Origin of the sequence: Flagellimonas hymeniacidonis (assembly GCF_008040165.1) — a bacterium.
Taxonomy (GTDB): domain Bacteria; phylum Bacteroidota; class Bacteroidia; order Flavobacteriales; family Flavobacteriaceae; genus Flagellimonas; species Flagellimonas hymeniacidonis.
Window position 1 is genome coordinate 1,508,565 of record NZ_VRUR01000001.1, and the last position, 57,159, is coordinate 1,565,723.

The window sequence follows — 57,159 nt, forward strand, 5'->3', positions numbered from 1 at the left end:
CTTGTAAAGAACGTTGATTTTTAGCATCGACTTCGGTTATTATGGTGTCAAAACCCTTTGGAAGTTTTTCTTTCATGGCTTTATATAACCCCCTAAACACACCTTTACCCCTGTATTCTTTTGAAACACAAATTTGACCCATAACCATATAGTTACAGTTGTTTTGCACCACCTTGTTGATTTCATGAAACATGGGTTTTAAAACTTCAATGGAGTTGGCAAACTTGGGATGCATGCTTAGCGCATAACCAATAACCTTTCCTTGATCTATGGCAATAGTATGAGGACATTCATGATGCATTTCTTTTAGAAATGCTAAAGAATGTTCTACAGTTAAAAAACCTTCTTGCTCTTTTTCTTCGGTAGTAAGGTTTTTTGGTAGATTCAGTTGTTGGAGTAAAAGAATTTCCTCAAGTTGCGCAAGCGTTGAAGTCTGTTCATAGACAAGCATCTATTCCGTTTTAAGCCATTCTTTTCGTTTTTGTATTATTTCTGTGGTAGGTGCCTGGTCGACATCCTCCATTAAAAGGATTGAATAGCTGGGACTTGGTGCTGGAATCAAAGTAGTGGTCTTTGCATTTCCAAAGCGAGAAAAGTTAACTACTAAAGAATCACCTATATTGAATTGTTTAAGATAATCAGCAAACTTTTGACCTTCTAAAAAAGGGATATTGTTGATGTTTAAAATGATGTCCCCCATACTTAGTTTTGAATTATAAGCAGGGCTTCCAATCTTGGGATTTCTTCTGATACGAGCTCCCTTGCCGTCCTCATTCATGGAAACCGAAAAACCAAAATATGGCCTGTCTTTACTTTGTTGCAGTATTACACCAACAGATTCGAAAAGTGTGGTATAATCCGGCATTCCACTTTGGTAGATGTACTTATTGAAAAAATTATCTCCAAAGGTTTTCCCTGCATACTCATTCAATAGTGTGTGTAAATTATCTATGGTATAAGGAATTTCCTTTTTTCCATGGCGTTGCCAAACCAATTTCATAAAATCATCTAGATTCAAATCTTTTTGCCGGAGGGATAAATCCAAAGCCAACCCCAAAACACTGCCGTATGAATAATAGGATATGAATGTGTTTTCCCGATTCACAGGATCGACTGAAGTAGCAGCATCCACAAAAGGAGCTTGATAGCTCATTTCAATAGGGTTGAAAAACTGTCGTGCCGGGGAAGTCCAAACATAGTTGAAGTTACCTGCAAGCCCTTCTACATATTCTTTTGGAGAGATAAGTCCGGCCCTACACAGAATCAAGTTGGTATAGTAGCTTGTAAAACCTTCAGCGAACCAAAGCGCTCCGCTCATATCGGCGGCTTCAAAATCAAAGGGTTCCAAAGTTTTAGGCCGTATGCGTTCAACATTCCAAGCGTGGAAAAACTCATGGGATACGGTTCCGATGTTACGTTCCATTCCGCCATTTGCCAAACTACGGGTGCTGGTTAAAATCGTAGAATTTCTGTGTTCCATTCCATCGCCTGAAGCATTGGGAACATAGCAAGCCAGAAAAGTATAAGTTCCATAATCAAAGTTTGGAAGTTCACCATACACTTCTTTTTCAGCCAAAACTACTTTCGTTACTTTATCAAAATAAGTATCAGCTTCAGTTTCTGTTCCATTATGGTGCAAAGCCAGTTGAATATTTTTTGAATCTACCTCAAAAGATTTAAGGGTAAAATTACTTAGCTCGGTGGGACTATCCATAAAATAATACAGATTTGGTGCCATATAAGTAGTACCGGATACAAAGGGCAACTGAGTGGCAATTTTCCAATTAAGGTCTTCCCTAACATTAAAAGTCACTTCAATCTTACGTTTGTTAAGTTCTGGAACATACATAAACGTTGCAGGAATGTTCAGATGCGCATGGGTCTCATCAATTTGAGAATAGGTACCGTCCCCACGGTTGGCGAATAAAATGTATTCTATATTTATGGTGCCATCATGTCCCGTAACCTTCCATTCGTAAGGGTCAGGCCTGTATACTTTTAATAAATTGCCCTTACTGTCCGTAGCCTTAAATCCGTATACATTTTTTGCAAATTCGTGCAGAGCGTATCTTCCAGGAGAAGTCCTGCTCATCCGTAAAGAAACGGTATCCATCTCCAAATCTGAAAATGTCGCATTGATAGATGCTTCATGGTGAACGACATTCTCAAATGAAATTTCGTAAGTATTGGTTTGAGCCACTACGACTAAAACTGAAAGTAGCGCAAAAAAAGAAAAAATGGTCTTCATTCTCTTATAAGTTTGTAAGTGACTAAAAGTAATATTTAAAAATAGTAAATGCTAAATTTGCGCTATGGAGAAACTGCCAAAAAAGCTACAGTCAAAACTATCTGAAAGATTGAAGGATGGCTCAATGCGTAGCTTAAAGACAAGTGGCGGGTTAATTGATTTTTCTTCAAATGATTATTTAGGCTTTTCAAGGAAAAAGGCTATTCTTGATGCTACTACCGCCAAGCTTAAAGAAAGCAATCTTCAAGAGAACGGCGCTACGGGGTCTCGATTGCTTACCGGGAATCATAGCTTGTACAAGCAGCTTGAAGACTTTTTGGCAGGGTATCATAACTCAGAATCAGCTTTGGTATTTAACTCTGGATATGATGCCAATATTGGATTCTTTTCCTCGGTTCCGCAACGCGGAGATACCATTCTATATGATGAATTGGTGCATGCCAGTATCAGGGATGGAATTAAAATGAGCAATGCGAAAAGTTATAAATTCAAACATAATAATATTGATGACCTTCGTGTTCATATTGAACGTAGTCGAAATAGGAACGATTCAGAAATTTACGTTGTCACCGAATCTGTTTTTTCCATGGACGGGAATTCCCCTGATTTAGAAGCACTGGTAGATTTTTGCGCCAAAAAAGATTGCTATTTGATAGTGGATGAAGCCCATGCAACAGGAATCTATGGAAATGGAAAAGATTTGGTCAGCCAATTGGGATTGGAAGAAAACGTTTTTGCCAGAATCATCACGTTTGGGAAGGCTCTGGGAAACCACGGAGCGGCTGTTTTGGGTAGCAATGATTTAAAGGCCTATTTGGTCAATTTTGCACGAAGCTTAATTTATACCACAGCACTTGCGCCACATACAGTGGCTTCTGTTTTGTCCGCATATCGGTATTTAGAGTCTCATGGTAAGGAAGAAGGTTCAAGATTAAAGGAAAATATCATGTACTTTAAAGAACAGGTTCAACTTTTAAATATGGAGGGGAGGTTTATTGAGAGTGACTCGGCAATCCATTGCTTGGTATTACCAGGAAACGAAAAAGTAAAGCAAGTATCAAAATATTTTCAAACTGAAGGCTTTGATGTAAAACCAATTCTCTCCCCTACAGTAAAAATGGGACAAGAACGATTGCGATTTTGTTTGCATTCATACAACACAAAAGAAGAAATATCGCGAGTTTTGTCAATAACAAGAAATCTTATAAAATAATGGCGCAAGAATTTCATACACTTGGCTCTTTTGAATTCCCTGCGGATGTTCAAATCATTAAGGGAAGACTTGAAGCGGAGGGCATTCCTGTTTTTTTAAAAGACGAGAATACTATTAACTCAGACCCTTTAATTAGTGGCGCTATAGGTGGAGTGAAATTACAGGTTTATTCAACCGATAAAGAACGAGCAAAGGCAATTTATGATGAGGTACGTAACTACGCTACAGATAATGAAGGGAATCCTGTTGTCTGTCCTAATTGTAAAGCAACTAAATCTGAGACGTATTATTCCAGAAACAGTATTTTTTACAAACTCTTTCCCTTTTTTGAGCCTAAAAAGTACAAGTGCGCTCAATGTAATTTTATTACCAAACCACAATAATGAAAGTTTTTATAACGGGGATATCTACGGATGTTGGAAAAACCATTGCATCCGCCATAGTTGTTGAAGCGCTTCAGGCAGATTACTGGAAACCAGTACAGGCAGGAGATTTAGAGTATTCGGATAGTCATAAGGTTGAAGAACTGATTTCAAACAACAAGACAAAAATCCACAAGAACAGCTATGCATTGAATACCCCAATGAGCCCACATGCTGCCGCTGAGATAGATGGAATTGCCATTGAGATTGATAAAATCAAAGAACCCAATACGGAAAACCATTTGGTTATTGAAGGAGCAGGTGGGTTGTTGGTGCCATTGAATGGTTCTGATACCGTTTTTGATTTGATTAAGCACGACCATAAGGTCATTGTAGTGTCCAGACATTATTTAGGGAGCATCAACCATTCACTTTTGACGATTGAAAAACTTCGAGAAAGAAGCTTGAAAATCGGAATTGTTTTCAGTGGTGATGAACACCCAACAACAGAAAGCATCATTTTAAAGAAAACTGGGGTAACTTTTCTTGGACGGATTAATGAAGAGGAAGTTTTTGACAAGGAAGTTGTTAAAAAGTATGCTTTACAATTTAAATCAGCCTTGGAGTTATTATAGCCTTTGGTAGATTAAACCCCTATCTATGGTTTTAATTAATTTGTAGTGTTTTTCCAGATAATTATCGATATAGGAATTAAAATCCTCTAATTTTTTATCAAAAATCTTTTTCCCCTTTCTGGCTATTATTGTTTTAGGGCGTATTTCCTCTAAAATGTAATGTAGCTCCTCAATTCCTGTCTTCCTGGGGTTTTTCATAAATGGGAAGAGCTCTTCTCTGGTTATACTACTGGGGTGTGTAGCCGCTTTTGTGGGGGGTGTTTCGTCTAAAACCCAATAACCGATATGATACTCCGTAAAAAAGATGTTCTTCGTTTCTATTTCATTTTCAATAATGTATTTTGGAACATCAATTCCTTCACCATTAAAAAAAGTGCCCTTTTCTATTTTGTTGGAAATAATGTTCACATACTCTACATAAGCTTCCGCGGGAAGAAGTACGAAAAGAAAAACAATAATAGCAGTATATTTTTTCTTGATTAATGGAAGCTTGCTTATGGCTATGCCAGCCGCAATAAGAATAAAAGGATACAACTGTATAAGATAATGTCCATTTACCTTTCCAGCTTGCATGAACGAGAGCAAAATGCCAATAGTAATTACCGTTAAAAGTTGCAGTGGTTTAGATTTAAAGTCAATTACTTTTGAGGCAAACCCAGCATACAAAAGGCCAAGAATAACAAAAACGAAAGGAAGCGTTTTAATCACAGAATGCTGTTTTGAACCAGAATAGGCTAGTGGAGCTTCAAAAATCGACTCCCACCAAGTAGTAATCTCTCCTTGCAGATAGTACGGAGTTGCGGTTAGAGCAAGTAGAACTGCGAACCCTATTCCCATAAAAACAAGTCGTTGGAAGTTATGCCAAAACTGTCTTTTTGCCAATGCTCCCCAAGTCAAATAAATGGCCAAAGAAAGCAATGGATAGGCCATGTTTAATTTGGACATCACAGACAATCCAAAAAGAATCCCAATAGCAAAATACCAACCTCTACTTTCTTTAGAAAGTAAAAGGTAGACTCCTATTACAAAAAACAAGGTACAGATATGCTCAGACATTACTCCTTGCAAACTTCCGAACAAGCTCAATAGGAAAACACAAAAAACCGAGCACCAAAAACTTACTTTTTGGGATGTAGCCCATCTTCCAATTCCATAAGTAAACAAGGCCGTAAGGGCAACCAAAATAACACCGAAGAAACGAATGGCAATAAAACTCTTGCCAAATACCTTGATGATGAGAGCAAAAAACAAAAAAGTCATCGGAGGCTTTAGGTCCCAAAGTTGGGTATAGGGCAAATGGCCATCGACCCAAGATTGTGCCATGATAATAAACGTGCTTTCATCCCGATCAACATAATCCCTAAAAAAGAATGGAAACCTAATAAAGAAGGCGATTAAAAAAAGTGCCAAAAAAACGGTTCTCCAATTTAGATTTTGATAGTTGGGATTAAGAAATGAAGTGATGTTTTTAAGCACTTTGGAGATTAAGTTTTTTGTGTTTTAATTACCATCTTTGCAAGATAGATAAATTGAAGCGTTTGACTAATCCAGTAGTATTGGAAAAATTATCAGATCGAGACAAAAAACACCTTTGGCACCCATTAACCCAGCATAAAACGGCAGAAGCGCCTATTGGGATTGTAAAAGCCAAGGACGCTTTAATTTGGGATGAAGAAGGCAAAGCATATATAGATGGCATAGCCTCTTGGTATACGGCGATGTATGGGCACTGTAATGAATTTATTACAGCTGCGATTACCGAGCAAATGAGTCAATTGGATTTTGTCATGTTCAGTGGTTTTACCCATGCCCCCGCTGTAGAATTATCCGAACAGCTGATGAAAATTTTACCAGACAATCAAGCTAAAATTTTCTTTAATGATAATGGCTCCACGGCTGTTGAAGCGGCAATAAAAATGGGGTTGCAATTTTATCACAATAAGGGCGAAAAAAGAGATACACTTATAGCTTTTGAAGGCGGGTTTCACGGAGATACCTTTGGTGCAATGAGTGCTTCCGGACTTTCTTCCTACAATGGTCCCTTTGAAGATTTTTTATTAAAAGTAGAGCGTATACCCGTACCCAATGAGGAAAATATTGAAGAGGTATTGCAATTATTGGAATCGATTTACAGGAACAATAAATGTGCTGCATTTGTTTTTGAACCTTTGGTTCAAGGTGCAGCCGGAATGAAATTCCACGCGGCAAAAGAACTGGACAAACTTATTAATAGCTGCCACGAAGCGGGTATTTTATGTATTGCCGATGAAATCATGACTGGATTTGGTAAAACAGGAAAAAACTTTGCTTCTGATTATTTAGCGCATAAACCAGATATCATTTGTTTGAGCAAAGCCCTTACCGCTGGCATGTTCCCTTTAAGTATTACCAGTTGTTCGCAGAACGTTTTCGAAGCATTTTTAAGCGATGAAGTAAGCAAAGGGTTTTTTCATGCCCATACATTTAGTGCCCATCCTCTAGGTTGTGCGGCTGCCCTTGCTGGGTTAAAATTATTGTCTTCAAAAGAGATTCTGGAAAGAAGAAAGTACATAGAAGATGAGCATAAAAACTTTGTGTCCACATTAGAAAATCATCCAAAAGTAAAAGAAGCGAGGAGCATTGGTGTCATTCTAGCAATTGATTTAAATCTGAAAACAGACCGGTATGGTAAATTACGCGATGAGCTATACCGTTTTTTTATGGACAATGGAGTAAATCTTCGCCCACTTGGAAATACAATATATGTATTACCTCCATACGTAATTACCAATGAGCAATTGGAAAAAATATACGATTCGATTCATTTAGCTTTAGCTACATTTTAGGAACAATATGCTCAAAGAACCAATTTCCATAACAGCGTTATCCTCTATTTCTTCACTTGGGAATTCTTCAGAAGAAATGTGGAGTTCCTATTTAAATGAGAATCATTATTTATCTAAAATACCTGTTGGTAAACAAAACGTCTGGGGATCAACTTTGCCAAAGAAAGTAAGATTGGAGATTGAAAATCTTCGGCAGTCAGATGCCAAATACAAAGAGTTGGATGACTCTGTTCTTTTTGCCATCTATGCAGCACGAAATGTTGTTGATAAGGCTGGTTGGAATATTGGCACCAATTTCGGAATCAATATAGGGTCATCAAGAGGAGCTACCTCACTTTTTGAAAAGTACCATGAAGAATTTTTGAAAGATGGGAAATCATCCACCCTATCTTCGCCTACAACCACATTGGGTAACATATCATCTTGGGTGGCCCATGACCTAAAATCGAAGGGCCCTACTATTTCACATTCCATTACGTGTTCCACAGCACTTCATGCCATGTTAAATGGGATAGCCTGGATTCAAAGTGGAATGACAGATAAATTTCTAGTCGGTGGAAGTGAAGCCCCATTAACACCTTTTACCATTGCCCAAATGCAAGCGTTAAAAATTTATTCAAATAACGGAGACCAGTATCCATGTAAAGCTTTGGATTTGAACAAGAAACAAAACACCATGGTTTTAGGGGAAAGTGCTGCCATGGCATGTTTGGAAAAAGGAAAAAAACAGCATGCGATTGGCTTGATCGAAGGAATTGGTTATGCAACAGAGCCTTTAGAGCATAATGTTTCCATTTCTACAAATGCACAATGTTTTCAAGAGTCTATGAAGATGGCCTTGGGAGATTTGAACTCGGATGAGGTAGATGCCATAGTAATGCATTCGCCCGGAACGATTAAGGGAGATTTATCAGAATATAGAGCTATTGAAAAAACATTTCCTAAAAGGACACCTTTTTTAACCACTAATAAATGGAAAGTGGGTCACACCTTTGGTGCTTCAGGATTATTGAGTGTGGAAATGGCACTACTTATGCTACAGCACCAAACGTATATAGAAACTCCTTTTCTAAAACAAGATTCAAGGAATAAGCCTATCCAAAAAGTCTTGGTCAATGCAGTCGGTTTTGGAGGGAATGCGGTTAGTGTTCTTTTAAAAAGCACAAATTTGTCATAATCCCGTCATTTGCTTTATTCAAGTTTCCTTGTTCTTTATTCCTAGAATATGCTGTATTTTTGAATCAGAAATTCATGCAGCATGACGACAGTAAGACACAACTGGACCAAAGAAGAAATTCTAGCTATTTATAACAAACCCTTGATGGAGTTGTTGTACGAAGCAGCTACCATTCACCGAGAGCATCATGATCCGAATACGGTTCAGGTCTCAACCTTACTTTCCATTAAAACTGGAGGATGCCCAGAGGATTGTGGGTATTGTCCACAAGCAGCTCGGTATCACACAGATATTGAAGGAAATGATTTAATGACTGTTTCTCATGTAAAGGCACAGGCACTTCGCGCAAAAGAGTCAGGTAGCTCAAGGGTTTGCATGGGCGCGGCATGGAGAAATGTAAAGGACGGTCCCGAGTTTGATCAGGTTTTAGAAATGGTTCGTACCATCAATAAATTGGATATGGAGGTTTGTTGCACATTGGGGATGCTTACTGAAAATCAAGCAAAAAGATTGGCAGAAGCTGGGTTGTATGCCTACAATCATAACTTAGATACTTCTGAGGATTATTATAAAGATGTAATTTCTACACGCGCTTTTGAGGATAGATTAGAGACTATAGATAACGTTAGAAAGAGCAATGTTACCGTTTGTAGTGGAGGTATTATAGGAATGGGGGAACAATTAGAAGATCGGGCTGGAATGTTGGTAGCCTTAGCTTCTTTAAACCCACAACCAGAATCCGTACCAATAAATGCACTTGTTGCCGTAGAAGGCACCCCTATGGAAGATATAGAACCCGTATCCATCTGGGAAATGATTCGTATGGTTGCGACCACAAGGATAGTAATGCCAGAAACGCAGGTGAGATTATCCGCAGGACGTACAGAAATGAGTAGGGAAGGACAAGCGATGTGCTTTTTCGCTGGAGCCAATTCTATTTTTGCAGGTGATAAATTGCTTACTACCCCCAACCCTGATGTGAATGAGGATATGGAAATGTTCAAACTTTTGGGTTTGAACCCACAAAAACCTTTTACTAAGATTTCACAACCGAAAACTGTAGAAGCTTCAGATTCTCAATTGGAACCTTTGGGCGAAAAACCAAAATGGTCACGTCCAGACCATACTATTGAACGTAATGAAGAGGCCAAACAAAAGTCAAAATTAGTCTCCAAAGAGTAGCTGCAAAATTCATTTAAAAACCTTTTATTAATTTAGTTGTTTCAAATTCATTGAAATTTTGGAGCTTAACCTTGAACAAATTCCTCGAGAACAAACCCTTTCCGAGAAAGAGTTTATCCAAAAGTATTTTAAACCTCAAAAGCCCGTTGTTATTGAGCGCTTTGTTGAGGATTGGCCAGCATATACCAAATGGAATCTTGATTATATAAAGGAAGTTGCCGGAGAGAAAATTGTTCCGCTCTATGATGATAGACCCGTAAAACATGATGAAGGATTTAATGAACCGCATGCAACAATGAAAATGCGGGACTACATTGATCTTCTAAAAAGTGAACCTACAAAATATCGTATTTTTCTTTGGAATCTTTTAAAGGAGGTGCCACAACTTCAGTATGATTTTTCATTCCCTAAATTTGGTCTTCGTTTGATGAAAGGCTTGCCCATGATGTTTTTTGGGGGAAGCAACTCCCATACTTTTATGCATTATGATATTGATCTGGCGAATATCTTTCATTTTCATTTTGAGGGTAAAAAAAAGTGTATTCTTTTTCCGCAATCAGAAACTAAATTTTTATATAAAATCCCCCATTCTCTTATTACAAGGGAAGATATAGACTTTGCAAATCCGGACTTGGAAAAGTGGCCTGCATTGGAGTTCGCTAAGGGTTTTACAACTCATTTAGAACACGGAAATGTGCTCTATATCCCCGAAGGATATTGGCATCATATGAAATACATTACTCCAGGATTCTCCATGAGTCTTAGGGCAATTGCCAGAAAGCCCAGAAATTTTGGCAAGGCAGTGTATAATATTCTTTTTATGCGGCATTTTGATAATGCAATGCGCAAAATAAAGGGGCAAGAGTGGATCGATTGGAAAAATGAGAAGGCAGTGACCAGAACCCATAGTTTGTTATACGGGAAATAGCCTTGTTTAGCTAAATCAACTCTTTTAATTTTTCGTACACAAGATTACTTTCCCATCCGCGGTAAAGTAGATAATCGGCCAGTTTCTTTTTCCTTTTTTGAACGTTGGGTTCTTGAATTTGGGATAACCTTTTTTCCGCCAAATCATGAAGCGTGCTATGATACGCTTCCTCATCAATTTCTTGTAATCCACTTTTAATATTGAATTGAGAAATATGACGTTGCTTCAATTCGTTTATGATGCGTTTTTTACCCCATTTTTTAATGGAAAACTTTCCTCTGGCAAAACTTTTGGCGAATCGCTCTTCGTTGAGGTAGTTTTCTTGGATCAAATGCCCCATAATTTCGTCAATAGCTTCTGGGATCATGCGCATTCCCTTTAGCTTTTCTACAACTTCTTTATGACAACGCTCTTGATAAGCACAATAGCTTTCCATTTTTCTGGTTGCTTCGGTCAAACTATATGCTTTATGTTGTATCAACTTAAAAAGAAAAATTGCAATTATTTTTTTTGTCTGAAATCCAATTCAGCCTTCATTCGCTTTGCCTGCCTTAAATTGATTGCAACAATAGCCATGGAACCAATCAGCACAAACAAAAGTGGAAGCATAGAACTGTCTTTTTTAACGAAGAAAAGATAAAGAACTGTTCCCAGAAGCAATACAGAAGTGCCAATTAACATTCCTACAATTGCTTTGATCGTCTTAATGCTTTGTTTTAATTCTTCGGATGATTGTGCCTTTATTTTTTGGTTCTTCACTTTAGGGTCAATTACATTTTGCAATTCCGATTCAATATACTAAAAACAAAAAAAGCGACTCCATAATTGAAGTCGCTTTGTATTATCTAATTGTTTTACCGTCTTTGTTTTTAAAACGATATTCAAGGTAGGTATAAGCATCTCTGGGTTGAATTTTGACCCATTTCTTATGTTCTAAGAACCACTTGTATCGTGGAGATGGAAATCCCTTAGTCAGGTATGCCGCAATAAAAGGATGTATGTTCAAAATTATCCCCTCATCTTTTTGCTTGCCTTTCATTATTCGTTCTAAATCAACATTAATTTTGTCGATTAAAACAATGGGCGCTTCAACTTCGGCACCTGTGCCATTTGGATTTTCCTCACTTGTTTTGATATTCATCTCTGGACGAACCCGTTGTCTGGTTATTTGTACCAAACCAAATTTACTAGGGGGCAGGATTTTGTGCTTTGCACGGTCATCCTTCATTTCGTCTCTTAGATGATCAAACAATTTTCTTCGGTGATCACCTTTGGTCATATCAATGAAATCAACTACAATGATTCCGCCCATATCGCGCAGCCTCAACTGTCTTGCAATTTCGGAAGCTGCCAACAGGTTTACTTCCAAGGCGGTATCTTCTTGATTCTTCGCCTTATTGGAACGGTTGCCACTGTTTACATCAATTACATGAAGTGCTTCTGTGTGCTCTATAACCAGGTACGCACCTCTACTCATGGAGGCGGTGCGGCCAAAAGAGGTCTTTATTTGACGCTCAATCCCAAATTTCTCATAAATGGGAGTGGTACCAGAGTAGTGTTTCACTATGGATTCCTTTTGGGGCGCGATTTCATGCAAATAATCTTTGATTTGATTGTAAAGTGTCTCATCATCAACATGGATTCCTGTAAAGGAATCGTTGAATACATCTCTAAGAATGGATGAAGCTCTGTTCAGCTCGATCAATACTTTGGAGGGGTGAGACGCTCTTTGCAATTTCTTGCACATTGTAATCCACTTGGAAAACAAGTTTTGAAGATCTTTGTCTAGTTCTGCAACTTTTTTGCCTTCTGCTACGGTACGTATAATTACACCAAATCCTTTGGGCTTAATACTTTTTACAAGTCGTATAAGCCTATCTTTTTCTTCTTTGCTTCCTATTTTTTGTGATACGGAAACACGATCGGAAAAAGGCACCATGACCAAATAGCGTCCGGCTATCGAAAGCTCTGAGCTAATTCTGGGTCCTTTGGTGGAAATGGGTTCTTTTACAATTTGTACCAATAATGACTGATTGGCCTTAATAACTTCGTTAATACTGCCATTCTTGTCTATATCTTTTTCAAATGGAAAATTCTTTAGGGAATAGTCTTTTAGCTTTCCCGTTCTAGCTTTTTTAATGAATTGCAACATGGAGGACAATTGTGGGCCTAGATCATGATAGTGCAGGAACGCATCTTTCTCATAACCTACATTAACGAATGCCGCATTTAGACCGGTAACGGGTTTTCTTATCTTGGCTAAGAAGATATCCCCTACGGAAAAGTTGTTGTCATCCTCGTCTTTGTGTAATTCTATTAGTTTTCCATCCTTTAGTAAAGCAAAATCGACTGCTTCAGGACTAGATCTAACGATTAATTCTCTATTCACCTGAATCGATTTTAATTTATCCCACTTTTATAGTATAGGGATAAATGATTAAACAATATATAGAATCGGTTTTAATAAACCGACTGAAATTCTTTTTTTGAATCTCTATGTCAAAGAACGTATGTGTTTAAAATGAAAAAGTAGTTGTAACAACTACTTTTTCTTGTGTCGGTTAGCTCTCCTGCGTTTTTTCCGCTTATGGGTAGCTACCTTATGTCTTTTTCTCTTTTTACCACTCGGCATATGGCTCTTTCTTTTGTGTTAGTTATATTATTTTACTTGTACGTTGCTCTTTACACCTTCAACAAACACTTTTGCTGGTTTAAAGGCTGGGATATTGTGCGCAGGAATTTTGATGGTAGTGTTCTTAGAAATGTTTCTACCCGTTTTTTCCGCCCTCGTCTTAATGATAAAGCTTCCAAAACCTCTTAAATATACATTATCACCATTCTCCAAGGACGATTTTACCTCCTCCATAAAAGATTCAACTGTCGCTTGTACGTCTCCTTTTTCAATACCTAGTTTTTCTGAGATTCTAGTTACAATATCTGCTTTCGTCATTTCGTATTATTATTATTTTCTTATTTTTTTAGGCTTGCAAATATAAAAATTAAAATTAATCTTTTGTTTAAACCCTTTAATTTTAAGTATATAAACTGCTACATTTAACCATTAGTATTTCCCGAATGTCTTTTTCTCAAAAAATTTTAACATGGTATGGCCAAAACAAGCGCGAATTACCATGGAGGGCTACCCAAGACCCTTACAAGATTTGGCTGTCTGAAATTATGTTACAACAGACGCGCGTAGCGCAAGGAATGCCATATTATCATAAATTTTTGGAGGCTTTTCCAACGGTTTATGAACTTGCTGCCGCCGAAGAGGAAAAAGTTTTAAAGCTATGGCAGGGGTTGGGATACTACTCAAGAGCAAGGAATTTGCATTCCACAGCAAAGATTGTGGTAGAACAATATGGAGGGAAATTTCCAAATACATATAAGGAGCTTAAAAAGCTAAAAGGGGTGGGCGATTATACGGCCAGTGCAATCGCATCAATCTGTTTTAATTTGCCAGAACCTGTAGTGGATGGAAATGTATACCGGGTCCTTTCTAGATATTTTGGCGTAGACCTTCCTATAAATAGCCCAAAGGGCATTCAATATTTTAAAGCATTGGCTAGGAATGTCATGCATGTAGAAAATATTAGGGACTACAACCAAGGAATTATGGAGTTTGGAGCCATACAATGCGCTCCAAAAAAGCCCTACTGTTTATTATGCCCGTTAAATGATAGTTGTGTGGCGCTTAAGGAAAATCTGGTGTCCAGTTTACCTGTAAAGCTTAAAAATACCAAAGTGAAAGAACGCTATTTTAACTATTTGGTGGTTTTAGATGAAAACAAGAACACTTTACTTGAACAACGAAAAGGAAAAGGAATATGGCAGAACCTATATCAATTTCCTTTATTGGAATCTCATAAAACATTGAATTTAAAGGAATTAAAAAGTGAAATCCTAACAATGTCAAATTTACCAAACGCAAATGAAATAGCGCTACATAACGAGCAACCTATAGTGCATAAACTATCCCATCAGCATTTGCATACAAGATTTTGGATTTTGCGGGTAAAGGATACAATCAAAGAAGGAATTTCATGGGACCAGATCACCACTTTTCCGGTTCCAGTTTTGATGGCTGATTTCATCAAGACATTTAAAATTTAGTACTTTTGACTAATTAAATAATTATGAGCGGAACATTAAACAAAGTGATGCTAATTGGGCATTTAGGAGACGAGGTTAAAATCCATTATTTTGAAGGGGGCAACTGTATAGCAAGATTTCCTTTGGCCACTAATGAAACCTATACCAATAGGCAAACTGGAGAAAAAGTGACCAACACAGATTGGCATAATATTGTTGTAAGAAACAAGGCTGCGGAGATATGTGAAAAATACCTTAGCAAGGGCGATAAAGTATATGTGGAAGGAAGATTGAAAAACCGACAATGGCAAGGTGAAGATGGTAACACCAGATATACCACAGAAGTTCATGTTCAGGATTTTACATTTTTGTCCACCAAAAAAGAAAGCATGGCAAATACGCAACAGGCATCTGCAGCATCGACACAAAATGAGCCTATAAAATCAACAGCACCTGCACCGGTTGATGAAACCGAACAGGATGATGACCTACCATTCTAAAGAAATAAGATAAAGCAATACAAATTTGGACCCTGAACCCCATTGTTTGGCGTTTTTCCTAACCACCTTTAATACCATCTTTACAATAAAGGTGATTGTGCTTTTACTTCTTTTGGCGTGTTCTGCCCTAATTTCTGGTGCCGAGGTAGCATTGTTTGGACTCTCCCAAACGGATTTGAATGAATTGGAAGAAGCGGACAGCTCCAAAGGCAAACTAATAGTCCAATTACTAAAAAGGCCAAAAAAGCTCTTGGCCACGATTTTAATTACCAACAATGCCATTAACATAGGAATTGTTCTGTTGTTCAGTTCTATTGGCGATGTTATATTTTCCCAGATAAACCAAACCTTGTTTGGTGTAATTTCTGTGCGTTTTCTTTTAGAAGTTGTGGTAGCAACGTTTTTAATCTTAATGTTTGGCGAGATATTGCCGAAAATCTATGCTAACCGGAACAAGATCCAGTTTTCGTATTTCATGTCAATTCCTTTAAAACTTTTAAATAGTCTATTTACGCCCTTAAGCTCGCCAATGAGCTCGGCCACAGTTTTTTTACAGGAAAAATTGGGAAAAGAAAAATCAAGCTTAAGCGTAGATCATTTATCCCAGGCGCTGGAACTAGCTTCGGAAGGGGATACCACAAAAGAAGAGCAAAAAATATTGGAAGGAATTGTATCCTTTGGGAATACGGATACCAAACAGGTGATGAGACCACGTATTGATATTTTTGCATTGAATGAGGAAATGAAATTTCCAGAGGTCATTGAAGAAATAAAAAAGAATGGTTATTCCCGTATCCCTGTCTTTTCAGAAAACATGGACAACGTTTTGGGCGTTCTATATGTGAAGGATCTTTTACCTTTTATTGATAGAAAAAGCTTCAATTGGATGTCATTGATTCGTGAACCTTATTTTGTTCCAGAAAACAAAAAATTGGACGATTTGCTGTTAGAATTCCAAGATAAAAAGAATCATTTGGCTGTAGTTGTGGATGAATATGGAGGAACTTCGGGAATAGTGACCTTGGAAGATATTATTGAGGAGATTGTTGGGGATATTAGTGATGAATTTGATGATGAAGACTTGGTTTTCTCTAAGTTGGATGATTATAACTATGTTTTTGATGGGAAAACCACATTGAAAGATTTTTATCGTGTGGTCAAAATTGAAGATGAAGAAGCATTTGAAGGACAAAAAGGAGAGTCAGAAACTATTGCAGGTTTTGTGTTGGAAATTTCAGGGAGTTTTCCAAAACGAGGAGAAAAAGTCCTTTTTAAAGCATATCAATTCATTGTAGAAAGCTTGGACAAGAAGCGATTAAAACGAATAAAAGTTACCTTACCACATGAATCATAAAGGAATAGTATATGTTGTAATACTGGTTTTTTTCATCAGCTGTAAGGATGAAGTTTTGCCAAAGCCTAGTGCTTTGTTACGGCTGGACTATCCTACAGCAAAGTACCAACAGTTAGAAGCTGATTGTGCATATACTTTTGAGTTAAATACGTTGTCAGCCATAAAAGAGAACAAGAACTGTGCTTTGGTATTGGATTATCCCATGATGAGAGGTTCCATATATATTACATATAAACCCGTAAAAAACAACCTAGAAACCTTGCTTACAGATGCTCAAAAACTATCCTACGAACATGCGGTAAAGGCAGATAATATTGTAGAGCAGCCTTTTGTAAATGAGCAAGATGATGTCTATGGAATGTTTTACGAAGTAAGTGGTAATGCAGCATCCCAGTCACAATTTTATGTAACAGATAGTACGAGTCACTTTGTAACGGGATCCCTTTATTTTTATGCAAAGCCTAATTATGATTCCATTCTTCCAGCGGCTGTATATTTACAAAACGACATTAGAAGGATTATGGAAACATTAAGATGGAGCAAATAGCACTACTCCTTGCCCAATAAAGCCTCCGCTTTTTCTATACTGCTATTGATTTGCTCTTTAAGCGCTTTTACTTTGGTCTCTTCCTCATCCAACCATTTTTGTTTTTCTTCTGTAAGTTCCTTTCCATCTAAAATCTCATCAGAATCAAAGCGGTTGCCGAACGCCATCATCCAATCCATCATGGCCTTGTTTGCCTCTTGTAGGTCTTTCATTGCAGCTTCATACTGAACGCCTGTTTCTGTAGTGTCCACCTTGCTTTTGAGTTTACCAACAAGTTTGCCCAATGTTCCCATTTTAGGCATTACTTCATCATGTATGGCCATCACTTGCTCCATTTGAGATGGTCCTTCAGGGGTTTTCTTTTCTTGCTTACATGCGCTCAAAAGAAATAAAACAAGAAATATTGATAGTGCGTATTTTTTCATTTTGATGTTTTTCTATTAAAAATTCGTGATGTAAAAATATACAAACTAAATCCAGATAGAATGGTAAAAAGTCCAAATATGGAAAAAGCTCTTAGCAGTATATTGTTAAAATTGTCTCTTCCTTCGTAGTCCATGGTATGCAACATCCAAAAGAAGTCAAAAACCCGCCATTCGTTACTTCTAAATGTTTGTACATTCCCATATTCCGTAGAAACATATGCCGTGGTGTTCGCTGGCGCTCCAAAAGTAATGGCGTAAGCGGGCAATGGCCTTCCTCGGTATTCATGATGCTTTCCACTTTCATTAAGATATTCAACAGCTTCCACAGGTGCAGAAACGATTAGTTTTTCTCTGGCAACTACAATGCTCTCTTCTTTATTTAAAGGTTCTTCCAGTACACCACTTTTGGCATCAAAAAGGAATACTGATTTACCCTGCCCTTTTTGAACGATTACCCTATACATTGGTTTTTGTAAAACAGAGACCATTTCTATAGCGCTGATACTATCTTGCTTATCCAAGTGTCTCATAAATACTGAAGGCGATACAAATGCATTGGAGGCAGAAAGTAATGGTTGTTTATTTTTTAGATGTGTTCCCCTTATTTCGTCAATATTTGTCCAACTAAAGTAGAGCCCTCCTAAAGTCCAGAATAAAAATTGAACGCCGAGGACAACACCCAAATAGCGATGCCATTTTCTATTAAGCTGTATGATTTTTCTTTTAGTCATAATTTTAAATAACCTGGGGCGCATAGCGCCCCAGGAGTTAATTGTTAGAAAGAGTATTGGGTTCCAAAAGTTAGCGTTTCTTTTGTTTTTAGCTGGATACCATTCAAATCTTGGTAAAGTGGATATCCAAATTCAAATCCAAACCTTAGGTTTTTAAGCGCTCCTTTTGAAATATAGGTGTTTATACCAATCCCTGAATTTACATATGTACCACCCGAGTTGTTGGTGTCGGCGGTAATTACCATCATAGGATTTAGATTGGGGTCAGCACCTTCAATTTCGCTAACAATAAGGCCTTCCAATCTAGCCGATAGGCTTATCCAATTAGCGGCTTTTACAGCGAACCAGTTGTTTAGGCTATACCGATTGCCATAACGGTAATCCCTGTCATTTTCTCCAAAACGAAAAACACCTTTCAACTGACTTCCCCATGAGATTGATTCCTTTTGACCTAAATAGGTCAGCGCCAAGTTCGGATCAAATGTGCCACTGCCCACCTGCATAGGATAGGGTAATTCCGTTTCATCTGGAGTTGAAGCTGGCGTCACATCGCTTTCGGTAACACTACCTGTTGGGATTGAGAATCCGACCTGCCCATGAAGCGTTTGTTGATTCTTATTAAAGAATTTAAACAAGGCTGCAAGCTGAATATCGCCGAATCCGCTAGATTCTGTTGTAAAGGTCCCCCCCATACGAGTTATGTGGTCCATTTCCATGGATAGATAGTTGAACATAAGCATTAGCGTAATTTTATCACTTGGCGCAAACATGCTGCCCAACATATGCATGTTCATGGGCATACTTGTTGGAGTAATCATATAGTCTTCCAAAGCATCATCAAAAGGGGCATCATTACTTCCTTGTTTTAGCTCATCCATGTTCATATACATGTATCTGTAAGAGAACATCCATTGACCTTTGCCATGCATATGATCTCCCGTTATTGAAATTGGAGCGTGTCCATCTGGTCTACCTGCCGACCATTTTGTTGTTGAATTGTCATTAATTTCTTGTGCATAAAATGCAATTGTAGCCATCATTAAAATGGCCGATATATATTTTTTCATCGGTTTATTATTGAAGTTTTAGGTGACTATTTCATAATGAATATTGTATCACCTTGGAATAAAATGTAAACGTATACTAGGAAAGAGCGCTTGGTGGATGAAAACTGGAAGTGATGTGTAAATAAGAGTAGGTGTTTTGATAACCAAAATCATTTTGATTTTGAAGAATAAATGATTCTTTGGAATCAAAAGACAGCAATTCAACAAAACCTATTGGGTACTCTTCCAGAGCTATTTTTGGAAGGTTTTGTTTCTTCTCATCATTCTGTTCAGAAAGCCTTTGCATTAAGTAACACTTACCATTACATTGCAGTTCCACTTTGTCTTTATTGATACAAAGAAATTCCGCTATATAGTCTTCATAGATGACGTACTCCATTACTGGCGCAATGGGACGAACCATTGCCAGTAGATACAGCAATATAAAACCATAAGCAGCGAGCTGTTTCACCAGGCTTTTCGTTTGAGTGGTAAAATTAATGAATATTAAAACGGGATATAAAAAAAGACGCTCGAAAAGAGCGTCTTTTTAGTTTTATGCTGTGTTATTTAGTTATTCAAAATCTGAAGCACTTACTCCCTCATTGACCTTAATTTCCTTAACCACAAATTCAAAACTTTGTGGCCCCATATTCTGGATAAGTTTAAAAGGAAATTTGATTCCAGAAACTTCTTGATAGTCATCATAAATCAGCGTATTGGTCATTTGCTGTTCCTGTACTTCTTCTAAATTTGTTTCTTGCAGTTTAAGCCCTGTTTCCACATCATAGAAAGCAGCTTTTTTATCGGTAATTTTAAGCTTATATGCTTTTTTATCGCCAACGGACTCAACTCCTTCCAAAGTAATATTCCCAGCAGCAAGGTAGTTCAGTTCTGGAAATGCTGCGGATTCTTCCTTTACCCTTTCAATTTCCTCGGGAGTGAGGTCTTTTCGTTGACCTTGGGCCACCATATATCCTTTGTTACCATCTAAAACTTGTTTCTGCATGGAATTCCCCATCACTTTCACATCTTGCATAAATTGTTCTCGTGTGGTTTTTTTCATTTCCAACTCGAGCTTCATCCCTTGCATTTCGGCTTCTGCCAGCATAGCGTAAGATTCTACACCTTCCAGCTTTGCCTTACCGCCAATAGCTTCCATATACTTTTCTAAAATAGCTTCAACGGTCGTGCCTTCTGGAATGGCAGCTTCATAATTGGGTTTTTCCGTTTTGTTTGCATGTTTATCATAAAACAATACGGGAACCTTCTTGTTATTGAAACTAACTTTTTCAAGATTTTCCAATACCTCACTTCCTTTACCTGTTACAACCACCCTTGCGTTGGTGGTGGAAAAGTACTTTTGGGCTGCCTTCTGTACATCAGCAATCGTTACAGCTTCAATACGCTCCAAATAGGTTTTGTAGAAGTCTTTGGATAAATCTTCAGTCTCTATGTTTAATGCATAATTTGCAATGGTTTCTGGTTTTTCCAAAGCCATAACAAAATTCCCTGCATATTTGGCTTTGGCATTGGTAAGTTCTTCTTCGGTAACAGGCTCATTGACGATCCTATCTATTTCACCAAGAATTTGAACCACGGAACTATCGGTAACCATATTTCTTACTTGTGCATAGGCATTAAAGCGCATTGGGCTGTATTTATTGTCCCTAATTCCTGAGTAGGATCCGTAGGTATACCCCTTATCTTCCCTTAGATTTTTAAATAATCTAGCTTGAGAACCGCCCCCTAATATTCTATTGGCTAAAAGTGCATTTAGATAATCCTCATCTTTCATTTTCAGCTCAGTAATGTTTTGCACGGCTACCTCGGATTGAACGGAGTTGGGAACATCCACAAAATTGATTTGTGTGTACTGTGCATCCGTTGGTTTTGTGTAACTAAATGATGGTGGAGCCGCTTTTGACCATGGTGTAAAATGCGTGGTAACAAGTTCCTTTGCATTTTCAAAATCTACATCTCCGATAATCACCAAATATGCATTGGCAGGAACAAAATAATCTCTGTAATGTTTCTCTACATCCGCAAGGGTAACATTGTTCACCGTTTCTTCTGAAGTAATTTCCCCGTAAGGGTGATTTTTACCATATGCCAATGCCAATTGAACTCTTGTTGCAATGGCGGAAACATCCTTTTCTTCGGATTTTATTCCGGTAATAATCTTGTCTTTTTCTTTATCGAATTCTTCTTGCGTAAAATTTGGATTTAAAGCTGCATCGGTCATAAGCTCCAAAATTCTAGGGAAGTATTTGGAAAGACAGCTTGCAGATGCACTTTGATCTCCTATACTTATGGAAGCGCCCAAAAAGTCGACTTCTTCATAAAAATCATCTTTTGGAATGGATTTGGACCCTTTACCCATAAGACTCGAAGTCAAATCTGAAACCCCAGCTTTACCTCCTTGTAAAATTGGAGGATTATCAATGGTGAGTTGCATGGAGACCCTTGGTAGTTTATGGTTTTCAACGACCATAACTTTGAGGCCATTGTTAAGCTCAAAACGCTGTGGTTCCTGCAAATTAATTTCTGGAGCAGGCCCTGGTTTTGGTTGTTTACTTCGATCTATTTGTGCTTGCGATACTGCCATGAAAAGGGACAGCAAAGAAAAAATTATATACTTCTTCATCTTAATTGGCTTCTTTTTGTTCTGGCAAATATTCTAATTCTACCCTTTGGTTAATCTTCAGATATTTTTTGGCAACTTCCATAATTTCCTCTCGGGTAATGGAGCGATAAATTTCAATCTCTGTGTTGATTAGGTTGGTATTGTCGCGTAGCATGTAATTGTCTGCCAGGGAATTGGCAATTCCAGCTATACTACTGTTAGCGTTCACAAACTTGTTTTCAAACTTGTTTTGTAGTTTCTGATAGTCTTTTTCCGAGATTAATTCAGATTGTACTTTTAAGATTTCTGCATCAATTTCATTCTTAATGTCCTGGATGGAATTTTCACCTACAGGCAAACCACCTACAACATAAGAACTATAATCTTCAGCATCAATTGGCACAGAAAATATTTGAAGTGCTATTTTTTTCTCATCAACCAACTTTTTATACAATTTGGAACTTTCACCATCACTTAAATAGGTAGAAATCATATTGATGACATAGGCGTCCCTTTCAGCTTGACCTGGAGTCCTGTAGGCCAATAAAATTGCCGGAATTTGAATATTGGGGTCATGATACTTTGCCTTTATCGTTGTTGTGATGGGCTCTTCAACAACAATATTTCTTTTTATCTCTGCTCCCCTGGGGATAGGCCCAAAATAGTCAGAAACCATCTTTTTGGTTTTTTCCGTATCAAAATCTCCTGCTATAACCAGAACAGCGTTATTTGGCACATAATAAATCTTATTAAAATTCTTGAAGTCATCCAAAGTTGCACTGGCAAGATGATCTAGAGAACCAATTACGCCCCATCTGTATGGGTGTTTGGTGTATAAGTTTTTCAGAAGTTCATCAAAGAAAGCACCGTATGGGGAGTTATCCACTCTAAGTCTTCTTTCTTCTTGAACCACTTCTTTTTGAGTGTCTACACCAACTTGACCAATTATGGGGTGCATTAATCTTTCCGATTCTAGCCAAAGCCCTGTTTCCAGACTATTGGATGGGAATGTCTCATAATAATATGTCCGGTCTAGAAAAGTGTTGGCGTTGCCACTTCCTCCATTTGAGGAGACTATTTTGTCCCATTCTCCTCGCTCAATGTTCTTTGTTCCCTCGAACAACAAGTGTTCAAAAAAATGGGCAAACCCTGTTTTACTTGGATCTTCATCTTTAGAGCCCACATGATACATAACGGCAGTGGTAACCACTGGGGCGGTGTTGTCTTGGTGTAAAATTACATGGAGTCCGTTGTCCAGATCATACTCTTCAAAGGTAACTTCCTGCGCCGCAATAAAGTTTCCTGCTACAAGTACGAAAAGTACAGATAGTAGCTGTCTTTTCATGATAGTGAATTTTGTATTTGTGTAATAAATAGGATTAGTATCGATTTTTTGATTGACGTTACACTAAATATAGAACAAAATTCGCAAGATAATTGAAATAGGAAGTAAGTCTTTAACAAGAATTTGTGGTATAATTCAACAACATTCAGTAAATTAAACATCCACCCAAAAATTTAATGAGATGAAAAATCTAACCCTCCCTATTCGTTTTGGACTTGTTACAAGTGCTTGTTTGATGGCGTATTTTTTAATCTTGTCCCTTTTAGGAAAACATACTAACGTTTTTTATAGTCTATTTAATGGAGTTATAACGGGTTTTGGAATATATGAAACCATTAAGTACACCAAGTTGAGACTGGGAAAGGATTTTTCATATGGCAAAGGCTTTATGGCAGGAATCACAACAGGGTTTGTAGCAACCTTGGTGTTCACGATTTTCTTTGCGCTGTACTCCACAGAATTGAATGCTAGTTTTTTGAATGAACTTTCTGAGGTATGGGCTAAGGACTATGCCAATTTTGAAGGAATAGTTTTCTTTACCGTGTCCATAATGGGGTTTGCAACTACTTTAGTTTTAACGTTATCTTTTATGCAGCTCTTTAAAACGTCCAATAATCTTAAAAAATAATGTTTCAAATGGTTGAATAATACTTGTGAATTAAGGATTTAGCAGTATATTTGCACCCGCTAATTTTGATAAAGCGCAAGTAAATTAATCTAATTAACGCATTATGTACGCAATTGTAGAGATGGCAGGGCAGCAATTTAAAGTTGCAAAAGACCAAAAAGTGTACGTTCACCGTTTACAAACAGAAGAAGGTAAAAAAGTAACTTTTGATAAAGTTCTTCTTTTGGATGATGGAGGTAACGTTACTGTTGGCGCCCCAGTCATAGAAGGTGCGGCTGTTGAAGCCAAAGTGGTAAAACACCTTAAAGGAGATAAAGTAATTGTCTTTAAAAAGAAAAGACGTAAAGGATACCGTGTAAAAAACGGACACAGACAGTCTTTAACAGAAATTATTGTTGAAGGTATTGTTGCTAAAGGCGCTAAGAAAGCAGCTCCTGCAAAAGCCAAAGCTGAAAAACCAGCTGCCGAACCTAAAAAAGCTGTAGCGGCTAAAACTGAGGCTCCTAAGAAGGAAGCTCCAAAGAAAGCTGCACCAAAAAAGGCGGCTGAAGATTTGAGCGCAAAAACAGTTGCCGAATTGAAAGAAATGGCAAAGGCAAAAGGTATTGCTGGTATTTCTTCCATGAAAAAAGCTGATTTAATAGAAGCTTTAAACAAATAGATAAGAACTAAAAATTATATATCATGGCACATAAGAAAGGTGTAGGTAGTTCAAAAAACGGTAGAGAATCAGAATCAAAACGATTAGGAGTTAAGATTTTTGGTGGACAAGCCGCTGTTGCTGGTAACATCATTGTTAGACAACGTGGTACAAAACACAATCCTGGTGATAATGTTTATGCTGGTAAAGATCATACATTGCATGCCAGAGTTGATGGTCTTGTAAAATTTGAAAAGAAAGCTGGTGGAAAATCATACGTTTCCATTGAGCCATTTGAAGCATAAATGCATTTCAAATAATAAAAGTTTTAAAACCCTCTCCGAAAAGTGAGGGTTTTTTCATTCGTAAAACTTAAGAAACATCAATTTAGAACCTTAACCTTCTTTTTCTTGCGGGAATTTCCCAAGTGTCCATTTTTACTCCATATTCAATTACAGATACCTCATCATGCAAATTTATTGTGGGACAAACATGGTAGGGAATACCATAAAACACATCGCCAACTTTTAAATCATTCCAATTATCTACCTTGAGAACACCATGTTCCTCGCTTTGAGAAAGTAGCTCGTAGTTATTAATATTTAGGAATTTAACTCGTTTGTCAATGGGATTTTCTGGCGCTACAGATTTATGGCCCAAGTCCAAGGTAACAATGCCCTCAGTAGGTTTTGAGATAATTCTCGTTACTAATAAGGCAGCATATCTAAAGTTTTGTTCTGTCAACTTTTCACCATATCCCCAATCCCATAAAACACAGGTTCCAGGACTAGTGATTCGGTTTTCTTGTAAGAGGTGAGTTGTAAATGATGGGGTTCCACCGCATATCATTTGCGCTGACGGATATACTTTTTTTAACTTATTGAAATAGGCGGTCACATCTTCCAGCCCAGTTTCTATTTTTTCATTTCGAACAGTAAAATTAGCGTCCCTTAAGTGTCCGTCATATACATGCAACCCTTTAAATCGTAGTCCTTTGCATTCGGGGATAAATGCCAAAAGTTCATCAAGACCAGGGTCTGTTTTAATTCCTGAACGATTCATGCCATTGTTAATATCAATGTAAATATTGGCACGAACTCCTAGATTTAGTGCTTTTTCATTCAATAGTTTGGCAATCCCTATGGTGTCTATAATGGTAGAGAAATTGGCAGACGGAAAATGCTCAGCCAATGCAAAAAACCGGTCTACCTTTGGCCCAACCAGCTGATGCGCAATTAAAACAGAATGGCCCCCAGCTTCGGCGGCAATTTCTGCTTCTGAAATAGTAGAAGCCTTAAAATTGGTAATCCCAGAATCTAACAGCAATTTTAACACTTTGGGCATTTTATTGGTTTTTACATGAGGCATCAATCTATTAGTTTCGCCATTGACCAAAGAAATCATCTCTTTAATATTATAATCCAAATGCTGTATGTACACTGCAATGGATGGTGAATCTACCGTTTCAATATTTTGTATGGCATACCAATTGTTTTTCATTTTTTGATGGCTTTTAAGAGGAATATCCTTTTACTTATTTTTTAAAATATCCTTTATAATTTTTAAATGGTGACGGGTATGTATTGTTAAGAACCGAATGCTTTGTTTTTTATCAATGATACTAAAATATGGGTGTTCAAAGTGAGCTTTGGGATGTAAATCTTGAATCTTTCTTATACTTTCCTTGGCTTCCTTAATTTGGGAATAAAGACTTTCGGTCAAGATTACATCCGGGGGAAGTACTATTCGGGGTGATTTGGCAAATCCCCGAGGAAAATCCCCGTACGCATATACAAAGGTTCTTGAAAGATTGAAGTTGGGTTTAAAGGCTTCTGGATTAGAAGTTTCCAATGTTTCATATATCTTATTGATGGTCTTTAAAATATGGTCCAAATGCCAGGCCACATCAACCTTGGATATTTTGACATTCAATTTATCTCGATACGATATGTAGCTTTCAATTTTGGAAAGCTCTTCTTTTAAAAAAAAATTATCCGATTCTGTATTCTCGGTCAAAAGAAAATATTTAGCGCTCTAAAGCTAAAAAAAGCTACTGACATAGAATGGAAGAAATAAAAAACCCCTTACACTAGTGCAAGGGGTTTGAATCTTAATTTTATTACCCGAAAATTTAGTATCTGTAATACTCAGGCTTATAGGGTCCTTCAACAGTAACGCCAATGTATTCGGCTTGATCAGGTTTAAGCTCGGTAAGTTCAGCACCTAAACGGGACAAGTGAAGTTTTGCCACTTTTTCATCCAAATGTTTTGGAAGCATGTATACATCATTTTCGTATTTGTCGCTATTCTTCCATAGCTCAATTTGCGCCAAGGTTTGATTGGTAAAAGAGTTGCTCATCACAAAACTTGGATGCCCAGTTGCACAACCTAAGTTCACTAATCGGCCTTCAGCCAAAATAATAATGTCTTTACCTTCAACGGTATATTTGTCTACCTGTGGTTTTATTTCATCTTTGGTATTACCGTATGTTCCATTCAACCAAGCCATGTCTATTTCATTGTCAAAATGTCCAATGTTACAAACAATTGCCTTGTCCTTTAATGCACGGAAATGTTCTTCACGGATAATATCTTTGTTTCCTGTTGTAGTGATAACCACATCGGCTTTTCCAATAACAGTTTCCAATCGCTTTACTTCATAACCATCCATGCATGCTTGAAGCGCACAAATGGGGTCAATTTCGGTAACAGTTACAATGGCACCAGCACCTCTAAAAGAAGCAGCAGTTCCTTTTCCGACATCACCATAACCAGCAACTACAACTTTTTTACCTGCTAACATGGTATCTGTAGCACGCCGAATGGCATCCACTGCACTTTCTTTACAACCATACTTGTTATCAAACTTAGATTTGGTAACAGAGTCGTTCACATTAATAGCTGGCATTGGAAGGGTGCCATTTTTAACTCTTTCATACAAGCGGTGAACACCTGTAGTAGTTTCCTCAGAAAGCCCTTTGATGCCTGCTGCTAGCTCTGGATATTGATCTAAGACCATATTGGTTAAATCTCCGCCATCATCTAAAATCATGTTCAATGGTTGTCTATCTTCACCAAAGAACAAAGTTTGTTCAATACACCAATCAAATTCTTCTTCATTCATTCCTTTCCATGCATAAACAGGGATTCCAGCAGCAGCAATTGCAGCGGCTGCGTGGTCTTGTGTAGAGAAAATATTACAAGAGCTCCACGTAACGTCCGCACCTAGCTCAACTAAAGTTTCAATCAAAACCGCAGTTTGGATAGTCATGTGCAAACAGCCGGCGATTCTAGTGCCTTTAAGTGGCTGTTCATCCTTGTATTCCTCTCGCAAAGCCATAAGGCCGGGCATTTCTGCCTCTGCAAGCTCAATTTCTTTTCTTCCCCAGTCTGCTAAGGAAATATCTTTCACCTTGAAGGGTACATAAGGAATTGTTTTAGTACTCATATCTTTTTCTTAATTTACTTTTGTAGCTTCGTTAGAATAGTCAGCAAAGGTACAAATTACTTAACTTTTAATCGTGCCCATTTACAAAACCATAACAGTTTCGCCAACGACCTCAGTTTATATGTGGAAGGTTACTGAACCTGAGCATGAACTGTCCAGAGGAATTGAACTTACTTCCCATTGCCAAAATCGTATGGATGGCATGAAGTCAGAAGCACATAGACGTGCTTTTTTAAGTATCCGACATCTTATGGCCAAAGCTGGATATGAGGACAGTGATTTGTATTATGATGATTGGGGAAAGCCACATTTAAAGGATGGGAATCATATTTCCATAACCCATTCCCATAATTTTACTGGAATTATTGTAAGCGAAACCGATGAGGTTGGTATCGATATTGAAATGCAACGAGACAAAATTCTTCGAATTGCTCATAAGTTTACACCAATACAGGAGTATAGAACTTTGGCCAATACAGATGCAATAATTAGAAAATTGACCATGGTTTGGGGGGCAAAGGAATCGCTTTATAAAATTTACGCACAACAAGGGCTCAGCTTTTTACGTCATATAAATGTGATGGATTTTGCCTTTGATGACCGAAGAACGGTTGCAGAGATTTTGTATAAAGGAAAGAAGTCTCAGTATGATGTGGAATTTTTGGAATTTGAAGGGTTTACATGTGCTTATGCCCTCAAGTTAATGGGGAGCTGAGAACTTGTTTTTCACTAGCTTTGCCTCTAAAATTTTGCATATCCCATGAATATATCTGTAGAACTTACATTGACTCCACTTCAAGATAATTTTGAACCTCCAATTATAGATTTCATCAAAAATTTGCGGGCATCAGAACTTACTGTATTAGAAAATCCGCTAAGTACCCAAGTGTATGGGGAATACGATAAGGTGATGGAGTTGCTTCAGAAGGAAATAAAAGAAACTTTTGAAAACCTAGATCATGTTGTTTTGAGTATGAAGATGGTGAAATCTGATAGAAGCGGGTATGAACCACATTTTTGATTTTTTTCTTGACACTTATCGAAATAAAGAAACCTATGTAATAGCCTTAGAGGCTATCGTTTTTATTACCGGAATTCTAAGTGTCTGGTATGCAAAGCAAGAAAATATTCTTGTGTATCCCTCTGGGCTCATTGCAACCATAATTGCAGTGTACCTATTGTTTAAGGACGACCTCTATGGAGACATGATGATGAATTTTTACTTTTCCATAATGAGTGTTTATGGTTGGTGGAACTGGGCAAGAAAAAAGGACAACGAAAAAGTTGTCAAAATTTCAAGAACCAATAGCAACGAAAAACTAATAGGTTTTGGTTTGTTTTTATTGACTATGATTATTACATATGCGGTATACAAAACATCAGGTATCCAAATAGAGACTTCTAACTATATAGACATCTTCACATCTGGATTGTTCTTTACCGGAATGTGGTATATGGCCAAAAAGAAAATTGAAAATTGGACACTTTGGATTATAGCTGATATCATTACAGTCCCTCTTTATGCCTATAGAGGTTGGGGAATGTTATCATTACAATATCTTATTTTTACTGTTTTGGCAATACAGGCCTATTTTTTATGGAAGAAAAGTTTGGGCAAGAGCCCTCAACCCTTGTTAAAGTAGTTCTTTTTGGTCCGGAATCCACCGGCAAAACTACCCTCTCCGAACAATTGGCAAGACAATACAATACGGTTTGGGTACCAGAATACGCACGTGAATATTTGCAGAACAAGTGGAACAATGAACGAAAAACCTGTGAGCCGCAGGATTTATTACCCATTGCTGAAGGTCAGATTAGGTTGGAAAACGAGCTGACCAAAAAGGCTACGGATGTGCTCATTTGTGATACCGATTTGTTGGAAACCAAAGTATATTCAGAAGCGTATTACATTGGTCATTGCGACCCAGTTTTGGAAAAATATGCCTTAAAGAACACTTATGACCTGTACTTTTTGACCTATATAGACACTCCTTGGGAGGCTGACGACCTTAGGGACAAGCCTAATGAAAGAGAAAAGATGTTTGCATATTTCCAAGCGACCTTGGAGAAATATAATCGGAATTTCGTTATCTTGAAAGGAGATAAAAAGACAAGGCTCCAAACAGCAATTCACCATATAGATAAACTTCTTTTAAAATATGATTGACTTAAGTCAGAGTGACCTAGAACAACTTCAGAAAAAAGGTATTTCCAAAAAAAAAGTAGCCACCCAAATAGAAACATTTAAAGTGGGAATTCCATTCGTTAAGTTGGTAAAAGCTGCGGTGGTTTCAGATGGAATTTTGAGATTTTCTGAGCAAGAACAAAATGAAATCATACAATATTTTGAAGATTCCAGAGGAGGGTTGGAGTTATTAAAATTTGTACCCGCCTCCGGAGCTGCATCAAGAATGTTCAAAGCCATGTTCAACTTTTTAGATGTTTATGACGCATCAGAAGAATCCCTTGCATCCTACATAGAAAAGACTGGAGATACTGCTGTTAAAAGGTTTGCTGAACAAATGGAGAAGTTCCCGTTTTACCAATTGATTATGGATAGGATTGCAGGAAAAGCTTCAAACAAAGATGAAGAAGTCTACCTTTTTGTGAAGGAAATGCTGATGGAAGATGGCTTAAACTATGGCTTTTACCCAAAGGGATTGCTGCCTTTTCATAAGAACAGTTCTGGAATTGCTACACCTTTTGAAGAGCATTTAAAAGAGGCAGCCTTGTATGCTAAAACAGATGGAAATGCCAACCTTCATTTTACCATATCCGAACAGCACGATGAAATGTTCAAAAACGAAGATGCAGCAGTAAGTCCAAAAATTTCTAAAAGCACGGATACAGAATTTAGCATCTCGTATTCCAACCAAAAACCATCCACAGATACTATCGCAGTGGATATGGAGAACAAGCCTTTTAAAAATAGTGATGGCACAATTCTTTTTAGACCTGGAGGACATGGGGCACTGATTGAAAATTTAAATGATCAGGACGCAGATGTGATTTTCATCAAAAATATTGATAATGTGGTCATTGATGAGAATTTAAAAACGGTCGCCGATAGCAAAAAAATGTTGGCAGGTGTGCTCAGAAAAGTTCAATTGAAAGCTTTTGAATATGCAAAAGCACTGGATGACGGAATTATTTCTTCTGAACAAGCCGAAGAGATAAAAACTTTCTTGGAAAAAGAACTCAATGTCCGTTTCCATAAAAACTTCAATAATCTAGAAATAGAAAATCGACATTCTCTACTAAAAGATAAAATAAGTCGCCCAATTCGAGTATGTGGCATGGTAAAAAATGAAGGAGAACCTGGTGGAGGCCCATTTTGGATCAGTGATAGTGATGGAAATGTCTCCCTACAAATCATAGAATCGGCTCAAGTAGATATGTCAGATAACCAACAGGCAGCTATTCTAAAAAATGCTACCCATTTTAACCCAGTCGATTTAATTTGCGGTATACGCAATTATAAAGGAGAAAAATATAACCTCTTGGACTTTGTAGATAAAAATCAAGGCTTTATTACAGGCAAAACAAAAGAAGGAAAAGAACTGAAAGCACTCGAACTTCCTGGATTATGGAACGGTGCCATGGCTTTTTGGAATACTATTTTTGTTGAAGTTCCTTTGGCGACATTCAATCCTGTAAAAACCGTTAATGACCTTTTAAAGCCAACGCACCAGGGATAAATACATAAAAATTTAATAGAAAGTCCGTTTACAACTATCTGTGAACGGACTTTTTTGTTTGTATGTGACCAAATGATAAATCAGGTGTCTTATTAATAGAAGGAAGTGATAAAACGATATATGAAATATCTAAGCACGGCCGCTTAGATTATTTTTGGTTGGTTGATTTGGTTGAAAGGTCGCACGTAGTGCGACCTTTTTTTGTGACCAAAATAGTAAAGCAGTGTCTTAATAAGTAGAAACTAAAAATATGCTCTATATAGTTCTATTAATTCTTAGTGTACTATCATTTATCATATCAGTTTTTTTGGTGGTACCCTATTTGAATCGTCAGTATAGGGAGAGAAAACAAAAATAATTTGGATGATGCTATGCGAACACTAACCGTGCGTTGTCCATTTCCGCCAATATCGTTTTAAATCTTATCTCATAGAATGGGTTTTAGGATATTGGCAATATTGAAAAGGCTGCTTAGGCAGCCTTTTTTTGTATAAAAAATATACATAAAACCCTACTTCTTACACATAATTACACATCAACACATATTTACATTGATTTTTAACAAATTGATTATCAATAAACTAAATTGATTTCTACACTATTTTGAATACTGGCACTAGATTTTCATATAGATAGTCAAGTTTAATTTTTAAAATAAAATATATCATGAGAAAATTGATTTTTGCAACTGTTTTATCTTTTGTTGGTTTAACAGCTATCGCCCAAGAAGAAACTGCTGAACTACAAGCGGATGAAACTACAGTAGTAAGTACAACACAGGATTTTCAAGAAATTAGCGTTTCTGACCTTCCAGAAGCTGTTGCTGCTGCTGTTGCCAAAGATTACCCAACTGCTACCGTGAATAAAGCATATAAAAATGAAGCTGGCCAATTTAAATTGGAGCTATCCTTAGAAGATGGTACTTCTGGCACTTTATATGCAGATTCCGAAGGGAATTGGATAGAGATTTAATACAAATTTGATTAATCGTGTTAGGTTAGTTTGGTTAAGGAGAGGTCTGCATTGGCGGGCCTCTCCTTTTTATGATAATTTTACAATGCACATGAAGTCCCATCCTAGTTCAGTATCGTATATTAGATACTGAGATATGCCCAAAATCTTAATCATTGAGGATGATACCGCTTTCTGTCAAATGCTTCAAAAGTTTTTGACCAAGCATCATTTTGACATTTCCACAAGTTTTACCATTCAAGAGGCCAAAGAGGAATTAAGGACCTCTTTTTTTGATGTAATACTATCAGATGTAAGATTGCCTGAAGGGGACGGCGTTACGCTACTTTCATCAATAAAGACTGATTCTCCTAAAACCCAAGTTATACTAATGACTGGCTATGCCGAGGTAAAGACTGCGGTAAGTGCAATAAAAAAAGGAGCATTCGACTATATTTCAAAACCCTTTACTCCTGAAAATATCCTAGCGGTGATTAAGAATGCACTAAATACCGAGACGCAGAAAAAAGTAGAGCGTTCGGATTCTAAAAATGAAAAAGTAGCGTCCACCAACAAAAAGAAATCAAGCATTATAGCTGGAACCAGTGAGGTTTCCAGAAAGCTATTGCAATATATAGATTTGGTTGCGCCTACCAATATGTCGGTTTTAATAACTGGGGAGAGTGGAACAGGAAAAGAGGTAACGGCTAAAGCTATTCATGATAAGAGTAAGCGAAACAATCAAAATTTTGTGGCGGTGGATTGCGGTGCAATACCAAAGGAGATAGCAACAAGCGAATTCTTTGGGCACTTAAAAGGAAGTTTTACCGGAGCCGTTGAAGATAAAATGGGTCATTTTGAGGCCGCAAATGGAGGCACACTTTTTTTGGATGAGATTGGAAATCTTTCTTATGAAAATCAAGTGCAACTGCTTAGGGCACTTCAAGAACGAAAAATTAAGCGCATTGGCAGTACAAAAGAAATTACTGTTGATATACGAATAATCACTGCCACAAATGAAGATTTATTGGAAGCTGTGGGCAAAGGAACTTTTAGGGAAGACTTATACCATAGATTAAATGAGTTTTCCATTGAGATACCTTCTTTACAAGAACGGGGCGAAGATTTATTAATTTTTGCCAATTATTTTTTAGACAGAGCAAACGAAGAACTCGGTAAGAATGTATTGAGCTTTTCAGATGAGGTGAAGCAAACGTTTCAAAAGTATTCATGGCCAGGGAATCTTAGGGAATTAAAAAATGTAATAAAGCGAGCTGTACTATTTTCAGAGGGAGATGTAATAATGTCAAGCTCAGTCCCCAAAACATTGGGTAAGTCTTCCGAGGTGTCATCAGAGGCCAAGTTTTCCAAATCCAATTATGAGAAAGAAAAAATTCTCAGCGCTTTGAAGCAGACCAACTTTAACAAGAGTAAGGCCGCCAAGCTTTTACAGATAACAAGGAAAACCCTTTATAACAAGATCAATCAATATCAATTGGAAGTGTAGTTAAAAAAGTACTTATCGCTTCTTCTAAATTTGAAATAGAGAGTTTTAGTTTTTCAAAATCCTGAAGGTTTTTCTTATGCTTGGAATCATCAGAAATATGCTCAAATTTCTCAAGTGTCGGTATTGCGATATCCACTTTTAATTGTCGGAACATCGGAAGCATTTTATGCGAAATGGACTTTATTTCACTATAATTTCTATTTTCAATAGCTATAGAAAGCAAATTCATATTATTAGCTGTGTTTTCCAGAAAACTATCCAAAACCTCATATACTCCTTGAGAACTATCTAAAAAGGAAGCGATTGTTTCCACACTGAACAATTCAGAATTTGATTTTTGTGTGATGTTCTGCAATGGATTTCCAAAACTATAAGGTTTAGAAGAATTTAGAACGCTACCAACTGCATCTAACAAAATCATACGAGAAAAAGGCTTTTGTAGTACTTCGGCAAACCCTGCATTAGTATAAAATCTTTTGTCCAAATCTCTTTGGCCTGTCATAGCAATTATAGGTTGATTTTTATAGTGTCTGTAATTTCCACTTTTCAATTTTTCAACAACCTCAAATCCATCTACTTTAGGCATCTGTATATCGGTTAAAACAACATCATATTGAAAGTCATCCATACCATTAAAATCCTCAAAATTTGAAAAGGTTCTAGTAGGGATTGCGTGCATTTGGCATACTTCTGTTAATAGGCCCAACAATGTTTCATCATCGTCAAATATAAGTAGTGACAGATGATGACTTTCATAGTTACTTTTCACGGGCTTCTGAATAGGAATTTCTGTACTCGAAAACTCTAGGGGAAGCGAAAGCGTAAAAGTACTTCCCTCATTTTCTTTGCTATCTAAATGTAAAGTACCCTCCAGTAATTGTGTCAATTTTTTAGAAATGGTCAAGCCTAAGCCATAACCTCCATATTTTTTTTCGATGGAATCTCCTGCTTGTGTAAACTCTTTAAATATGAGTTCTTGTTTTTCTTGTTCAATACCAATACCCGTATCAATAACCATAATATCAATAAATGGTTCACCAGCAATTTCTTTGGTAATAGCTTTTACCTTCACAAACCCATTATGGGTAAATTTAAAGGCATTGCCAAGGAGGTTGGTTAGTATTTGCCGTACCCTAAATGGATCTCCAATAATTGGAATTCCCAATTCTTCGGCAATTTCCAATTTAAGTTCAATGGCTTTTTTATGATAGATTTCTTGAAAATTGGAAGCTGTTTCCACAATTAAATGGGAAAGTACATAGGGAACTTTTTCTATTTGGATTTTTCCTGCCTCCAACTTTGAAAAATCCAAAAGGTCATTGACCAAATCATCAACGTATTTTGAAGCGGATTTTACATTTTTCAAATATTGATGCTGTTTACTGTTTAAATGGCTATGTTCCATTAATTCCGTGTATCCGCTGATAGTATTCAAAGGTGTTCTTAGATCATGGCTAACCGTAGAAATTAGTTGCTCCCTGCTTTTTAAAAGGGATTCTGAGTACGCTTTTTCTTTTTCCAATTGTTGCCGATATTGCTGTATCCTCCAAAAATCCCGTGTGATTAAAAAAGTAAAAAGACAGACTAAAAGAAAACCCAATACCAGTGCGGTTATGGTCCACTGAAGACTTGTTTTTATAACCTTTTGTTTGTTTAAATTATCCATATAGGTACCCATAATGACCTCCTGCTCAATAGCGACAATGATACTTCTTAGCTTTTGGGAGAGTTCTAGGTCCGCCTTATAAATCTGAAGCTCTTTTTCAATCATGGAGCGCTCTATTTTGGCGTTTTTTACTTTGGCCTGCTCTAAAATGGATTTGGACAGTTGTAGCACGGAATCTATATCTGCTGTGGATGTGCCTTCACTGTTATTTTTTGGAATATTCCTGTTAAGAATAGCCACATATTCCCTAATGGATTGCTTGGTTTCTAGTGGAAGCTGTTCAAAATTGGGAACAAAGGTTTCAGGGGTAATCCGCCCTAAATCGACTTCTATTTTATTGAATTTTTTCAGTAAGGAGTCAATTGGAGCACTCGCTTCATTTTCTACCTTTAGTTTTCGCAATTCGGCATTATTATAGACTTTTTGTTGCAACAAGGTTTGGACGCTGTCCAATTTAACAACCTGGTTATCATTTGTGGCCAAAAGCTTTAGGCTGTCAATGGAGTTGAATATGGTGTCCACCTTTAGCGCATATGCTCTTAGATTACTCTTTTTCTTGCGCTGCAAGGCCAGTTTTGATAGGTTTTCTGCTTCATAAATATCGGTAAGCAGCGAATTTGTCTTTAACAACTTCATGTTGTCCTCCTGCTTATTTTCAGAAGCAGTATAATCTTTGAATTCTGAATAAATAAAAACTGAAGCCAAGAATGCCAATAGGCCTAAAACCAAATAGCTCGCAATTATTTTAAAGGTAAATCTTCGTTTAGATGTGGGGTACATAAAAAGTGTTCTTCCTATACATACGAATGGGCACTTAGGAAAGATTGCTGGAAAAAGTTAATTAACACGCTTTTTTTCTATGAAATAAGGATTTTGGGGATTACATTTGCGCTATCTCAAAGGGGTGCTTTTTAAATAAGGCTGAGATTATACCCAATGAACCTGGGCGGGTAATGCTGCCAAGGGAATGCGCATAGCGCATCTTGGAATTTCGATGTTTCTTTTGAAACAAAAATCAATTTTTAACAAGGATAATGGCCCCTTTTATTCGTAACATTTTTACGAATGAAAACTTTATTCACAACTATGGCCCTTTCCGGGCTGGCACTCAGTGGCAGTGCACAAGAAAAACCAAAAGATTCTTTAGAAGGTAAAAAAATTGTCCTGGACGAAGTGTTGGTTCAAGCGATTAGGGTAACAAAAGAGTTTCCCATTACTTTTTCCAATTTGGACAAAGAAGAAATTGCTCCTAGAAACTTAGGGCAAGACATCCCAATTTTGATGAATTTTTTACCTGCGGTGGTTACAACATCAGATGCCGGAGCGGGAGTTGGTTACACGGGCATCCGTGTTAGAGGTAGCGATGCAACAAGGGTAAATGTGACTATCAACGGTGTTCCTTATAACGATGCCGAATCACAGGGAACTTTTTGGGTCAATATGCCTGATTTTGCGTCATCAACTGAAAGCCTTCAATTGCAACGTGGAGTTGGTACTTCTACGAACGGTGCTGGAGCTTTTGGCGCAAGCCTAAATTTATTGACGGATGCCTTTACAGAAGAAGCTTACGGCAGAGTATCTTCATCTATAGGAAGCTTTAATACTCTCAGGAATAATCTAAAATTTAGCACTGGCCTGCTTAACGACCATGTTGAAATTTCAGGAAGACTATCAAGAATTACTTCTGACGGATATATAGATAGGGCAAGCTCGGAACTGGATGCATATTTTTTACAGGGGACCTATAAAGATGATAATACTTTGGTAAAAGCATTGCTTTTTGGTGGTCATGAGATTACCTATCAGTCTTGGTTTGGTATTGATGCGGAAACGTTAAGAACCAATAGAACTTTTAACCCGGCCGGAGCATATACGGACGAGAATGGCAATACTCAGTTTTACGATAAAGAAGTGGACAACTACAAGCAAGATCATTTTCAATTGCATTGGAATGAAAGTATTGGTCTTGGATGGAGTTCTAATATTGCGTTCCATTATACAAGGGGAAGGGGTTATTTTGAGCAATTTAGAGAAGATGATGATTTTGCAACCTATGGTTTTGAGCCTATAACGGTTAATGGACAAGCGGTAAATACAACGGATTTGATTAGAAGAAGGTGGTTGGATAATGATTTTTATGGAACAGTTCTGTCTTTAAATCATAAAAAGGAAAATTTAGATTTAATTATAGGCGGAGGCTATAATGTGTATAAAGGGGACCATTTCGGGGAGGTTATCTGGGCACGTTTTGCGAGCAATAGCAATATTAGGAATCGCTATTACGATGATAATTCTACTAAAACCGACTTTAATAGTTATATAAAGGCGAACTATAAACTAGATGACAAATGGTCCATTTTTGGCGATCTGCAGTATAGAGGAGTAAGTTATGAAGCGAATGGAGAAGATACAGGATTGGTAGATGACACTTTCAACTTTTTCAACCCAAAGGCCGGGATTACTTTTAATCTTAACCCAAGCAACAATTTCTATTTTTCTTATGCCGTTGCCAACAGGGAACCCAATAGAAATGATTATGAGAATGGGAACCCCAAACCAGAACGATTGAATGATTTTGAGTTGGGATGGCGGTATATTTCACCAGATTTTCAGTTGAACACCAACATCTATTATATGCGTTATAAGAATCAATTGGTCCTTACAGGAGAGTTGAATGATGTAGGTGCGCCACTGCGTGCCAATGTCGGAGATAGCTATCGATTGGGATTGGAGATAGATGCAAACATCAAATTAGGAAATAAGTTTGCATTGCGACCAAATGTTGCATTAAGTGATAATAGAAATATCGATTTTCTTTTTCAAAGAGATGGAGCGCTTCAGGATTTGGGAAATACAAATATTGCTTTTTCACCTAACGTAGTAGCAGGTAACATTCTTTCGTTTCTGCCAAACGATAACATCCAGTTATCCTTGCTTTCAAAATTTGTAGGGAAACAATATATGGGCAATATCGATTCTAATACTTCAGTTTTGGAGAGCTATTCGCAAACAGATTTTAATGTGCAGTATGTTATTGAAACCAACTCTTTTATAAAGAGTATTGCACTTTCGGGCTTGGTCAATAATATTTTTGATGAGGACATTGTTTCAAATGGCTTTTTTTTCACCTTTGATGATGATAATACCACAGTTGAAGGAGCGGGGTTTTATCCGCAGGCAGGCATCAACTTTATATTGGGAGCAACCGTTAATTTCTAGCACTGACCATTCCTATTTTAAGGGATTCTGTATTTTTATTAAATCATGACAGAATCCCTTTCTTTTTTTAATGAGTTCCCTATACGCTGGGGTGTTATAGGCTGCGGAAATGTTACAGAGAAAAAAAGCGTTCCGGCCTATCAAATGGCGGAAGGATTTCAGGTGGATATGGTTATGAGACGTGATACCGAAAAGGTAGAGGACTATGCCAAAAGGCACAAAATTCCAAATTGGACGACCAATGCAAAAGAGGTCATTGAAAATTCTGAAATTGATGCTATTTATATCGCCACCCCTCCAGATACCCATAGATTTTATGCCCTTCAGGTTGCAGCTGCGGGGAAGCTCTGTTGTATAGAAAAGCCAATGGCGCCCAACTACCAAGACAGTTTATCAATTTATGAAGCTTTCAAAGCAAAAAACCTCCCACTTTTTATTGCCTATTATCGACGTTCTCTTCCAAGATTTCTGAAAATTAAGGAGTGGTTGGATGCTCATTTAATAGGGCAGGTAAGACACATTCATTGGCAAAAGACAAAACCTCCCAGCGATTTGGATTTGAGTGGAGCTTACAATTGGAGAACGGATAAGAATGTTGCACCAGGGGGTTATTTTGATGATTTGGCGAGCCATGGATTGGACTTATTTGCATACTTGTTGGGCGATGTTATGGAAGCAAGTGGTGTTGCCATAAATCAACAGGGGTTATATACTGCATTTGATGCAATAACTGGAGCTTGGCAATATAAAAATGGCGTGACGGGTAGCGGTAACTGGAATTTTGGAGCTTATCAGCGTGTAGATAAAGTTGAGATAATGGGTTCTGACGGAAAAATAAGCTTTTCAGTATTGGACGAAGCCCCAATTGAGCTTGAGAATGCATCAGGACATCAAGTGTTAGAAATCCCTCATCCAGAACATATCCAGCAATTTCATGTCGAAAATATAAAGAAACATATAATGGGTACTGCTTTACATCCTTCTTTGGGAGATTCAGGATTACATACCAGCTGGATTATGGATAAAATCTTAGAGAATCAAAAATAACAATTAGTTGGAAATGGTAACAATATTTCCACTTTGGGTAGCCCTGTAAAAAAGTAAATCATAATAACGATTGCCATCATTGGGCCTGTCCAATTGCTGCCCAGTAAAAAGGCTATAGGTATAATCCTCACACGAACAGATTACATTTTGCCCATCAATGGTCATGGTAGAACAATTATTGGGCGCATGATTGGGGCAACTGGCCTCAAAGGCGAAAAACGAGTCCAGACTGGATTTTATCACAAAAGCACCACGCGTACCTACGCCATTATTTCCAACATATACTGGATTGCCGATGGTATTTAATCCGCTGTATAGTGGAAGATTTAAGTTTAGATCAAACCTAAAACCAACTTCTTGAAGAAAAGGATTGCGGTTGGTACCATCAGAATCACAAGAAATTAGAAAAATCATTAAAAGGCAGCTAAAGAAGCGCTTCATAGTGTGGAATTCAAAACGTTACTTGGGCAAATTTGGGCAAAAAATATCTATATTTGCGTTAAATCCTCGCTAAAAGCCTATGCATGTCATAGAGGCAGTTGAGGATTTTTTGTATTTGTACGGATAAAGCGCATTGGGAAAATTCTCATTTTCTTCAATGTCCTTTTGTATTAAAGAATGGGAGCATGAGCAAGATATCATATTACACCGCGGAAGGATTAAAAAAATTAAGGGAAGAGTTGAACTACTTAAAAGATGTAGAGAGGCCAAAGGCTTCCCAAGCTATTGGTGAGGCTAGAGATAAAGGGGATTTATCGGAGAATGCGGAGTACGATGCCGCTAAAGAAGCGCAAGGCCTTTTAGAAATGAAGATATCTAAAATGGAAGAAACACTGTCCAATGCCAGATTAATAGATGAATCCCAATTAGATACTTCTAAAGTATTGGTCTTGTCTACAGTAAAGTTGAAGAACCAAACCAATGGTATGGAAATGAAATATACGCTGGTTGCAGAGAGTGAGGCTGACCTTAAGACCGGAAAAATATCCGTTACTTCTCCCATTGGAAAGGGACTATTGGGGAAATCTGTAGGTGATGTTGCCGAAATTACCGTGCCCAATGGAACGTTAAAGTTTGATATTTTGGAGATTACAAGGGAGTAGAAAATGCTATAATCCTTATATTTAATCCCGTTCCTAACGGGATTTTTTATTCAAAACCAAACCAAACCACGCATGCCCACTATTTTCACCAAAATTATTAATGGGGAAATCCCCTGTTATAAAATAGCTGAAGATTCAGATAACTTTGCTTTTCTGGATATTAATCCCAACTCCAAAGGGCATACGCTTTGTGTTCCCAAAAAGGAGGTGGATAAAATCCTTGATCTAGATGAGGCATCTTACCTTAGCTTAATGACTTTTTCAAGAAAAGTTGGGAAGGCTATAGAATCGGCAGTGTCTTGTAAACGAGTAGGGATGACAGTTATAGGTTTGGAAGTTCCGCATGTGCACGTGCATCTTATCCCTTTACACAGCATGAAAAATGCAACTTTTCAACACAAGGAAAGCATGACTGCCAAGGAATTTGAAATGGTAGCAGAAAAAATAAGAAGTTTTATTAAATAAGACCTTCCATATAAAAATAGACCGCTGCAGCACCCAAGCCAAGTATAAGTAAAAGTAGTATAAAGAAAAGCGTAGTAAACCTTATTGATGCTCTATCCGGAGTTACCAATTTATTATAGTACTCAAAAACCCTTTCAATATCTGGAGTCCAGTTTACAGGATAAATAATGGAATAACATTTCTTACATTTTATTTCATAGATGACCTGATCCGTAGTCCTATGAAAAAATGGATTGTATTTGTGTTTCTGGTAAAAGGTGAGCTTAAGCTCCTGATTAAAACACTCAGGGCAGTTGTTGGTAATTTCGGCTTCTTTTATTGCGATTTGTTTTTCCTTTGCCATGACTCATTAAACATTTGCTCTTAGGGAAATTTGCATGATTGTTCCTTCTTTACTTGACGAAAGTACTTTAATTTTTCCTTTATGGTATTCTTCCACAATTCTTTTAACTAATGAAAGTCCTAATCCCCAACCTCTTTTTTTGGAGGTAACCCCGGGGTTGAAAATACTTTGAAAATCACTTTTTGGGATACCATGACCTGTATCTGAAACCAAAATATTAACATTCGGGCCCTTTTTTTCAATTTGGAGGGTAATATTACCCCTTCCTTTCATGGCATCTATACCATTTTTAACCAAATTCTCAATACTCCAATTGTATAAAGGAGGATTTAAGAGCACAGGGAGTTCATCAATATCAGAACTGAATGAAAAATGAATAAGTTTAGAACTTCTTCGCTTCAAATACTCGTACGCCTTTTCAGTTTCTGACACAATATCATGAACTTCCAAATCGGGAATAGATCCTATTTTCGAAAAACGCTCGGTTATGGTTTGCAGCCGCGTAATATCTTTTGCAATTTCTTTTGTGATGTCCGAATTTATGTTTTCAGATTTCAATAATTCATTCCAACCAAGCAGGGATGTAAGGGGGGTGCCGATTTGATGAGCCGTTTCTTTGGCCATACCTGCCCAAAGCTTGTTTTGTTCAGATGCTTTATTCGTTCTAAAAAAGAAGAAAATAACAGCACCAAAAAGAAAAATAATCAGGAGTAGCGCCAGTGGGTAAAACTTCAATTTGTTCAAAACTTCAGAATTACCGTAATAAAGCGTTTCCAAAAGTTCTCCTTCTTGTATAATGTGTATGGGCTTATTCTCGCTTGCAAACTGCTTTATTTTTTTGGAGATGTAAACACTGTCCAAAGCTTTTTCTTCTGCAATATTGTGCGTTTTAATAGATCCTTCCTCATTTACCAAAATCATAGGGGTTGAGGTATTGTTGCCCATTACCTTTAAGGTAAGATTTCCCAATTCTTGATCTACGGACGACTGGATGAGTTCTGATTGGGCGGTTGCCCAAATCTCCATTTTTAGGCGTTCTTCCTCCTTAAACTTCTTAAAAAAGCTATTCGTATTCCAAAGAATAAGACTAACAATAACGAAAGCCGAAATAAGAAGGGTAATATTTGAAGCTTTCTTTTTGGGGTTGAAGTTCATTTTTGGTAGAATTCTCATTAAAGATAGCGGAAAATGTAAAAATATGTTGATACTTAGTTATAGTTTAAGGTTTTTAATAGGAGGCATTTTACGTATTTTTGAAGCTTATTGAAAAGTAGCACACATGGAAGTTCAGGGAAGAATTAAGATGATTGACGAAGCCAAAACATATGGTAACAATGGTTTCAGAAAAAGAGAATTGGTAATTACAACAGAAGAGCAATATCCGCAACATATTTTGGTCGAGTTTGTACAAGACAAATGCGATTTGCTCAACAATTATAGTACTGGACAGCAAGTAAAAGTCAGTATTAATTTAAGAGGTAGAGAGTGGGTAAATCCGCAGGGAGAGACCAAGTATTTTAATTCTATCCAAGGTTGGCGTATTGAAAATTTACAAACCGAAACAGGCACAGAAAATATGCCGCCGGTTCCACCTGTAGAGGCTTTTGAACCCGCCGATGATCTTAATGAGGAAGATCACGACGATTTACCATTCTAATTCACCTTGGGCCTTACCAAGGTAATAGAACATCTTTTTAGAAGGTATCTGCCTTCGCCATTTACAATTGCAGTACTGCTAACATTACTGACTATTGTAATGGCATTGATTTTTACGGAGAACACTTCGGATAAAAACCATCTAGTGACCATTCTTTCCTTTTGGGAAAATGGCATTTGGAACAATGCACTTTTGGTATTTGCTTATCAAATGATGCTGATTTTGGTCTTGGGGCATGTATTGGTTTTGAGCAAACCGATTGAGAAACTGATTTTAAAAATCACCAAATTTGTGCATAACCCTTCTAGTGCGGCACTTTTAGTTGCCTTGCCAACGTTGTTGGTATCATTCTTTAATTGGGGGTTGGGCCTCATTTTTGGAGCAATTTTGGCCAGAAAAGTAGGAGAACATGCCCAAGCAAATAATATCTCAATTAATTACCCTTTAGTGGGAGCCTCAGGGTATGCTGGACTTATGGTTTGGCATGGAGGTATTAGTGGGTCGGCTCCCATCAAAGTTTCAGAATTTGGACATTTAAAAGGCTTATTGCAAGATGTTTCCACCTCCGAAACACTGGCACAATTACCAGATTCAATTTCCACTTCACTTACTGTATTTAGTACATGGAACCTAATCCTCTTTGTACTAGTGGCAATTTCAATAAGTGGACTTGCTTATTTTCTTGGCAAAACAACCAAACCAAGTAAATTCAATTTAAATGAATACAAATTTAAGTCAGTAGGCAAAGAACAATTGGAAGGAGCGGAGCGTTTGGATTATTCCAAAATAGTAGCTGCCATTTTTGGAATTTTCATATTATCAGCCTTTTTATTTCAGTACTTGCCAGCTATTAGAAGTTTGAATATTACACCAAATATGCTGAACTTTTTTATGCTAGGATTGGCAATTCTGCTTCATGGAAATTTCAAAAGTTTTTTGGTGGCTGTAGAGGAAGCCATAGGTGATACATCAGGTATTTTGATTCAATTCCCCTTGTATTTTGGCATTATGGGAATCATGGGCAGCAGTGGGATGATCAATACCATTTCGGACTTTTTTGTATCAATAAGCACCACGGTAACCTTACCAATTTTTACTTTTTTAAGCGCAGGACTTGTCAATATTTTTGTTCCCAGCGGAGGTGGTCAATGGGCAGTGCAGGGACCGCTAGTTATAGAATCAGCCTTACAATTGGGCGTTCCTTTGCCAAAGGCAATTATGGCATTGGCCTATGGAGATCAGGTGACCAATATGCTCCAACCTTTTTGGGCTTTACCCCTTTTGGGAATAACAAAATTAAAAGCTAAGGAAATCTTACCCTATACTTTGATTTTTATGCTGATAGGGAGTCTTATATACATTGGCGGATTACTTATTATATAGGTGTTTTTACGTAATTTTAATAAAAACTGCACATTGGAAAAAGATTCAAAGAACCTTCCTTTATTCTTTTTAGGAGATAGATTGGAATTCCCCCCAGTTGAAAATGCCAATGAGGATGGACTGTTGGCGGTAGGAGGGGATTTATCGCCAGAAAGGTTGCTGTTGGCTTACAGAAATGGAATTTTCCCTTGGTTTAATGAGGATGCTTTAATCTTATGGTGGAGTCCAGATCCAAGGATGGTTCTGTTTCCAGAGAAGATTAAAATCTCAAAAAGCATGCGTAAAATATTGCGCTCAGATACGTTTAGGTTGACGCAGAACACTTGTTTTGAGAAAATTTTGGAGCATTGCGCAAAAGTGCCCCGTAAAGGGCAAGAAGGAACTTGGATAACACCAAAAATGAGACTAGCTTATTTGGATCTCTATGAGAAAGGTTTTGCGAAATCTTTTGAGGTATGGGAAGGGGATAATTTGGTTGGAGGGCTTTATGGAGTGGATTTGGGCGATGTTTTTTGCGGAGAAAGTATGTTCAGCAGCAAACCAAATGCTTCTAAATATGCATTTATTAAAATGGTACAGGAATTGGATCAAAAAAATTATAAACTTATTGATTGCCAAGTGCACACGGAACACCTTGAAAGCTTAGGTGCTGAGGAAATTTCAAGAAAACATTTTATAAAAATTCTTATGGGATAAGAGTTAAACCTGTTCATATCTGAAACAGCTTACCTCATGATCGTTGACCATTCCTGTGGCTTGCATTTGTGCATAGATTACGGTGCTTCCCACAAACTTAAAACCACGTTTTTTCAAATCCTTGCTAATGGTATCGGAAAGTGGCGTGGTGGCTGGCCCTTCTTTATAATTTTGTAGTTTGTTTTTAATGGGTTTCCCATCTACAAAACCCCAAATATAGCTACTGAAACTTCCAAATTCTTTTTGAACCTCCATAAAAGCTTGTGCATTTGAAATTGTAGCGTTTACCTTTAGTTTATTTCGTATTATTCCTGGATTATCCAGAAGTTCATCAATTTTATCTTGGCCATAGCTGGCAATCTTTTTATAATCAAAATTGTCGAACGCCTTTCTAAAATTTTCTCGTTTTTTTAGTACGGTAATCCAACTTAGCCCTGCTTGGAATGTTTCTAAAATCAGGAATTCAAATAGCGTTTTATCATCTTTTACGGGAACGCCCCATTCATTGTCATGGTAATCTTCGTAGAGCGAATCACCTTCGCACCAACCACATCGGTGTTTATTCATTGATAAATTTTTATCTAAAGATAATGGAAATTGTGATTTCTGTTTGGGCTTAATCTATAGTGGAATAAGCTCTTTGGCAACAATGGCTTGATCAATATTTACATACAATCTGCTTTGTCCTTTGTAGAAATCATTTTTATCTTTTCTTTCCAAAATTACCTTTTGATTCGCATTGGTCAGTTCCAATATTCCAATAATCACTACAGTTTGGTCGATTATCTTATGTGAAGGTATAATCAGTTCTTCGTCTGATGTATTTTCTTTTAATGAATCATGAAGATATAGATAAGACTTGTTTGCTGGCTGCCCTATTTTAAATGGGGCTCCTAGCTTTACTTGATAGCTCTTATGATAGGATTTGAAAGGAGTTTCGTCAGGCTTGTGATTTGGGAAAATAACAGGATATTCTTTCTTTTTCATTTGTCATGCCTTTATGGTTGAAAACATTGTATTATAAAGAGGTAAAGGGGCATCCCCAAAGTAATATTGAAAGGGAAGGTAAAAGCCAAAGCCATGGGAACATAAAGGCTTGGATTGGCCTTTGGGGCAGCAATTCGCATGGCGGCAGGCACGGCTATATAGGATGCACTTGCTGCCAAAATGGAAAACAAAAAACGGTTGCCAACACTTTCGGTGATAAATTGGCTGAACCAGGCCACAAAACAACCGTTAATTACTGGCAGCCCAATAGAAAAGATAAGTGCGAACCAACCTTTTTTAATAAAATCATTTAGCTTTTTTCCACTGGTAATACCCATATCTAAAAGAAAAACTGCCAAAAATCCTTTAAAAATATCTGTGGTAAAGGGTTTAATCCCTTCTGCTTGATGCTCGTTGGCTAAAAATCCAATGGCCAAACTGCCCAGAATGAGCAAAACGCTCCCATTTGTCACCGAATGGTGTAAAACCTTTTTAAAATTGTTCTTTTCTTTTTGATTTTTCTTGAAGAAAGCCATCAACAAAACCCCAATGATTATGGAAGGTGCTTCCATCAATGCCATTACAGCTACCATATGCCCACCAAAATCAATTTGCTCTAGCTCTAGAAAAGAAATGGCGGTCACAAATGTGACCGCACTTACAGAGCCATAAGCTGCTGCTATAGCTCCTGAATTTTCTACACTGAATTTTCTTCTGAGGATAAAATAGGCAAATACAGGCACCGAAATGGCCAGAAAGATACCGAACAACAAAGACCAAATAATCTCCATACTAAAATCACTATGGGAGAGCTCTAGCCCTCCCTTAAACCCTATTGCAAAGAGTAGGTATAGTGATATAAATTTTGATGAATTTTGTGGAATTTCAAGGTCACTCTTTAAGTGAACCGCTATAATACCAAGAAAGAAAAAGAGTAAAGCGGGGTTGGTCAGGTTATCGACCAGAAGGTGTAAATCCATTTATTTTATTCTTCTAAAGAAATTTTAAGAATGCCATCAATACGAAGTCTTTTTCCTTCGCTTCTTAAACTATTGATGAATTCATTTGCTATTACTTTTTCTCTTTCCAATTCAGCTATTCTTTCATCTGGATATTTGGTATTGGCATCTCTATTTCCCTCAGACCACGACAAACGTTGAAGCTTGTGAAAGTTAATTTTTTGGTCTAATAGAGATGTGATAACATCACATGCCTCAGATGGAGTAAAGCTGCCATCAACCAATTGTATTTTTTGTTTTGTTTCGATTAAAGTTTCCATTTTTCTTGTTTTAAATTGTTTTAGATTTTTTTTGTCTGCCTTTTTCCGATAATGTTGATGGACAATAGTCCAAATACGATTGACATAGAAATGCTTAACCATCCAAAGAATAGAAAACCGTTGAGGGCGGAAAGCAATAAAATGCTACCGAACATAAAGCCCATTAAGGCATAGTATATTGGGTAATATTTTTCAGAGTCCTTGACTTTGGTTTTTTTGCCTAGAAGTTTTTGGGTGTGTGAAAGTTTGTACAGCATGTTTTAAATTTTCTACAAAGGTGTAAGCTTTTAATCATATATTATTATTTATCTTTATTATGATTTACATAAATATAGTTTATGAATTACACATTGCATCAACTAAAGATTTTTGCCAAAATTGCTGAAAAACAGAGTATTACAAAGGCTTCGGAAGAGCTACATTTAACGCAACCAGCCGTTTCCATCCAATTAAAAAATTTTCAAAATCAGTTTCCAATTCCATTGACCGAGGTTGTGGGAAGGCAACTATTTATTACTGATTTTGGTATGGAGATAGCTTTGGCAGCAAAAAGGATACTTGGTGAGGTTGATAGTATTAACTATAAACTGCTCACTTTTAAAGGGGAATTGGCTGGACGTTTAAAAGTTTCTGTGGTATCAACCGGTAAATACGTTATGCCTTATTTTTTATCCAAGTTTATGCGTGATAATCCTGGTGTTGATTTAAACATGGATGTGACCAATAAGGCTCAAGTTGTTGAAAGTCTCGAGGAGAATAAAGTGGACTTTGCCCTTGTGAGCGTTTTGCCAGATCATCTGAATTTGAATAAAATCAGTTTGATGAGAAATGTACTCTACTTGGTTGGCAATCCCAAGTATTTTGAAAAGGTTAAGCTCAGTAAAAGTGCTTTTTCCAAAGACACACCTTTAATTTTTAGAGAAAAAGGTTCAGCTACCAGAGCGGCAATGGAGCACTTTTTATTACAAAAAAGCATTACCATTGCCAAAAAAATAGAACTGACCTCCAACGAAGCTGTAAAACAAGCAGTGATAGCCGGTTTAGGCTGTTCTATTATGCCATTAATTGGACTTAAAAACGAGTTGAGCAATGGAGATTTAAAAATAATTCCGTTAAAAAACTTGCCCATTACCACTGTGTGGAATTTGGTTTGGTTAAAAAACAAAAAGCTTTCCCCAGTAGCTCTAGAACTTTTGGACTATCTAAAAAATCAGAAGCAAGAGATAATTAATACCAATTTTGAATGGTTTAATCAGTACTAAATATTTTTTGCGTTTACGTTATCTAAGGACTATTTTAACAGTACTATGTATTTCTAGTTTTTGTCCTTTGTTCCTCGCTTTTACGACGAGCTCGGTCACCTCTTGCTTTGCTGTTTTAAGAGCCTCTATTCTTTTTTGTGATTGCTCCGGGTTACTATTTTTGGTTTCCTTCAGGTTCAATAACTGAACCGTATGAAACTTTATTTTGTAATTAAGCAGGGACAAAAGTACTTCTGCAGATTCTGCCGGGTCAAACAGCCCCTCTACCAAACGCACATGATACGCTTCGCTGACATCCTTTTCAAGGATGTTTTTTTTGGGTAATAGTTTGTTTCTATTGCCCTTGAGCCATTGAAAAAGCTTGCTTTCCATCAAAAAAGTAAAGGTTTTCGGTTTTAATTACATCAATATTGTTAATAATAGCCGAGTTAAGAATATTCAAGATTTCTATTTTTTCAATATTTACATCTGTAGAAGTAGCAAAGCGACACCGCCAGTGATCGGTACAAAAGGTCTCTTCGAAACCGTTGGGCCATACTTTAACACCTCTGTTTGTAATTACTTGAAGTGACAATTGGTTGCTTTCCAATGATTGTAGTTTCGATGCTATCTCATTGGGATTTGAACCAGGCCAGTGAACAAAGACATCTACACCTTTAAGCACTTTTGAAACAGGTTTTTTTCTTACCGTAGCAGGAAGCTGCAATGGACCTGTTTCATCATAAGAAACACTTTTTAAGATTTTGGGCTTTTGGTCAAGGTTGGAGATAACTGCCTTTGCGAATTCTTTGGTGCCAACTCGTTTTGCACTTGTTTTTTCGTCATAAATATCATACGTATGTATACCGTCTTCCATGGTTTTGAGCCAAGCATTTTCAACCTTTTCTGCAACTGAGTTTTGACCTAAATGGTTCAACATCATAATGGCACCTTGCAACAGCCCAGAGGGATTGGCCATATTTTGTCCAGCTCTCCTCGGTGCAGAGCCATGAATAGCTTCGAACATGGCGCATTGCTCACCAATATTGGCAGATCCAGCCAAACCCACAGATCCTGTTATTTGCGCAGCAACATCAGAAAGTATATCGCCATATAGGTTTGGCATAACAATGACATCAAAATTCTCGGGAGTATCTGCTAGTTTTGCAGCGCCTATATCAACAATCCAATGTTCATTGACAATATCTTGATATTCGAGAGCAATTTCATTAAAAACCTGATGAAAAAGACCATCAGTTTGCTTCATAATATTGTCTTTTGTGAAACAGGTAACTTTCTTTCGATTGTATTTTTTTGCATATTCAAATGCATACCTCACTATTTTTTCACAACCAGGTCGGCTGATTAGTTTTAGACATTGTACCACTTCGTCTGTTTGTTGGTGCTCTATACCAGCGTACAAGTCTTCTTCGTTTTCCCTTATAATAACGACATCCATTTTTGAGTGCTTGGTCTTTACAAAAGGGTGAATGCTACGACAAGGCCTTACATTGGCATAGAGCCCTAAAGATTTTCGAGTTGTTACATTAAGACTCTTGTACCCTCCACCTTGTGGCGTGGTTATAGGTGCCTTTAAAAACACCTTGTTTTTTCTAATAATATCCCAAGACTCTTTCGTTATTCCAGAAGTATTGCCTTTTAGATAGGCCGTTTCTCCGACTTCAATCTCATCAACTTCGAGCTGGGCTCCTGCCGCTTTAAGAACTTGTAAGGTGGCATCCATTATTTCTGGGCCAATACCATCTCCTTTTGCTATAGTTATTCTTTGCATATCTCATACGTTTTGTACAAAAGTGCAAATATGTTATCATATAATTTTATTTATATTAATTATGAAAAACATTAATAAAATTTATGATTCAATATATTCGATTAATCAAGGAAGTCTTTTGAATAGTAAGGCAATGTCAATGTAAAATTGCCTTAGACCCTTTCGGTACTTAATCTAAGGTCTTCACTTTGAGCTTCATCCATATAGATTATGGGCATGGCGTACACAAGTGGGGTGTTGTTCGGGAATTTTCCCTTAATATTTTGATTTATTTTGTTGAAGAGCAATGCCTTTGTTGTGCCCATCACTATGGTTTGCTTAAAACTTTTCTTTTGACCATTTTTTAATTGTTTATGGAGGAGTTTACTTGAAACAAGCGGGTTGAGCATTAGCTTTTCATCAATGAGGAAATCAACTATATCAGCAGCTTGTTTTTGAGAATCGCATATTATATGAATCAAAACCATGCAAAAACCATTTAGTAGGTATTTTAAGTAACATGTAATTCTCCCATTGGAGAAAGCTAGTTGATCGGAGTCCCTTTTTTCTGATGGTGGTATACCGTCATTTCCCCACTGTCAATAGCGCCATTAAGTTCTGCGGTCAGGCTCCTGTAAGCTTTAAAAAACTTTCTCCCATTAGATTTTTTAAAGGTAATTGTCGGATTGTCGCTATGAGATATTTTGGTAACTGTAACCACAGAATTTTTTAAGGTTGACATATTGGGAATTCCACCCTTTTTAATAATAAAGTTTTTACGAGGCACATTGATGCTCTGATATAAAGTACCTGCCGGCTCTCCAATAATAAGTTGGTCACCAATTTTTACCTGATTTTCTTGTGCATTTCCTAGGAAGGCAAACAAAAAAAAGGCAAATAAAACTATGATAGGTTTCATAACTAGTTAGATATATCGTTTTCAATTTTTTCTTTAACCAAAATGGCTTTTATAGTAGGTTTGTAACCGTAGAAATTCCTCCCGTCCTCTCTTCTTAGAACGACTTGGGTGCTGCCATCCGACATAACATCCATTTGGTCGATTACCACAATATTTCCATGAAAATTCATGGTAAGTCCAAATCCTGAAGAAGAATTTAAGTGGTTGTCCACCATAACAATATCAGAATATGGAATTTCTAGAAGCATTCCCTTTTCAAAATCACCTCTGCTTTCGGTAAAGTGATTAAATTTAATATGTTGTGCTTTGGTTTGAGCGGTAACTTGAAGTCCAGAAAGCAGTATAAAACATAAATAAAATAGAATTTGTCTTTTCATAAGCTTTAGTCTTTAGGTAAAACCGTTTATATAAAGATAAAAAAAAATTATCCATGAAAAAGTATTACTATTGTTAATAAGTAGTTAAACTATTATATATTAATAGCAATACTGTTATATTTGTTTCAAATCTATAACAGCTTTTATTTATGGAAAGGTTAATGCAATCCATTCGAATTGGAATCAATGATAAAATTTACGTAAAAGATCCCGAATCATCGGATTTAGGGAAAAGAATAATTGAGCAAAGCATTTTAATGATCGATGAAATGGGTTTTGAAAGCTTCACATTCAGGAAGCTAGGCGAACGTATAAAATCCAATGAAAGTTCTATTTATAGATATTTTGAGAATAAGCACAAGCTTCTACTCTATTTAACTTCATGGTACTGGGGTTGGCTAGAGTATAAGATGGTATTTGCCACAAACGGCATTACCAACAAGAGCGAAAAACTCAGAAGTGCTATTGAAATTCTTACCCAAACAGTGGAGCAAGATGTTTCTTTCTCACACATAAACGAAGTTTTGCTAAGCAAGATTGTCATTAATGAATATTCTAAATCATACCTTACAAAGGAAGTTGACCAAGAAAATAAAGATGGCTACTTCGTTATCTATAAAAGGTTGGTCAATCGCTTGTATGAAATGATTGTATCTCTTGATAGTGAATATCCATACCCATCTAGTCTTGCAAGCACCATTTTGGAAGGAAGCCTTCACCAGTATTTTCTTAAGGAGCATTTTCCAATGTTAACAGATTGCAACCAAACTACAACCCCAACACAGTACTTTACAGACATAGTCTTTAGGGTCGTAAAACCAGAAAACAATGCCTAAAAACATTCTTACTGCTTGGCAACGCCTAATGGGTATGCTGGCATTGGATAAGAAAGATGTGCTTCAAGTTTTTTATTATGCCATTTTTGCTGGAGTAGTAAATCTTTCTTTACCCCTTGGTATACAAGCAATTATCAACTTAATACAAGGTGCGCAAGTAAGTACATCTTGGATTGTCCTAGTGGTTTTAGTAACCCTAGGGGTGGCATTTGCAGGAGCCTTACAGTTAATGCAGATGCGCATCATTGAAAACGTACAGCAAAAGATTTTTACTAGAGCCTCTTTTGAATTTGCTTATAGGTTTCCAAAAATAAAAATGAGCGAATTAAGAAATTATTATCCACCAGAATTGGCAAATCGGTTTTTTGATACCCTTACCATACAAAAAGGTCTTTCAAAAATCTTGATAGATTTTCCGGCCGCGTTGCTACAGATAGTATTCGGGTTACTGCTCCTGTCATTTTATCACCCCTTTTTCATCATATATGGAATACTCCTATTGTTGCTCATATATGTAGTCTTTAAGTTCACTGCACAACGTGGTTTAGAAACTAGCCTCGATGAGTCTAAAAACAAGTATAAGGTGGCTCATTGGATTCAAGAAATTGCAAGATCCATTGTCAGTTTTAAACTTTCGGGTGGTACAACACATGGTATTGATAAAAATGACACTTTGGTGGCTAATTATTTAGATGCCCGTGAAAGCCATTTTAAAATTTTAGTGCTTCAGTTTATCCAAATGATTGGGTTTAAGGTTCTGGTAACGGCAGGACTTTTATTGATTGGAGGATTGCTTGTATTGAATCAAGAGATGAATATAGGACAGTTCGTAGCAGCGGAAATTATCATTCTTTTGGTCATTAGCTCCGTTGAAAAAATGATTTTAGGCCTCGAAACTTTTTATGATTTGCTTACCTCTTTAGAAAAATTGGGACAAGTTGTGGATAAAGAACTGGAACCACAAGATGGGGAAAAACCTTTCGCAAAAGACGAAGGATTTGTGGTTGAACTTTCGGATATTTCTTATAATGTTCCAGAAAGGGACAAGAAAATTATTGATAATGTTTCTCTGACCATTACCCCTAGCTGTACTATTCTTTTACAGGGGTCAAGTGGTTCCGGAAAAGCTACATTGTTAAGATTAATCGCTGGTATTTTGGAACCGGATCAGGGAAAGATATTTGTAAATGACGTTGCCTTGCAAGGGGTAAATCTCAACTACTACCGCTCACATTTAGGAAAGTCACTTAATGAAGAATCTCCTTTTGAAGGAACAATCCTCAATAACATCACATTCGGGAACAAAAACATTTCTCAAGAAGATGTGTATTGGGCATTAGAGAAAACCGGGCTTACGCAATTTGTAAAAGAACAACCTCAAGGACTAAACACGGTTTTATATCCTGAGGGAAAACAAATTCCCTATACCATTTCCAAGAAAATTGTTTTGGCACGTAGTATTGTTACCAGGCCAAAGTTGCTTATTCTAAAAGATCCATTAGACCAATTAAAAGAAACTGAAGCAACCGAAATCATGGATTTTTTAACCGATAGTGCTAATGGATGGGCTTTGGTCATTGTTAGTGCCAATCCAAAATGGATAGAACGTTGTGGGCGCATCATTACTATGGAAAATGGAAAATTGATTAACGAAAGATAGGAAGACCATGCTAAATATATCACCAAATAAGTTGAATGAAAAGGTTGACATTAGTGACTATAAGGCGGTAAAAAAAGTCTTTTACAAAACGCATTATAAGCATTTTAATCAGTTTTTGGCAGCTTTTTTCATTATTGCGGTCATAATCCTGTTCCTGCCTTGGACCCAAAATATCACTGGTAAAGGGTATTTGACCACATTAAGACCTGACCAACGCCCGCAGACCATTCAATCACCTATTCCTGGGAGAATAGAAAAATGGTATGTAAAAGAGGGAGATTATGTAAAGAGAGGGGATACCATTCTCTTTATTTCTGAGGTTAAAAGTGAATATTTTGACCCGAATTTGGTGGAGCGTACAGGACAGCAAATCAAGGCCAAATCTATGGCCGTAACTTCTTACGAAGGAAAGGTGGAAGCACTGAACACCCAGATTGGAGCATTGTCCAATGAGCGTGGATTAAAACTGGAGCAGGCAAAGAACAAATTGCTTCAATCTAGGTTAAAAGTTCAGAGTGATAGTATTGATTTAGAAGCTGCAAAGACCAATATTTCCATTGCACAGCGCCAATATGATCGTGTAGTTCAACTTCAGCAAGAAGGATTAAAGGCCGTTACGGATGTAGAAGAAAAACGATTGAAGCTACAGGAAACCCAGGCCAAATTGATTTCACAAGAAAATAAACTGTTGGCCAGCAAGAACAATGTTATAAATGCCCAGGTAGAAATCAGTAGAGTGCAAGCCGAGTATACCGATAAGATTTCAAAGGCACAGAGTGATATGTTTACTGCACAATCCAATCAATTTGATTCTGAAGCGCAGGTTACCAAATTGGAGAATTCATACACCAATTATGAAATGCGTAATGACATGCTCTATATTAAAGCCCCTCAAAGTGGTTTTATTAACAAAGCAATACAGTCTGGTATTGGTGAAACTTTTAAGGAAGGGGACAGATTAGTGGGGATTATGCCTTCTGAGTACGATATGGCAGTTGAAACCTTTGTTGAGCCCATAGACTTGCCGCTGCTTCATATTGGTGAGAAAGTCCGTATACAGTTTGATGGTTGGCCGGCTATTGTTTTTAGCGGTTGGCCCAATGTTTCCTTCGGAACTTTCGGGGGAGAGGTAGTGGCCATAGAAACGTTTATCAGTGATAATGGGAAATATAGAATTTTATTGGCTCCGGACAAAGAAGATCAACCATGGCCTAAAGATATCCGTGTAGGCTCCGGCGCTAATACCATGGCATTGTTGGAAGATGTTCCTATTTGGTTTGAACTATGGAGACAGCTAAATGGCTTCCCACCAAATTATTATCAACCCGAAAACAAAGTTGCCGATGTTAAAAAGAAATAGACAAAGAGTCCGGCTTTGGGTACTCTTCTTTCTATCCACTTTTTGGATTCAAGCACAGCAAGATACCATTGTACTCAATTTTAACGAGTATTTGGGCTACGTAAAAAAATATCACCCGATTGCCAAGCAGGCACAACTTGCCATAGCCATGGGACAGGCAAATCTTATGAAGGCCAGAGGAGGATTTGATCCCAAAATTGAAGTGGATTATGATAGAAAGGACCTTAAGGGAACAGAATATTGGGATAGATTGAACACCACGTTTAAAGTTCCTACATGGTTTGGAATTGAATTAAAAGGAAATTTTGAGCAAAACCAGGGAGATTTTATAAATCCGGATGAAACGGTACCAGAGGATGGATTGTATAGCGCTGGGGTTTCAATGTCCTTAGGAGAAGGTTTTTGGATAAATGAAAGAATGGCAACCCTAAAAAAGGCGAAATTCTTTAGGGAACAATCCAAAGCGGATCAGGATTTGTTGGTAAATGAGGTGTTGTACAAAGCCTCCCTAGCCTATTTTGATTGGCTTAGGGCGTATAAAGACGCTAAGATTTTTAATGACTTTCTTCAAAATGCTGAAGTCAGGTTTCAAGGAGTCAAGCAAAGTGCGCTAGCCGGAGATATTGCTATAATAGATACTGTTGAAGCTAAGATTGCTGTTCAAAACAGGGCTTTGAGTCTGGAGCAGGCTAAAGTTAGATTGATGAAAAAATCTTTGGAACTTTCCAATTTTCTATGGATTAATGATGTGCCTGTGGAATTGCAACCAGAGGTAACGCCAGATGAAAATGTAGAAAGTGAAATAGATGTGACCTTGGAAATCATGGGTAAACCTTTGGATAGCTTTACGCTGGAAAATCATCCCAAGCTTAGGTCTTTGGAATATAAGATTGATGGTTTGGTTGTAGATAAGCGGTTAAAGGCAAATAAGTTACTGCCAGTATTGGATGTTCAATATAATTTCTTGACAGAATCTCCCGATCAACTCAACTCTTTGGACATTGACAATTTTAAGGGTGGAGTAAGTTTTCGTTTTCCTTTG

Annotated in this window: 63 protein-coding genes (2 of these 63 running past the window's edge); 33 read left to right on the forward strand and 30 right to left on the reverse strand. The window is 37.3% G+C overall.

Annotated elements, in window-relative coordinates; translation table 11 throughout:
* Both FVB32_RS06800 and FVB32_RS06805 read right to left on the reverse strand, forming a co-directional pair.
* Positions 1–451, reverse strand: partial view of a GNAT family N-acetyltransferase gene (locus FVB32_RS06800; protein ID WP_147742463.1) — the 5' portion only. It extends 80 nt beyond the left edge of the window; only the first 451 of its 531 coding nucleotides appear in the window; its start codon is at positions 449–451; the stop codon falls past the left edge of the window.
* Positions 452–2,248 carry a M61 family metallopeptidase gene (locus tag FVB32_RS06805; protein WP_147742465.1) on the reverse strand — a complete coding sequence of 599 codons (1,797 nt, stop codon included), beginning with the start codon at positions 2,246–2,248 and terminating at the stop codon, positions 452–454.
* A gap of 64 nt (positions 2,249–2,312) precedes the next feature.
* Here FVB32_RS06805 and FVB32_RS06810 point away from each other — a divergent pair, with 64 nt between their 5' ends.
* From FVB32_RS06810 to bioD, 3 genes are read left to right on the forward strand one after another with little or no spacing between them, the layout of a single operon-like run.
* Entirely contained in the window at positions 2,313–3,461 is a 1,149-nt protein-coding gene (locus tag FVB32_RS06810) for an aminotransferase class I/II-fold pyridoxal phosphate-dependent enzyme (protein ID WP_147742467.1), read from the forward strand.
* On the forward strand, positions 3,461–3,844 hold the full coding sequence (locus FVB32_RS06815; RefSeq protein WP_147742469.1) for a putative signal transducing protein: 384 nt from the start codon (positions 3,461–3,463) through the stop codon (positions 3,842–3,844). The genes FVB32_RS06810 and FVB32_RS06815 overlap by 1 nt, the downstream gene beginning before the upstream one ends.
* Positions 3,844–4,458, forward strand: coding sequence for a dethiobiotin synthase (bioD, locus tag FVB32_RS06820; protein WP_147742471.1), 615 nt, complete (start codon positions 3,844–3,846; stop codon positions 4,456–4,458). Before FVB32_RS06815 ends, bioD begins: the two co-directional genes overlap by 1 nt.
* Here the strand turns inward: bioD and FVB32_RS06825 are convergent.
* Positions 4,453–5,934, reverse strand: coding sequence for an ArnT family glycosyltransferase (locus FVB32_RS06825; RefSeq protein WP_187269517.1), 1,482 nt, complete (start codon positions 5,932–5,934; stop codon positions 4,453–4,455). The two genes, bioD and FVB32_RS06825, sit on opposite strands and share 6 nt — an antisense overlap.
* Positions 5,935–5,987: 53 nt before the next feature.
* Between FVB32_RS06825 and bioA the strand changes: the two genes are divergently transcribed.
* The 4 genes from bioA to FVB32_RS06845 all read left to right on the forward strand — a co-directional run bounded on the left by bioA (position 5,988) and on the right by FVB32_RS06845 (position 10,570).
* Positions 5,988–7,283, forward strand: a complete 1,296-nt coding sequence (bioA, locus tag FVB32_RS06830; protein WP_246139839.1) for an adenosylmethionine--8-amino-7-oxononanoate transaminase — start codon at positions 5,988–5,990, stop codon at positions 7,281–7,283.
* Positions 7,284–7,290: 7 nt separating this feature from the next.
* Entirely contained in the window at positions 7,291–8,460 is a 1,170-nt protein-coding gene (locus tag FVB32_RS06835; protein ID WP_147742475.1) for a beta-ketoacyl synthase N-terminal-like domain-containing protein, read from the forward strand.
* Between the two features lie 81 nt (positions 8,461–8,541).
* Complete coding sequence (gene bioB / locus FVB32_RS06840; RefSeq protein ID WP_147742477.1) at positions 8,542–9,642, forward strand: biotin synthase BioB; 1,101 nt, start codon at positions 8,542–8,544, stop codon at positions 9,640–9,642.
* A gap of 58 nt (positions 9,643–9,700) precedes the next feature.
* Complete coding sequence (locus tag FVB32_RS06845; RefSeq protein WP_147742484.1) at positions 9,701–10,570, forward strand: cupin-like domain-containing protein; 870 nt, start codon at positions 9,701–9,703, stop codon at positions 10,568–10,570.
* Positions 10,571–10,580: 10 nt separating this feature from the next.
* On the opposite strand, the gene FVB32_RS06850 is transcribed toward FVB32_RS06845, so the two are convergent.
* The 4 genes from FVB32_RS06850 to FVB32_RS06865 form a co-directional block, all read right to left on the reverse strand.
* Positions 10,581–11,006, reverse strand: coding sequence for a regulatory protein RecX (locus tag FVB32_RS06850; protein ID WP_147742486.1), 426 nt, complete (start codon positions 11,004–11,006; stop codon positions 10,581–10,583).
* Positions 11,007–11,071: 65 nt separating this feature from the next.
* Positions 11,072–11,329 carry a hypothetical protein gene (locus tag FVB32_RS06855; RefSeq protein WP_147742488.1) on the reverse strand — a complete coding sequence of 86 codons (258 nt, stop codon included), beginning with the start codon at positions 11,327–11,329 and terminating at the stop codon, positions 11,072–11,074.
* A gap of 82 nt (positions 11,330–11,411) precedes the next feature.
* On the reverse strand, positions 11,412–12,959 hold the full coding sequence (locus FVB32_RS06860; RefSeq protein WP_147742490.1) for an Rne/Rng family ribonuclease: 1,548 nt from the start codon (positions 12,957–12,959) through the stop codon (positions 11,412–11,414).
* 270 nt (positions 12,960–13,229) lie between these two features.
* Complete coding sequence (locus FVB32_RS06865) at positions 13,230–13,520, reverse strand: HU family DNA-binding protein (protein WP_036380395.1); 291 nt, start codon at positions 13,518–13,520, stop codon at positions 13,230–13,232.
* A 125-nt stretch (positions 13,521–13,645) separates the two neighbouring features.
* Between FVB32_RS06865 and mutY the strand changes: the two genes are divergently transcribed.
* From mutY to gldD, 4 genes are read left to right on the forward strand one after another with little or no spacing between them, the layout of a single operon-like run.
* On the forward strand, positions 13,646–14,683 hold the full coding sequence (mutY, locus tag FVB32_RS06870) for an A/G-specific adenine glycosylase (RefSeq protein ID WP_147742492.1): 1,038 nt from the start codon (positions 13,646–13,648) through the stop codon (positions 14,681–14,683).
* Between the two features lie 23 nt (positions 14,684–14,706).
* On the forward strand, positions 14,707–15,162 hold the full coding sequence (locus FVB32_RS06875; RefSeq protein ID WP_147742494.1) for a single-stranded DNA-binding protein: 456 nt from the start codon (positions 14,707–14,709) through the stop codon (positions 15,160–15,162).
* A 46-nt stretch (positions 15,163–15,208) separates the two neighbouring features.
* Complete coding sequence (locus FVB32_RS06880; RefSeq protein WP_394348882.1) at positions 15,209–16,516, forward strand: gliding motility-associated protein GldE; 1,308 nt, start codon at positions 15,209–15,211, stop codon at positions 16,514–16,516.
* Positions 16,506–17,063 (forward strand): gliding motility lipoprotein GldD, encoded by a 558-nt coding sequence (gene gldD, locus FVB32_RS06885; protein ID WP_147742498.1) that lies wholly within the window; start codon positions 16,506–16,508, stop codon positions 17,061–17,063. Before FVB32_RS06880 ends, gldD begins: the two co-directional genes overlap by 11 nt.
* A 2-nt stretch (positions 17,064–17,065) precedes the next feature.
* On the opposite strand, the gene FVB32_RS06890 is transcribed toward gldD, so the two are convergent.
* The 6 genes from FVB32_RS06890 to FVB32_RS06915 form a co-directional block, all read right to left on the reverse strand.
* Positions 17,066–17,488: a hypothetical protein gene (locus FVB32_RS06890; protein ID WP_147742500.1), complete on the reverse strand. Its 423-nt coding sequence runs from the start codon at positions 17,486–17,488 to the stop codon at positions 17,066–17,068.
* A complete protein-coding gene (locus FVB32_RS06895; protein WP_147742503.1) occupies positions 17,485–18,243 on the reverse strand; it encodes a PepSY domain-containing protein in 759 nt (252 codons plus the stop codon). Before FVB32_RS06895 ends, FVB32_RS06890 begins: the two co-directional genes overlap by 4 nt.
* A 20-nt stretch (positions 18,244–18,263) precedes the next feature.
* Positions 18,264–19,286, reverse strand: a complete 1,023-nt coding sequence (locus FVB32_RS06900) for a transporter (RefSeq protein ID WP_147742505.1) — start codon at positions 19,284–19,286, stop codon at positions 18,264–18,266.
* 76 nt (positions 19,287–19,362) lie between these two features.
* Positions 19,363–19,737, reverse strand: a complete 375-nt coding sequence (locus FVB32_RS06905; protein ID WP_246139840.1) for a hypothetical protein — start codon at positions 19,735–19,737, stop codon at positions 19,363–19,365.
* 102 nt (positions 19,738–19,839) lie between these two features.
* Positions 19,840–21,912 (reverse strand): M16 family metallopeptidase, encoded by a 2,073-nt coding sequence (locus FVB32_RS06910; RefSeq protein ID WP_147742507.1) that lies wholly within the window; start codon positions 21,910–21,912, stop codon positions 19,840–19,842.
* 1 nt (position 21,913) lies between these two features.
* A complete protein-coding gene (locus FVB32_RS06915) occupies positions 21,914–23,236 on the reverse strand; it encodes a M16 family metallopeptidase (RefSeq protein ID WP_147742509.1) in 1,323 nt (440 codons plus the stop codon).
* Positions 23,237–23,417: 181 nt separating this feature from the next.
* Here FVB32_RS06915 and FVB32_RS06920 point away from each other — a divergent pair, with 181 nt between their 5' ends.
* The 3 genes from FVB32_RS06920 (at position 23,418) to rpmA (ending at position 24,809) form a co-directional block, all read left to right on the forward strand.
* Complete coding sequence (locus tag FVB32_RS06920; protein WP_147742511.1) at positions 23,418–23,864, forward strand: DUF4199 domain-containing protein; 447 nt, start codon at positions 23,418–23,420, stop codon at positions 23,862–23,864.
* A gap of 103 nt (positions 23,865–23,967) precedes the next feature.
* On the forward strand, positions 23,968–24,525 hold the full coding sequence (gene rplU / locus FVB32_RS06925; RefSeq protein ID WP_147742513.1) for a 50S ribosomal protein L21: 558 nt from the start codon (positions 23,968–23,970) through the stop codon (positions 24,523–24,525).
* Positions 24,526–24,548: 23 nt separating this feature from the next.
* Complete coding sequence (gene rpmA, locus FVB32_RS06930) at positions 24,549–24,809, forward strand: 50S ribosomal protein L27 (protein ID WP_147742515.1); 261 nt, start codon at positions 24,549–24,551, stop codon at positions 24,807–24,809.
* A gap of 82 nt (positions 24,810–24,891) precedes the next feature.
* Here rpmA and FVB32_RS06935 read toward each other — a convergent pair whose 3' ends face one another.
* The 3 genes from FVB32_RS06935 to ahcY form a co-directional block, all read right to left on the reverse strand.
* Positions 24,892–26,004, reverse strand: a complete 1,113-nt coding sequence (locus tag FVB32_RS06935; RefSeq protein WP_147742517.1) for a D-TA family PLP-dependent enzyme — start codon at positions 26,002–26,004, stop codon at positions 24,892–24,894.
* A 30-nt stretch (positions 26,005–26,034) separates the two neighbouring features.
* Entirely contained in the window at positions 26,035–26,520 is a 486-nt protein-coding gene (locus FVB32_RS06940) for a DinB family protein (RefSeq protein WP_147742519.1), read from the reverse strand.
* Positions 26,521–26,635: 115 nt separating this feature from the next.
* Entirely contained in the window at positions 26,636–27,952 is a 1,317-nt protein-coding gene (ahcY, locus tag FVB32_RS06945) for an adenosylhomocysteinase (RefSeq protein WP_147742521.1), read from the reverse strand.
* A 73-nt stretch (positions 27,953–28,025) separates the two neighbouring features.
* Between ahcY and FVB32_RS06950 the strand changes: the two genes are divergently transcribed.
* From FVB32_RS06950 to FVB32_RS06980, 7 genes are all read left to right on the forward strand, one after another.
* Positions 28,026–28,667: a 4'-phosphopantetheinyl transferase family protein gene (locus FVB32_RS06950; protein ID WP_147742523.1), complete on the forward strand. Its 642-nt coding sequence runs from the start codon at positions 28,026–28,028 to the stop codon at positions 28,665–28,667.
* 45 nt (positions 28,668–28,712) lie between these two features.
* Entirely contained in the window at positions 28,713–28,973 is a 261-nt protein-coding gene (locus tag FVB32_RS06955) for a thiamine-binding protein (RefSeq protein ID WP_147742525.1), read from the forward strand.
* Positions 28,957–29,595, forward strand: a complete 639-nt coding sequence (gene pnuC, locus FVB32_RS06960) for a nicotinamide riboside transporter PnuC (protein ID WP_147742527.1) — start codon at positions 28,957–28,959, stop codon at positions 29,593–29,595. Before FVB32_RS06955 ends, pnuC begins: the two co-directional genes overlap by 17 nt.
* Positions 29,550–30,119, forward strand: a complete 570-nt coding sequence (locus FVB32_RS06965; protein ID WP_147742529.1) for an AAA family ATPase — start codon at positions 29,550–29,552, stop codon at positions 30,117–30,119. The genes pnuC and FVB32_RS06965 overlap by 46 nt, the downstream gene beginning before the upstream one ends.
* The gene (locus FVB32_RS06970; RefSeq protein ID WP_147742531.1) at positions 30,112–31,650 is read left to right on the forward strand and encodes a DUF4301 family protein; all 1,539 of its coding nucleotides are present in this window, start codon (positions 30,112–30,114) and stop codon (positions 31,648–31,650) included. The genes FVB32_RS06965 and FVB32_RS06970 overlap by 8 nt, the downstream gene beginning before the upstream one ends.
* A gap of 666 nt (positions 31,651–32,316) precedes the next feature.
* Positions 32,317–32,622 carry a hypothetical protein gene (locus FVB32_RS06975; RefSeq protein WP_147742533.1) on the forward strand — a complete coding sequence of 102 codons (306 nt, stop codon included), beginning with the start codon at positions 32,317–32,319 and terminating at the stop codon, positions 32,620–32,622.
* A 136-nt stretch (positions 32,623–32,758) separates the two neighbouring features.
* Positions 32,759–34,108, forward strand: a complete 1,350-nt coding sequence (locus FVB32_RS06980) for a sigma-54-dependent transcriptional regulator (RefSeq protein WP_147742535.1) — start codon at positions 32,759–32,761, stop codon at positions 34,106–34,108.
* On the opposite strand, the gene FVB32_RS06985 is transcribed toward FVB32_RS06980, so the two are convergent.
* The gene (locus FVB32_RS06985; protein ID WP_147742537.1) at positions 34,083–36,554 is read right to left on the reverse strand and encodes a hybrid sensor histidine kinase/response regulator; all 2,472 of its coding nucleotides are present in this window, start codon (positions 36,552–36,554) and stop codon (positions 34,083–34,085) included. The genes FVB32_RS06980 and FVB32_RS06985 overlap by 26 nt on opposite strands.
* Before the next feature lie 285 nt (positions 36,555–36,839).
* On the opposite strand from FVB32_RS06985, the gene FVB32_RS06990 reads away from it, so the two are divergent.
* Positions 36,840–38,993, forward strand: a complete 2,154-nt coding sequence (locus FVB32_RS06990) for a TonB-dependent receptor (protein WP_147742539.1) — start codon at positions 36,840–36,842, stop codon at positions 38,991–38,993.
* A gap of 45 nt (positions 38,994–39,038) precedes the next feature.
* Positions 39,039–40,040, forward strand: coding sequence for a Gfo/Idh/MocA family protein (locus FVB32_RS06995; protein WP_147742541.1), 1,002 nt, complete (start codon positions 39,039–39,041; stop codon positions 40,038–40,040).
* Positions 40,041–40,043: 3 nt separating this feature from the next.
* On the opposite strand, the gene FVB32_RS07000 is transcribed toward FVB32_RS06995, so the two are convergent.
* Positions 40,044–40,481, reverse strand: a complete 438-nt coding sequence (locus FVB32_RS07000) for a Rieske (2Fe-2S) protein (RefSeq protein WP_147742543.1) — start codon at positions 40,479–40,481, stop codon at positions 40,044–40,046.
* A gap of 185 nt (positions 40,482–40,666) precedes the next feature.
* Here FVB32_RS07000 and greA point away from each other — a divergent pair, with 185 nt between their 5' ends.
* Positions 40,667–41,143 carry a transcription elongation factor GreA gene (gene greA / locus FVB32_RS07005; protein ID WP_147742545.1) on the forward strand — a complete coding sequence of 159 codons (477 nt, stop codon included), beginning with the start codon at positions 40,667–40,669 and terminating at the stop codon, positions 41,141–41,143.
* Between the two features lie 72 nt (positions 41,144–41,215).
* Positions 41,216–41,608: an HIT family protein gene (locus FVB32_RS07010; RefSeq protein WP_147742547.1), complete on the forward strand. Its 393-nt coding sequence runs from the start codon at positions 41,216–41,218 to the stop codon at positions 41,606–41,608.
* On the opposite strand, the gene FVB32_RS07015 is transcribed toward FVB32_RS07010, so the two are convergent.
* The gene (locus FVB32_RS07015) at positions 41,601–41,951 is read right to left on the reverse strand and encodes a hypothetical protein (protein WP_147742549.1); all 351 of its coding nucleotides are present in this window, start codon (positions 41,949–41,951) and stop codon (positions 41,601–41,603) included. The genes FVB32_RS07010 and FVB32_RS07015 overlap by 8 nt on opposite strands.
* Positions 41,952–41,957: 6 nt before the next feature.
* Positions 41,958–43,106, reverse strand: a complete 1,149-nt coding sequence (locus tag FVB32_RS07020) for a sensor histidine kinase (protein ID WP_147742551.1) — start codon at positions 43,104–43,106, stop codon at positions 41,958–41,960.
* A 124-nt stretch (positions 43,107–43,230) separates the two neighbouring features.
* On the opposite strand from FVB32_RS07020, the gene FVB32_RS07025 reads away from it, so the two are divergent.
* Genes FVB32_RS07025 through aat form a run of 3 tightly spaced genes read left to right on the forward strand, consistent with a single transcriptional unit; the run spans position 43,231 to position 45,687 of the window.
* Positions 43,231–43,608, forward strand: a complete 378-nt coding sequence (locus FVB32_RS07025) for a DUF3127 domain-containing protein (protein ID WP_147742552.1) — start codon at positions 43,231–43,233, stop codon at positions 43,606–43,608.
* A gap of 6 nt (positions 43,609–43,614) precedes the next feature.
* Complete coding sequence (locus FVB32_RS07030) at positions 43,615–44,991, forward strand: short-chain fatty acid transporter (RefSeq protein ID WP_147742555.1); 1,377 nt, start codon at positions 43,615–43,617, stop codon at positions 44,989–44,991.
* 33 nt (positions 44,992–45,024) lie between these two features.
* Positions 45,025–45,687 (forward strand): leucyl/phenylalanyl-tRNA--protein transferase, encoded by a 663-nt coding sequence (gene aat, locus FVB32_RS07035; RefSeq protein ID WP_147742557.1) that lies wholly within the window; start codon positions 45,025–45,027, stop codon positions 45,685–45,687.
* Positions 45,688–45,690: 3 nt separating this feature from the next.
* Here the strand turns inward: aat and FVB32_RS07040 are convergent, their stop codons facing one another.
* The 5 genes from FVB32_RS07040 to FVB32_RS07060 are packed head-to-tail and all read right to left on the reverse strand — an operon-like array spanning position 45,691 to position 48,210.
* Positions 45,691–46,254, reverse strand: coding sequence for a DNA-3-methyladenine glycosylase I (locus FVB32_RS07040; RefSeq protein WP_147742559.1), 564 nt, complete (start codon positions 46,252–46,254; stop codon positions 45,691–45,693).
* A 54-nt stretch (positions 46,255–46,308) separates the two neighbouring features.
* Complete coding sequence (locus tag FVB32_RS07045) at positions 46,309–46,674, reverse strand: hypothetical protein (RefSeq protein WP_147742561.1); 366 nt, start codon at positions 46,672–46,674, stop codon at positions 46,309–46,311.
* Positions 46,675–46,685: 11 nt separating this feature from the next.
* A complete protein-coding gene (locus tag FVB32_RS07050) occupies positions 46,686–47,654 on the reverse strand; it encodes a sodium-dependent bicarbonate transport family permease (RefSeq protein WP_147742562.1) in 969 nt (322 codons plus the stop codon).
* Between the two features lie 5 nt (positions 47,655–47,659).
* Positions 47,660–47,953: a hypothetical protein gene (locus tag FVB32_RS07055; RefSeq protein WP_147742564.1), complete on the reverse strand. Its 294-nt coding sequence runs from the start codon at positions 47,951–47,953 to the stop codon at positions 47,660–47,662.
* 20 nt (positions 47,954–47,973) lie between these two features.
* The gene (locus FVB32_RS07060) at positions 47,974–48,210 is read right to left on the reverse strand and encodes a hypothetical protein (protein ID WP_147742566.1); all 237 of its coding nucleotides are present in this window, start codon (positions 48,208–48,210) and stop codon (positions 47,974–47,976) included.
* Between the two features lie 81 nt (positions 48,211–48,291).
* Between FVB32_RS07060 and FVB32_RS07065 the strand changes: the two genes are divergently transcribed.
* The gene (locus tag FVB32_RS07065) at positions 48,292–49,215 is read left to right on the forward strand and encodes a LysR family transcriptional regulator (protein ID WP_147742568.1); all 924 of its coding nucleotides are present in this window, start codon (positions 48,292–48,294) and stop codon (positions 49,213–49,215) included.
* 18 nt (positions 49,216–49,233) lie between these two features.
* On the opposite strand, the gene FVB32_RS07070 is transcribed toward FVB32_RS07065, so the two are convergent.
* The 5 genes from FVB32_RS07070 to FVB32_RS07090 form a co-directional block, all read right to left on the reverse strand.
* Positions 49,234–49,587 carry a hypothetical protein gene (locus tag FVB32_RS07070; protein WP_147742570.1) on the reverse strand — a complete coding sequence of 118 codons (354 nt, stop codon included), beginning with the start codon at positions 49,585–49,587 and terminating at the stop codon, positions 49,234–49,236.
* Positions 49,550–50,986 (reverse strand): NADP-dependent isocitrate dehydrogenase, encoded by a 1,437-nt coding sequence (locus FVB32_RS07075; RefSeq protein WP_147742572.1) that lies wholly within the window; start codon positions 50,984–50,986, stop codon positions 49,550–49,552. The genes FVB32_RS07070 and FVB32_RS07075 overlap by 38 nt, the downstream gene beginning before the upstream one ends.
* 152 nt (positions 50,987–51,138) lie before the next feature.
* Positions 51,139–51,453 (reverse strand): hypothetical protein, encoded by a 315-nt coding sequence (locus FVB32_RS07080; RefSeq protein ID WP_147742574.1) that lies wholly within the window; start codon positions 51,451–51,453, stop codon positions 51,139–51,141.
* 56 nt (positions 51,454–51,509) lie between these two features.
* Complete coding sequence (locus FVB32_RS07085) at positions 51,510–51,884, reverse strand: hypothetical protein (protein ID WP_147742576.1); 375 nt, start codon at positions 51,882–51,884, stop codon at positions 51,510–51,512.
* A gap of 2 nt (positions 51,885–51,886) precedes the next feature.
* The gene (locus tag FVB32_RS07090; protein WP_147742578.1) at positions 51,887–52,261 is read right to left on the reverse strand and encodes a hypothetical protein; all 375 of its coding nucleotides are present in this window, start codon (positions 52,259–52,261) and stop codon (positions 51,887–51,889) included.
* Positions 52,262–52,410: 149 nt separating this feature from the next.
* Between FVB32_RS07090 and FVB32_RS07095 the strand changes: the two genes are divergently transcribed.
* The 4 genes in view from FVB32_RS07095 to FVB32_RS07110 are tightly spaced (at most 7 nt apart) and all read left to right on the forward strand, a layout consistent with a single transcriptional unit that may run on beyond the window.
* Positions 52,411–53,097 carry a TetR/AcrR family transcriptional regulator gene (locus tag FVB32_RS07095; protein ID WP_147742580.1) on the forward strand — a complete coding sequence of 229 codons (687 nt, stop codon included), beginning with the start codon at positions 52,411–52,413 and terminating at the stop codon, positions 53,095–53,097.
* Positions 53,090–54,757, forward strand: coding sequence for a peptidase domain-containing ABC transporter (locus tag FVB32_RS07100; protein WP_147742581.1), 1,668 nt, complete (start codon positions 53,090–53,092; stop codon positions 54,755–54,757). Before FVB32_RS07095 ends, FVB32_RS07100 begins: the two co-directional genes overlap by 8 nt.
* 7 nt (positions 54,758–54,764) lie before the next feature.
* Entirely contained in the window at positions 54,765–56,117 is a 1,353-nt protein-coding gene (locus tag FVB32_RS07105) for an HlyD family secretion protein (protein ID WP_147742583.1), read from the forward strand.
* On the forward strand, positions 56,101–57,159 hold the 5' portion of the coding sequence (locus FVB32_RS07110; RefSeq protein ID WP_147742585.1) for a TolC family protein. Its footprint extends 357 nt past the window's final position; only the first 1,059 of its 1,416 coding nucleotides appear in the window; its start codon is at positions 56,101–56,103; its stop codon lies off the right edge, out of view. Before FVB32_RS07105 ends, FVB32_RS07110 begins: the two co-directional genes overlap by 17 nt.

Bases quoted from the DNA above. Each gene is read 5' to 3' on its own strand.
- FVB32_RS06805 (WP_147742465.1), bottom strand. From the start codon at position 2,248: ATGAAGACCATTTTTTCTTTTTTTGCGCTACTTTCAGTTTTAGTCGTA.
- FVB32_RS06810 (WP_147742467.1), top strand. From the start codon at position 2,313: ATGGAGAAACTGCCAAAAAAGCTACAGTCAAAACTATCTGAAAGATTG.
- FVB32_RS06815 (WP_147742469.1), top strand. From the start codon at position 3,461: ATGGCGCAAGAATTTCATACACTTGGCTCTTTTGAATTCCCTGCGGAT.
- bioD (WP_147742471.1), top strand. From the start codon at position 3,844: ATGAAAGTTTTTATAACGGGGATATCTACGGATGTTGGAAAAACCATT.
- FVB32_RS06835 (WP_147742475.1), top strand. From the start codon at position 7,291: ATGCTCAAAGAACCAATTTCCATAACAGCGTTATCCTCTATTTCTTCA.
- bioB (WP_147742477.1), top strand. From the start codon at position 8,542: ATGACGACAGTAAGACACAACTGGACCAAAGAAGAAATTCTAGCTATT.
- FVB32_RS06850 (WP_147742486.1), bottom strand. From the start codon at position 11,006: ATGGAAAGCTATTGTGCTTATCAAGAGCGTTGTCATAAAGAAGTTGTA.
- FVB32_RS06865 (WP_036380395.1), bottom strand. From the start codon at position 13,520: ATGACGAAAGCAGATATTGTAACTAGAATCTCAGAAAAACTAGGTATT.
- mutY (WP_147742492.1), top strand. From the start codon at position 13,646: ATGTCTTTTTCTCAAAAAATTTTAACATGGTATGGCCAAAACAAGCGC.
- FVB32_RS06875 (WP_147742494.1), top strand. From the start codon at position 14,707: ATGAGCGGAACATTAAACAAAGTGATGCTAATTGGGCATTTAGGAGAC.
- gldD (WP_147742498.1), top strand. From the start codon at position 16,506: ATGAATCATAAAGGAATAGTATATGTTGTAATACTGGTTTTTTTCATC.
- FVB32_RS06890 (WP_147742500.1), bottom strand. From the start codon at position 17,488: ATGAAAAAATACGCACTATCAATATTTCTTGTTTTATTTCTTTTGAGC.
- FVB32_RS06895 (WP_147742503.1), bottom strand. From the start codon at position 18,243: ATGCGCCCCAGGTTATTTAAAATTATGACTAAAAGAAAAATCATACAG.
- FVB32_RS06900 (WP_147742505.1), bottom strand. From the start codon at position 19,286: ATGAAAAAATATATATCGGCCATTTTAATGATGGCTACAATTGCATTT.
- FVB32_RS06910 (WP_147742507.1), bottom strand. From the start codon at position 21,912: ATGAAGAAGTATATAATTTTTTCTTTGCTGTCCCTTTTCATGGCAGTA.
- FVB32_RS06915 (WP_147742509.1), bottom strand. From the start codon at position 23,236: ATGAAAAGACAGCTACTATCTGTACTTTTCGTACTTGTAGCAGGAAAC.
- FVB32_RS06920 (WP_147742511.1), top strand. From the start codon at position 23,418: ATGAAAAATCTAACCCTCCCTATTCGTTTTGGACTTGTTACAAGTGCT.
- rplU (WP_147742513.1), top strand. From the start codon at position 23,968: ATGTACGCAATTGTAGAGATGGCAGGGCAGCAATTTAAAGTTGCAAAA.
- rpmA (WP_147742515.1), top strand. From the start codon at position 24,549: ATGGCACATAAGAAAGGTGTAGGTAGTTCAAAAAACGGTAGAGAATCA.
- FVB32_RS06935 (WP_147742517.1), bottom strand. From the start codon at position 26,004: ATGAAAAACAATTGGTATGCCATACAAAATATTGAAACGGTAGATTCA.
- ahcY (WP_147742521.1), bottom strand. From the start codon at position 27,952: ATGAGTACTAAAACAATTCCTTATGTACCCTTCAAGGTGAAAGATATT.
- FVB32_RS06955 (WP_147742525.1), top strand. From the start codon at position 28,713: ATGAATATATCTGTAGAACTTACATTGACTCCACTTCAAGATAATTTT.
- pnuC (WP_147742527.1), top strand. From the start codon at position 28,957: ATGAACCACATTTTTGATTTTTTTCTTGACACTTATCGAAATAAAGAA.
- FVB32_RS06965 (WP_147742529.1), top strand. From the start codon at position 29,550: ATGGAAGAAAAGTTTGGGCAAGAGCCCTCAACCCTTGTTAAAGTAGTT.
- FVB32_RS06970 (WP_147742531.1), top strand. From the start codon at position 30,112: ATGATTGACTTAAGTCAGAGTGACCTAGAACAACTTCAGAAAAAAGGT.
- FVB32_RS06975 (WP_147742533.1), top strand. From the start codon at position 32,317: ATGAGAAAATTGATTTTTGCAACTGTTTTATCTTTTGTTGGTTTAACA.
- FVB32_RS06980 (WP_147742535.1), top strand. From the start codon at position 32,759: ATGCCCAAAATCTTAATCATTGAGGATGATACCGCTTTCTGTCAAATG.
- FVB32_RS06985 (WP_147742537.1), bottom strand. From the start codon at position 36,554: ATGTACCCCACATCTAAACGAAGATTTACCTTTAAAATAATTGCGAGC.
- FVB32_RS06990 (WP_147742539.1), top strand. From the start codon at position 36,840: ATGAAAACTTTATTCACAACTATGGCCCTTTCCGGGCTGGCACTCAGT.
- FVB32_RS06995 (WP_147742541.1), top strand. From the start codon at position 39,039: ATGACAGAATCCCTTTCTTTTTTTAATGAGTTCCCTATACGCTGGGGT.
- FVB32_RS07000 (WP_147742543.1), bottom strand. From the start codon at position 40,481: ATGAAGCGCTTCTTTAGCTGCCTTTTAATGATTTTTCTAATTTCTTGT.
- greA (WP_147742545.1), top strand. From the start codon at position 40,667: ATGAGCAAGATATCATATTACACCGCGGAAGGATTAAAAAAATTAAGG.
- FVB32_RS07010 (WP_147742547.1), top strand. From the start codon at position 41,216: ATGCCCACTATTTTCACCAAAATTATTAATGGGGAAATCCCCTGTTAT.
- FVB32_RS07015 (WP_147742549.1), bottom strand. From the start codon at position 41,951: ATGGCAAAGGAAAAACAAATCGCAATAAAAGAAGCCGAAATTACCAAC.
- FVB32_RS07020 (WP_147742551.1), bottom strand. From the start codon at position 43,106: ATGAACTTCAACCCCAAAAAGAAAGCTTCAAATATTACCCTTCTTATT.
- FVB32_RS07025 (WP_147742552.1), top strand. From the start codon at position 43,231: ATGGAAGTTCAGGGAAGAATTAAGATGATTGACGAAGCCAAAACATAT.
- FVB32_RS07040 (WP_147742559.1), bottom strand. From the start codon at position 46,254: ATGAATAAACACCGATGTGGTTGGTGCGAAGGTGATTCGCTCTACGAA.
- FVB32_RS07045 (WP_147742561.1), bottom strand. From the start codon at position 46,674: ATGAAAAAGAAAGAATATCCTGTTATTTTCCCAAATCACAAGCCTGAC.
- FVB32_RS07050 (WP_147742562.1), bottom strand. From the start codon at position 47,654: ATGGATTTACACCTTCTGGTCGATAACCTGACCAACCCCGCTTTACTC.
- FVB32_RS07055 (WP_147742564.1), bottom strand. From the start codon at position 47,953: ATGGAAACTTTAATCGAAACAAAACAAAAAATACAATTGGTTGATGGC.
- FVB32_RS07060 (WP_147742566.1), bottom strand. From the start codon at position 48,210: ATGCTGTACAAACTTTCACACACCCAAAAACTTCTAGGCAAAAAAACC.
- FVB32_RS07065 (WP_147742568.1), top strand. From the start codon at position 48,292: ATGAATTACACATTGCATCAACTAAAGATTTTTGCCAAAATTGCTGAA.
- FVB32_RS07070 (WP_147742570.1), bottom strand. From the start codon at position 49,587: ATGGAAAGCAAGCTTTTTCAATGGCTCAAGGGCAATAGAAACAAACTA.
- FVB32_RS07075 (WP_147742572.1), bottom strand. From the start codon at position 50,986: ATGCAAAGAATAACTATAGCAAAAGGAGATGGTATTGGCCCAGAAATA.
- FVB32_RS07080 (WP_147742574.1), bottom strand. From the start codon at position 51,453: ATGGTTTTGATTCATATAATATGCGATTCTCAAAAACAAGCTGCTGAT.
- FVB32_RS07085 (WP_147742576.1), bottom strand. From the start codon at position 51,884: ATGAAACCTATCATAGTTTTATTTGCCTTTTTTTTGTTTGCCTTCCTA.
- FVB32_RS07090 (WP_147742578.1), bottom strand. From the start codon at position 52,261: ATGAAAAGACAAATTCTATTTTATTTATGTTTTATACTGCTTTCTGGA.
- FVB32_RS07095 (WP_147742580.1), top strand. From the start codon at position 52,411: ATGGAAAGGTTAATGCAATCCATTCGAATTGGAATCAATGATAAAATT.
- FVB32_RS07100 (WP_147742581.1), top strand. From the start codon at position 53,090: ATGCCTAAAAACATTCTTACTGCTTGGCAACGCCTAATGGGTATGCTG.
- FVB32_RS07105 (WP_147742583.1), top strand. From the start codon at position 54,765: ATGCTAAATATATCACCAAATAAGTTGAATGAAAAGGTTGACATTAGT.